Here is a 44,038-nt window from a genome sequence, read left to right as displayed (position 1 = left end):
GCTGATCGCTGGTGTGGTTCATCACGAAGTCGATGATCACGCGCATGCCCCGCTGATGAGCCGAATCGATGAATTCGACGAAATCCCCGAGATCGCCGAACTCGGGCAGGACGGCGATGTAATTGGCCACGTCGTAACCGCCGTCCCGCAAGGGTGACGTGAAGAACGGCGGCAGCCAGAGGCAGTCCACGCCCAGCCACTGCAGATAGTCCAGCTTGGAGGTGATGCCCTTGAGGTCGCCGATGCCGTCGCCGTCGCTGTCGTGGAAGGAGCGGACGAGGACCTCGTAGAACACGGCGCGCTTGAACCACTCAGGGTCTCGGTCCTTGGCGGGCGCGTCCTCGAACAGGTCGGATACCGGCTCGTTGATCGTCATGGATCCTCCATTGCCGCACGGCTGGGGGGAGCGCGTGCTTCCTCAGTCGACCGCGCAGATGTGCGCGGGGGACACGCCCGGCGTCAGACGGACGTAATTGGTCTCGCCCCACGTGTAGGTCGCGTCGCCCAGTTCGTCGTGTGCGCGGAAGGAAGAGCCGGGCGCGATGTTCAGGCGGGTGCAGTCGAGGCGTACGGTCGCTTCCTGGGTGTGGTGCGGGTCGAGGTTGACCACCACCAGCACCGTGTCGCCGGGCACATGACGGCTGTACGCGATCACGTGATCGTTGTCCGTGGGGTGGAAGTGCACGTCGCGCAGCTGCTGCAGTGCCGGGTGGCGTCGGCGGATCGCGTTGAGCGTGGTGATGAGCGGCGCGATGGTGCGTCCTTCACGCCGCGCCGACTCCCAGTCGCGCGGGCGCAGTTGGTACTTCTCCGAGTCCAGGTACTCCTCGCTGCCCGGCTGCAGGGGAGTGGCTTCGCAGAGTTCGTAGCCGCTGTACATGCCCCATGTCGGTGCGAGGGTCGCGGCGAGCACCGCGCGGAGCTCGAAGGCCGGGCGGCCGCCGCTCTGCAGGAACTCGGGCAGGATGTCCGGGGTGCTGACGAAGAAGTTCGGCCGGAGATAGTGGGCCGTTTCGCCGGACAACTCCTGTACGTATTCGGTCAGTTCGGCCTTGGTGTTGCGCCAGGTGAAGTAGGTGTAGGACTGCTGGAAGCCGATGGCCGCGAGGGTGCGCATCATGGCCGGGCGGGTGAAGGCTTCCGCCAGGAAGATGACGTCGGGGTCGGTGCGGTTGATGTCGCCGAGTACTTCTTCCCAGAAGGCGACGGGTTTGGTGTGGGGGTTGTCGACGCGGAAGATGCGTACGCCGTGGGCCATCCAGAAGCGCAGCAGGCGCAGGGTCTCGGCGATCAGGCCGGGCATGTCGCGGTCGAAGGCCAGGGGGTAGATGTCCTGGTACTTCTTCGGGGGGTTCTCCGCGTAGGCGATGGTGCCGTCGGCGCGGTGGGCGAACCACTCGGGGTGCTTGTCGACCCAGGGGTGGTCGGGGGAGCACTGCAGGGCGAAGTCCAGGGCGACTTCGAGGTCCAGGGCGGTGGCGCGGCGTACGAAGGCGTCGAAGTCGTCGATGGTGCCCAGGTCCGGGTGGATGGCGTCGTGGCCGCCCTCGGGGGAGCCGATGGCCCAGGGCACGCCGACGTCGTGCGGACCGGGGGACAGGGAGTTATTGGCGCCCTTGCGGTAGGTGGTGCCGATGGGGTGGATGGGCGGGAGGTAGACGACGTCGAAGCCCATCGCGGCGATGGCGGGGAGCCGTTCGGACGCGGTGCGGAACGTGCCGGACCTCGGAGGCTCGCCCTCGCGGACGACGGCGCCCTCCGAGCGCGGGAAGAACTCGTACCAGGACCCGAACAGGGCACGGGGCCGCTCCACGAGCAGCGGCAACGGGGCGCTCTCGGTGAGGCGTTCGCGCAGGGGATGGGCCGACAGGAGCGCGCGCACCTCCGGTGCCGTGGCCGCCGCCAGGCGGTCCAGCGGGGTGCGGGTGTCGTCGCGCAGCAGACCGAGCGCCGTTCGCAGGGTGGAGCGCGCCGCGTCGTCGGGAGCCTGGGCGACGGCCCGGTCGAAGAGCCGGATCCCGTCCTCGAGGGTGACTCCGGTGTCCACGTCGGCGTGCACCTTGATCACCGCGTCGCGCTGCCAGGCGGCCATGGGGTCGGTCCACGCCTCGACGGTGAAGGTCCAGTGACCGATCGCGTCCGGGGTGACGTCGGCGGCCCACCGGTCCGTCCCCGGCGCCGGCTCCCGCATGGCCCGGCGCCGCGTGGTGCGGCCGTCGGGCGCGTGCAGGACCGCCTCGGCGCCGACCACGAGGGAGCCTTCGACGAACACGAGGGCGGTGATCTCGACGGCTTCCCCGACGACGGCCTTCGCCGGGTGCAGGCCCCGGTGGACACAAGGGCGTACATCCTCGATGGGGATGCGGACGTGACTGGGGTCCACCGACATGCTCTCCACCTCCGGGGTCGTCCGGTGCGCGTTGATCGTCTCGGGTTCGTTCCCTGCGGGTTCGTGCCTGGCGTCAGTCGCCCCCGGGCGGCGCGGGGCGGCCGGCGGGCTCGGGGTGCGGCGGGCGTTCCGCGGCCTCGGCCGCCTCCCGTCCGCAGCGTTCGCTCGTCACGGCGCACAGCGCGGCCACGGCGTCCTCGAACCGTGCCCGCACCGCGGGGTCGTCGGGGGAGGCGAGGAAGCGGCGCTGCCACGCGCGGTACCTCACCAGTTGCCGATCGACGTCTTCTGTGGCGTGCTCCGCCCGCATCGCACTCGACCTCCTGGGGCCTCCGCAACGGTGAGCCCCAGCGGGCTCGCGGACCGTTCACGGAGGGGGAGCGAGCCGTCACAGCGGGTTTGCTCCCCCATTCATGGTGCGAGGTGAAGCGTGCCGCGTCCTGTTGAACGCAGCGCAGTCGACCGATCACTCTCGTGTTGCACGAATGGAGTAGAGGGGTGAGGCTGGTTGCTGACTCTCAAGCGATCACTGCTCACGCTCTGTGCGCACAACGACTCCGTCGAAGCGTCGGAGCGCGAGCTCCGCGGTGAGGAGCAAGAACGATGAACCACCACGCAGTGCCCCGCTACTACCACCTCGATGTGGACCTGGTGCCGGAGCGCGTCGGTCAGATCCGGCGCATCCTGGCCGCGCATCTGCGCTATTGGGGGCTGGAACAGCTCGTTCCTGACGTGTCGCGGGGGGTCGGCCTCCTGTTGGAGCCCGCGGCGCGGAACACCTCCGCGGGACGGACCGCGATCGAGACCTGGTGGACCGGACAGCATCTGATCACCGCGGTCTCGCACGACGATCCGGCCACTGACGGTGAGCACCGCGTCGAGCCGCACTCCTTGGCCCAGATCGCGGCGCTCAGCGACGGGTGGGGCAGCTGCATGGCCGACGACCAGCACATCGTCTGGTTCTCGCTGCGCAGCCGTACGGAGCTTCGCGAACCCCTGGTCCCCAAGGGCCCGGCGCCCATCACGATCGAGGCGCGGCCCCTGCCGCGCGCCGTTCCGCAGCCGGTCGGCGTGGGCGGGCCGGAGCGGACGACGCCCCTCGAGGTCGCAGGCCCTGCCTGACCTGAGCATGTGCGCCGGGTGCGCTCCCGAAAGGGCGCGCACCCGCCGCATGCCCGATGGTCGAAACAGGTGACGACGACGGGAGAGCTTGTGCGCGTATGGACCGGCCGACCCTTCCCGCTCGGCGCCACGTACGACGGTGACGGGACGAACTTCGCCCTGTTCAGTGAGGTGGCCGAGCAGGTCGACCTCATCCTTCTGGACGCGGACGGCGCCGAGCGGGCCGTGACGCTCACGGAGGCCGACGGCTCGGTGTGGCACGGCTACCTCCCGGACGTCGAGCCCGGGCAGCGCTACGGATACCGGGTGCACGGCCCGTGGATGCCCGCCGCCGGTCATCGCTGCGACCCGGAGAAGTTCCTCCTCGATCCCTACGCCAGGGCGATCCACGACCTCCGCGACGACAGGCCGACGAAGGCCGCACCCGCTCGTGCCGCGGCCTCCCGCGACGGCGCCGAGCCGGCCGCCCTCTGCGGTGTCGTCGTCGACCCGGCCTTCGACTGGACCGGGGACAGCCCGCCCTCGCACGCCTACGCCGACTCCGTCATCTACGAGACGCACGTACGCGGACTGAGCCGCACGCACCCAGGCGTTCCCGAAGAACTCCGCGGCACATACGCGGGCCTGGCCACACCGGCCGTCATCGACCACCTGACCTCCCTGAGCGTCACCGCGGTCGAACTGATGCCGGTACACCAGTACGTCCAGGACGGGTTCCTGCTCGACAAGGGCCTGTCCAACTACTGGGGCTACAACACGATCGGATTCTTCGCGCCGCACCACGCCTACGCGGCCCACGGAACGCTGGGACAGCAGGTCACCGAGTTCAAGTCCATGGTGAAGGCCCTGCACGCGGCCGGCCTCGAAGTGATCCTCGACGTGGTGTACAACCACACCGCGGAAGGCAACGAGAACGGCCCCACCCTCTCCTTCCGCGGCATCGACAACGCGTCCTACTACCGGCTGTCCGACGACGACTTCAGTCGCTACTACGACACCACGGGAACGGGCAACAGCCTGCTGATGCGCCACCCCAATGTCCTTCAGCTGCTGATGGATTCACTGCGCTACTGGGTCACCGAATGCCACGTGGACGGATTCCGCTTCGACCTGGCCGCCACCCTCGCCCGGCAGTTCCACGAGGTGGACCGGCTCTCCGCATTCTTCGACCTCATCCAGCAGGACCCCGTGATCAGCCGCGTCAAACTGATCGCCGAGCCATGGGACCTCGGCGACGGCGGCTACCAGGTGGGCAACTTCCCACCGCTGTGGTCCGAGTGGAACGGGAAGTACCGCGACTGTGTCAGGGACTTCTGGCGCGGGGGCGACCGGACACTCGCGGAGTTCGCCTCACGGCTGACCGGATCCGCCGACCTCTACCAGCGCGACCGGCGCCGTCCGCGCGCCAGCGTCAACTTCATCACCGCGCACGACGGTTTCACGCTGCGCGATCTCGTCTCGTACGACATGAAGCACAACGAGGCCAACGGCGAGGGAAACCGGGACGGCGAGAGCAGCAACCGATCCTGGAACTGCGGCACCGAAGGCCCCACACGCAATCCGGAGGTGCGCGCCCTGCGCGCACGGCAGCAGCGCAACTTCCTGGCGACGCTGATGCTGTCCCAGGGCATTCCGATGCTCGGCCACGGGGACGAACTGGGCCGCACCCAGCTCGGCAACAACAACGCGTACTGCCAGGACAACGAGACGGCGTGGATCGACTGGGACCTCGACGAGGAACGCGAGGAACTCCTTGACTTCACCCGCCGGCTGGTGGCGCTGCGCACCGAGCACCCCATCCTGCGCCGCCGCCGCTTCTTCCGTGGCGACACCGTCACGCACCGGGGCGAGCCGCTGCCGGACCTGGTCTGGCTGCGCCCGGACGCCGCCGAGATGACGACGACGGACTGGGTCCGGCCCGACGCGCACGCGGTCGCCGTCTTCCTCAACGGCGATGCCATCGCGGAACCGGACCGCGTCGGCCGGACCGTCGTGGACGACTCGTTCCTCGTGCTGTTCAACTGCTACTGGGAGCCGATGGAATTCCGGCTCCCCGACGCCACCTACGGCTCGTGCTGGACGACCCTGCTCGATACGTCCGAACCCAGCGGCCCGCCGGACGAGACCGAGCACAAGGCCGACACGACCCTGAGCGTGGGCCCCCGGTCCCTGGTCGTCCTCTCCCGTCCCCCGGACAGGTGACGCGAGCAGGTCATCGGTGGTCCAGGTCCACCTCGAGGTCGTCCGTCTCCGTCCAGAAGCCGTCGTCGGCGTCCTGCAGCCGGGACGCGGCGTGCTTCATGTGACGGCGTACGGCACTGCGGGCCGCCTCGGCGTCGCCCGACTCGATGGCGGCCAGGATCGCGTGGTGCTCCACCCGGACGGCCTCGATGAAGTCGTCGCGCCGCGCCTCGTTGGCCCGCGTGACGCGGATGCCGCTGCGCATGACCTCGCCCAAGTACCGCACGGTGGAGACCATCACCGCGTTCCCGGTCGACTCGGCGATCGACTGATGGAACGCGAGGTCCTCGTCCACACCGTCACCGCCGGCCGCGACCGCCTTGTCGATCGCTGCCAGGGACTGGCGCATCCGGGTGACGTCGTCCGGCGTGGCCCGGGTGGCCGCCAGCGAGGCCGCCTCGCCCTCCATGGCGCGGCGGACCTCGACGATCTGCATGACCTTGGACTTGGTGCCGGAGGCCTCGGCCTCCAGGTCGAGCGGGCGGGTGCGCCGGGGCATGACGAACACGCCCCGGCCCTGGCGCGGTTCGACCAGGCCCGCGTTGCGCAGCCGGGAGACGGCCTCGCGGATCACGGTGCGGCTGACGCCCAGTTGCTTGACCAACTCGACCTCGGTCGGCAGCTTGTCGCCCTCGGCCAGACGTCCGGACTCGATCTCCTCGGAGAGGATCGCGGCGACCCGGTCCGCGAGCCGTATGGGGCCACTCACCTTGGAGAACATGCTCGTCAGTCTATCCGTCAGGGCCTGATCGCCCCGGCTGCGGGCAGCGCCGCGGCCGTGACGGCTTCGGGGTGGTCCTCGACGTAGGCCCGGACGACCGACTCGAAACTCTCGTCGGGCCGCAGGCCGAGCGCCGCCGCGCGCGCGTTGTCGAACGCGGCGGGCCACGAGCCGACGATGGCCTCTACGGCCGGGTCGGGCGCGAGGGTCACCAGGTCCGCGACGGCGTCGCCGGCCACCCGGCGCAGCGTGTCGAGCATCTCGGCGACCGTGACCGTCAGTGCCGGCAGATTGACCGGAAGCCCGCCCGTGAGCAGGCCGGGGCCGCTGCCGCGCTCGGCCTCGGTGATGGCCAGGATGCCCTCGACGGTGCGCCGCGGCGAGGCAAGGGCGACCCGCAGGCCGGGGCTGACCGGGCAGGTGGCAGGCAGGCCGGAGAGTGGCTCGCGGATGATGCCGGACAGGAAGCCGGAGGCGGCCGCGTTGGGCTTGCCCGGCCGCACCGAGACGGTCATCAGGCGCGCCACGCGCCCGTCGACGAAGCCGCGCCGGGTGTACTCGGCGACCAGCTGCTCGCAGACGCGCTTCTGTGTCCCGTAGCTGGACTGCGGCGTGGGCAGCGTCGACTCGCTGACCACGGGCGGCAGCGGCAGCGCGGCGTCGGAGCCGTAGACCGCGACGCTGCTGGAGAACACGACCCGGGGCATCGGCCCGCCGGCGGCCGTCTGCGCGCGGGCGGCATCGAGCAGCGCGCGGGTGGTGTCCAGGTTGGCGCTCATGCCGAGGTCGAAATCGGCCTCGCACTCGGACGAGACCGCGGACGCCAGATGGATCAGGACGTCCACCGGCCGCGCGAAGATTTGCTCGAGGCGCTCGCCCAGGTCGCCCTGGACGACGTCCACCAGCGGGTCGGCCGCCACCGTCGACTCGGCCGGCACGAACCGGTCGGCGAGCACCAGTTGGTCGATGGGCGTCCCGCACAGGGTCCGCCGCTTCAGCAGGGCGTCGGCGACCTTTCGTCCCAGGAAGCCGAAGCCACCGGTGATGACGATCCTCATGCGTGTTCTCCTCGGTAGTTCTTGAGCCAGCCGAGCCCCTCGCTCGTACCGGCCCGGGGGATGTACTCGCAGCCGATCCACCCGTCGAAGCCCAACTCGTCGATGACGTCGAACAGGTGGCGGACATTGAGTTCGCCCCGGTCGGGCTCGTGGCGGTCGGGCACGCCCGCGATCTGCAGATGTCCGACGCGGCCTGTGGGCAGGTCGCGGCGCAGTGTCGTGGTGAGGTCGCCCTCCACGATCTGGCAGTGGTACAGGTCGAGTTGCACCTTGAGATTCGAGGCGCCCACCTCCTGTACGAGAGCGTGCGCCTCGGCCTGCCGGTGCAGGAAGTAGCCCGGCATGTCACGGCCGTTGATCGGCTCGATCAGGAGGTCGACGTCCACGGCGGCGGCCCGCTCGGCGGCCCAGGCCAGGTTGGCCAGGTACGTGGCGCGGTGCGCGGCCTGCCGGGTGGGCGTGGCCTCCGGGGGCAGGAGACCGGCCATCACGTGCACCTGGCCGCAGCCGAGCGCCGCCGCGTACTCCAGCGCCCGCTCGATCCCGGAGCGCAGCTCGGCCTCGCGGCCGGGCAGCGACGCGATGCCCCGCTCGCCGGACTCCCAGGCGCCGGGAGGCGCGTTGAACAGCACCTGCCGCAGGCCGTGCTCGTCGAGGCGGCGGCGCAGCTCGCGGGCGTCGTAGGCGTAGGGGAAGAGGTACTCGACGGCCTCGAAGCCGTCCGCCGACGCCGCGGCGAATCGGTCGAGGAAGTCGTACTCGGTGTACATCATGGACAGGTTCGCGGCGAACCTCGGCATGCTTGCTCCTGTGGTGGGGCCAGGGCGGCCAGGTGCGGTCCCGGTCAGCGGTTGACGACGTCCTTCTTGGTGGTCAGCACGGCGGCAGCGCCGACCACCAGGCTCAGGGCCAGGACGTACATCGGGATGGAGGTCGATCCTGTGGCGTCCTTGAGCCCGCCGATCATGTACGGGCTGACGAAGCCGGCCAGGTTGCCCACCGAGTTGATCAGGGCGAGCCCGGCCGCAGCGGCGGTGCCGCCGAGGAACGCGGTGGGCAGCGACCAGAACAGCGGGGCACAGGTCAGCACTCCGGCCGCGGCGAAGGACAGGGCGATCAGGGACAGCACGGTCGATCCGCTCCACCCGGCGGCCAGGGAGAAGCCGACGGCGCCCATGAGGCTGGGGACGACCAGGTGCCAGCGGCGCTCGCGGCGCTTGTCCGCGGAGCGTCCGAACAGGTTCATCGCGATCAGCGCGGCCACGAACGGCACGGCGCTGAGCACGCCGATCGTGAAGTTGTCCTCGATGCCGGTCGACTTGACGAAGGTGGGCATCCAGAACGTCAGGGCGTACTGGCCCATCACGAAGCAGAAGTAGATGAGGCACATCAGCCACACCTTGGGGTCGCGGAAGCCGTCCCACACGCGGCCGTGCTTCTGGTGCGCGGTGTCCTTGGCGATCGCCGCCTCGACGATGTCCTTCTCCTCGTCGGAGAGCCACTTGGCGCTGCGTACGCCATTGTCGAGGTAGAACAGCGTGGCGACACCGATGAGGAGCGCCGGGATCGCCTCGAGCAGGAACATCCACTGCCAGCCCTGCCACCCGTTGACCCCTTGGAAGCGGTCCATGATCCAGCCGGAGAGCGGGTTGCCGAAGATGCCGGCCACGGGGATCGCCGACATGAACATCGCGATCACGCGGGCCCGGCGGTGGGAGGGGAACCAGTAGGTGCAGTAGAGGATCACACCCGGGTAGAAGCCGGCCTCCGCGGCGCCGAGCAGGAAGCGGAGCACGTAGAACATCGTCTCGTTGGTGACGAGCGAGAACGCCCCCGAGATCAGACCCCAGGTGATCATGATCCGGGCGATCCAGGTGCGTGCGCCCACCCGCTGCAGCATCAGGTTCGAGGGGACCTCGAAGAGGAAGTAGCCGATGAAGAACAGTCCTGCGCCGAGGCCGTACGCCGCCTCGCTCAGACCCAGGTCGTCGGACATCTGCAGCTTCGCGAAGCCGACGTTGACGCGGTCCAGGTAGGAGAAGACGTAACACAGGATCAGGAAGGGGACGATACGGAGAACGACCTTGCGGAACACGGCGTTCTCACGGGCGAGGTCGGGGGCCTCCGCCGTGGTGGTGGACGTGGACATGCGGAATCCTTACTGCGGCTCAGGGGATTCTCCGACGGGCGGTGCGCGATCACCAAGAGGCGCCGAACACGGCCTTGAGTTCGTCGAGAGCGGGGGAGGTGAGCGGCTCGGGGCGACGGTCGGTCAGGAGCCAGAGTCGTGCCGTCTCCTCGAGTTCTTCGAGGACGGCGAGAGCGGATGCGGCGTCCGGACCCCAGACCACCGGGCCGAGACGGTCGAGCAGCACGGCCCTGATCGGCGTGCGTCCCGCAGCACGATCAGCGATATGGCCGGTCACCAGGTCGGCCACGCGGGGATCGCCGGGCCGGTGGTAGGGGATGAGCGGGACGTGCCCGACCTTCATGACGTAGTACGGCGTGAGGGGCGGAAGCACGTCGTCCTTGCTCCACACGCCGGCCAGGGTGAGCGCGACCAGATGCGTGGAGTGGGTGTGGATGACGAACCGTGCCGTGGGGTCGGCGGCACAGATACGCCGGTGCAGGGTGAGGGTCTTGCTGGCGCGGTCGCCCGCGATCTGCTCGCCCCCGGCGTCGACCAGGGCCAGACGATCGGGGTCGAGGAAGCCGAGGGCGGCGTCGGTGGGCGTGATCAGGTGGGAGTCGCCGACCTTCGCGCTGATGTTGCCGGCGCTTGCGTGGACGTACCCGCGGGCGAACAGGCTGGTGCCCACCCGGACGATCTCGGCGCGCGCCGCGTCCACGTCGTCTGCGAGGTCCACGTCGGCCGCGGCCGGATCCGGGAGCTTGCTCATGCGGACTCCCCGTCGAGGTGGGCGAAGGATGCGGTGAAGAAGCCGGGGCCGCCGAAGTTGCCGGACTTCAGCGTGATGTGGAGCGTGTCCCCGCCCGGCAGGGCCGCCGCGCACCACGGCACACCGGGGTCGATCTGCGGTCCGATGCGCAGGCCCGTCAGGCCAAGCGCCTGGACGACCGCGCCGGAGGTCTCGCCGCCCGCGACCACGAGCTGACGCACACCCAGCTCCACGAGCCCCTGGGCGACGCGGGCCAGGGTCCGCTCGACGAGCTCACCGGCCTCGGCGACGCCCAGGCGGCCCTGGACGTCCTTGACCGCGTCGGGCGCCTCGGTGGAGTAGACGAGCACCGGCCCGTCGGCCAGATGTGCGGCGGCGAAGGCCAGGGCCTGCCCGGCCACGTCATCGCCGGCCGCGATCCGCAGCGGATCCACGCTGAACGCGGGGCGGCCGTCGCGCAGGAACTCCCGGACCTGACCGTTGGTGGCACCGGACGCCGACCCGGAGACGACGGCCTGATGGCCGCCGGGCGGGGGCAGTCGGGCGGCGGCGGGGGACGGCTTGAACCCCCAGTTCGCGGGCAGGCCGATCGCCAGACCCGACCCGGCGGTCACCAGCGCAAGCCCCTTGACCGCCGTGCCAAGGCGTACGAGATCGTCGTTGGAGACGGCGTCGACGATCGCCGCGCCCACGCCCTCCTCGCGCAGCGCGTCGATGCGCTCCCCGATCGCCTCGGCGCCCGCGGCGACCACGGTGTGGTCGATGAGACCGACCGGGCGCGCGGTCTGCGCGCCGAGCACGGACACCAGGTTCGAGTCGGTCATCGGCGTCAGCGGATGATGGCGCATACCGCTCTCGCCGAGCAGTACGTCGCCGACGAAGAGATGCCCCTTGAAGACGGTGCGCCCGTTGTCGGGGAACGCCGGGGTCGCGACCGTGAAATCGGTGCCGAGGGCGTCCATCAGGGCCTCGGTGACGGGCCCGATGTTGCCCGCGCGCGTCGAGTCGAAGGTCGAGCAGTACTTGAAGTAGATCTGCTCCGCGCCCGCGGAGCGCAGCCACTCCAGTGCCCGCAGCGAGGCATCGACGGCGTCGGGGGCCGGGGTGGTCCGCGACTTGAGCGCGATGACGACGGCGTCCGCGTCGAGCGGCCCCTCGGCACCGGCCCGCGGTACGTCGATCAGCTGGACCACGCGCATGCCCGCGCGCACCAGGTTGTTGGCCAGGTCGGTGGCGCCGGTGAAGTCATCGGCGATGCAGCCGAGTCGGATTGCCATGTCAGCCCTCCGACCGCTCGGCCTGTCCGGGCAGCTCGATTCCCGGGAAGATCTTGATCACCGCGCTGTCGTCCTCGCCGCCGAGCCCGGAGGCCGACGCCTGCAGGAACATCTGATGGGCGGTGGCCGCCAGAGGGAGGGGGAACTTCTCCGGCCGGGCCGCGTCGAGCACAAGACCCAGGTCCTTGACGAAGATGTCGACCGCGGAGAGCGGCGTGTAGTCCCCGGCGAGCACGTGCGCCATGCGGTTCTCGAACATCCACGAGTTGCCGGCGCTGTGCGTGATGACCTCGTAGAGCGCGTCGGCGGGCACGCCCGCCTTAATGCCGAGCGCCATCGCCTCGGCTGCCGCGGCGATGTGCACGCCCGCGAGCAGCTGATTGACGACCTTGACCTTGGAGCCGATCCCGGCCTCGTCGCCCAGGCGGTAAACGGTGCTGCTCATGGCCTCGAGCACCGGATCGGCGATCGCGTACGCGGTGGGGGCGCCCGAAGTCATCATGGTGAGCTCACCGTTCGCGGCCCGTGCGGCGCCACCGGAGATGGGCGCGTCCAGGTAGAGCACGCCTCGCTCGGCCAGGCGCCGTTCGAGCTCGGCGGACCAGGTGGGGTCGGCCGTGGAGCACATGACGTAGACGGAGCCCGGACGCAGCCGCTCGGCCGCGCCGTCGGCGCCGCCCGTGGCGAACAGGACCGACTCGACCTGCGCGGCGTTGACCACGACACCGACCAGGACGTCGACGGAGGCCGCGAGCTCGCCGGCGGAGGCGAAGGTGGTGCCGCCGTCCTCGGCGAAGGCGGCGGCGACATCGGGGCGCAGGTCATGAACACCCACATCGAAGCCCGCGTCCCGCAGACTGCGCGCCATGCCGAGCCCCATGGCCCCGAGCCCCACCACGCCTACGCGCGGTAGTGCCGACCTGTCCTGGTCGTTCATGCCCATCCTCGTCTCGCTGATCCGTGCGGCGATCGGGTCATATGATGACCTGAGGATGTGGGATGGCGCACTGTGATGCCGGTTACATGTCGATCGTGTGCGCCGAAGTGTCGGTCTCCGGCTGCCTCTTGACGCCTCGTCAGGCGGGGAGGCGTACGCCGGATCCGGCGGGCCGGGGGCCGGGGGCGGCGCTCAGGCGCGCGCCTGTCCCATGCCGACGAACCACCGGGCCGCCACCGCGGCGACCTCGTCCAGCGCTTCCGGGTCCTCGAACAGGTGCGTGGCATCGGGGATCACGCGCAGCCGGCTGAGGGCATGCAGCTGGTTGGCCGTTTCCCGGTTGAGCCGGAGGGCCTCGGTGTCGCGGCCCCCTGCGAGCAGCAGGACCGGCGCGCACACCTGGCCGAGCACCTCGCCTCCTGCCAGGTCGGGGCGGCCGTCGGGGCAGACCACCGTGTCCACGAGGCCGGGCCGTGCGGCGGCGGCGCCGAGCGCGGCCGCCGCTCCCGTACTCACGCCGAACAGGCCGAGAGGCAGACCGGTGACGCGGGCGGCGAGCCAGTCCACGGACGCGATCAGCCGGTGCGTCAGCAGATCGATGTCGCCGCGGTGGCGGCCGGTCACCCTGTCCGCGGTCGCTTCGTCGGCGGTGAGCAGGTCGATGAGCAGTGTCCCGAGTGCGGCGGCGTGCAGCGCGTCGGCCACGGCCATGCTGCGCGGGCTGCGCCGGGAACTGTCGCTGCCGTGGGCGAGGACCGCGACGCCGAACACGATGTCCGGAACGGTCAGTTCACCGATGAGTGCCCCCTCGCCGTCGGGCACGGTGACGGTCTCGGACAGCATGGGACCTCCGGATTCCGGGGACGGGGTGCCCGCCGGGTACCCCGCGCGGCCTTCGCTACGCGGCTGTGCCACGGAGCGTGCTCGTTTCCGCGTCGGGGGCACGCCTGGCCCGGGCAAGGGCGCGGCCCTCGGCCGCGTACCACTGGTGCCCGAGCACCAGGGCCAGGGCGATGCCGACCACGTCCCCTCCGTAGTACATGACGTACGACGCGAGGTGCAGGTCGGCCGTGGTGTAGGAGATGCCGGGCGGGCCCGTGGCGTACAGCGACTTGGCCAGGATGCCGTGCCCGGCCGCCGCGGCCAGCAGAGCTCCGCCCCGCAGCGCGAACCCGGCCCGGTGGCGCAGCGGGTCCAGGGCCAGGACGGCGAAGGCGAACAGCACGCCGGATGCCAGGAGATGCACGGCTATCAGCGTGTGCAGCCAGGGCCGGTGGTGCGCGGCAGCCAGGAGCGGCGTGCGGTACACCGCCCACAGTCCGGCGACGTGCATGAGCGCGGCGAGCGGCGGCCACACGAGCAGGGCCGCAGGACGGGAACGTACGCAGGAAAGGAGCCGCCGCCGGGGCCCCACCGGCAGCGCGCGCAGCGCCAGCGTCACGGGCCGGCCGAGCACGAAAAGCAGCGGTGCGAGCATCCCGATGCCGAGGTGGGTGGCCATGTGCCCGGTGAACGGCGGCCACCCCTCCCACGGAGCGACGAGCGCGGTGATGAGCGCCGCACCGCCCGCGCAGAACGCCGCGTCACGCCGGTGCGGCCAGCGATCGCCGCGCCGGAGCAGCTGCCCGGCTGCCGCCACATAACCGAGGCAGCCCACAACCACGACAAGGACCACGACCGTCATCGGCGGGCCCGGACCAGGAGCAGCACACCGACGAGCAGGAACAGTACGGCGATCACGTTCCAGGTCCAGTCGTACGGCGCGAGGTCCACGCCGTAGCGGATCTGGTGCAGCTCAAGTGCCTTGTGCTGGAACGTGCCGTCGTACAGCTGAAAGCCGCCGAGCCCCAGGCAGAGGCCGGACCACCAGGCGGTGAGATGGCGTGCACCCCGGCGCCAGAGATCCGCGTACAGGAACAGGCCCGCCACCATCGCGAGCCAGCCGAAGGCGTGGAAGATTCCGTCGGAGACCAGGCCGGCCTCGCTCGATGCCTTGTCGTAGAAGTGGTGCCAGTGCAGCAGCTGGTGGAACACCACCTCGTCGACGAACGCCGCGAGCCCGACGCCGACCAGCGCCCCGGCGAGCAGGGAGCGCCCCTTCACCTGCTTGCGTCGCTGCTGCTCACGGGAGTGGGGCGACATCCGGGTCTCCTCGGCATTCGGCGGAAAGAACGGGAACGAAGAGCGGGAGAGCGAGGCGCCGAGTACCCCGAAGCGGAATGTCAGACCGTCGTATTCGCGCCGTCGTGCCGCGACCCGTCAGTGCTGCCGACGGGCGTTGAGCCGAGCGGCCTGGCGCGTCAGGTGGTCGCGTTCGGCGAGGTTGGGTGCCTTCTGGGCCGCTTCGGCGTACAGCCGTGCCGCCGTCTCCAGGTCGCCGTCGCGCTCGTGTAGGTACGCCGCCACCGCGGTGTACCGGGGCAGTGAGTCGTCAAGGGCCGCGAGCGCCGACAGGCCGGCGCGTGGTCCATCGGCCTCGCCGACGGCCACCGCGCGGTTGAGCCGGACGACCGGACTTTCGGTCAGGCGCGCGAGCTCGTCGTACCACTCGACGATCTGCACCCAGTCGGTCTCCTCGGCGGTGGGCGCATCGGCGTGGAGTGCCGCGATGGCGGCCTGGGCCTGGAACTCGCCGAGCCGGTCGCGGACGAGGGCCGACTGCAGGATCCCGATGCCATCGGCGATCGACTCCTTGTCCCATAGGCCACGGTCCTGCTCGGCGAGCGGCACCAGTTTTCCGTCGGGCGCGGTCCTGGCGGCGCGCCGGGCGTGGTGGAGCAGCATGAGGGCGAGCAGTCCCGCCACCTCAGGATGGTCGATCGCGGCCGCGAGCTGCCGGGTGAGCCGGATGGCCTCGGCGGCGAGGTCGACGTCGCCGGAGTAGCCCTCGTTGAAGACCAGGTAGAGGACGCGCAGCACGGTGGCGACATCGCCGGTCTTGTCGAACCGCACGCCGGAGACGGTGCGCTTGGCCCGGCTGATGCGCTGCGCCATGGTCGCCTCGGGTACCAGGTAGGCCTGGGCGATCTGGCGGGTGGTGAGCCCGCCGACGGCGCGCAGCGTGAGCGCGACCGCGGACGACGGCGTCAGCGAAGGGTGGGCGCACAGGAAGTAGAGCTGGAGCGTGTCGTCCACCGTGGGCGCGGGCCCGGGGGCCGGTTCCTCGTCGAAGCGGTCCTCACGCCGGCGGCGGGCGGTGTCGGCGCGGGTCGCGTCGAGGAACTTGCGCCAGGCCACGGTGACCAGCCAGCCCTTCGGGTCCCGAACGGAGTCTCCCCCGTTCGGGCCGAGCGAAGAGCTTGGGGACTGGCCGGCAGGCCAGGCGCGGACCGCCTCGACCAGCGCCTCCTGTACGGCGTCCTCGGCCGCCGCGAAGTCTGCTCCGCGGCGGACGAGGACCCCGATCACGCTCGGTGTGAGGCTCCGGAGCGTGACCTCATTCATTTCAGAGGTCACTCCGTGATGGTGGGCGGCGCGGACAGGAACGGGCGCAGCTCGAGCCACTCGTGGATCGGCTTTCCGCCCGCCCCAGGGGCTGCCGACAGCTCACCGGCCAGCTCGACGGCCCGGTCGTAGCTGTCGACGTCGATCACCATCCAGCCGGCGATGAGGTCCTTGGTCTCGGCGAACGGGCCGTCGGTGACCGGCGGGCGGCCCTCGCCGTCGTACCGGACGAACGTCCCCTCGGGAGCGAGTGCCTGACCGTCGACGAACTCGCCGGTCTTCTCGAGCCGGTCCGCGAAGTCCTGCATGTACTGCACGTGCGCCGTGATCTCCTCGGGCGTCCACTGGTCCATGGGCGCGTCGTTGACGGCAGCCGGTGCACCTCGGTAGTGCTTGAGCAGCAAGTACTTCGCCATGGCGGTTCTCCTCGGTACTGGTGCGAGCCATTGTGGCCGCATTCACTACGGGGACGGAGCCGGATACGGGTTCTCGACATCGTCGGCCGATTCTTTTTTCGCCGGTCCGTCATCCGGTCCGTCATACGGTTCGGCACCCGCTGAACCAGGAGCGGTCCCGTCCCCTCCCCGGCAGGGAGGGGACGGGACCGCTTCCCGTCCGATGATGAGTGACTACGGGTTGACGAACATGTAGTCCGCGACCAGACCGATCGGTGAGGACCAGTCGATGAACACGCGGATCGACACCACACCGCTGTCCGGCGCGACGTTGAACACCTGGTAGCGGGCGCCGCCGATGAACTTGCCGCCGCTGCCTGTCGGACCTTCGCTGATCGAGACGTAGGCACGGGTGTTGGGGCCGAAGCTGTTCGAGGTCAGGTTGAGGATCCACCAGCCGTTGCGCGGGCCCCAGTTGTGCCGGTACGTCCACCCGAAGCCGGACAGATCCTGCGGGCTCACACCTTCGGGGCGCTGTCCTCCGAGGTAGTGGACCTGCGACTCCTCGACCTTCGCTTCCTCGAACTGGATCTCTCCATGACCCTCTGATCCTGCGGGCATGGCGTCCCTCCCTTTTGTTCGAGCGTGACGTGCAGTGGGCACACGTTCCTGCCGGACCCGCCATGCGTCAAGTGGTCATTTCGTGGGATACATCCGATTCGGCCAAAGGTCGCGCGGAGACTTCAGAGGCTGGGCTGAGGGTGAGGGTGAGGGTGAGCCGTGCGGACAGCGCCGCGCCCGGGAAGCGGGGCGTCCCGATCAGACCTTCCAGGACCTGATCTGGTCGGCGACCGCGTAGACGCTGATACGGCTGTCGCGTATCTTCCGGACGAGATCCGACAGCGCGCCGTAGGGCGGATCGATGCCCTCGCCGGACTGGTCCATGTACTGGGCGGCGACGAACGCCGCGTACAGGCTGTTGCGGTAGGGCAGCGGCTCCAGGCGCACGACGGTGTGCAGCAGGGCAGCCGCGCGCCAGGCCGCATCCGGGTCGGCGGATTCCAGGGTCGGCAGCTTCGTCTTGTGGCGGGCGACCGCGGCGACCAGTGCGGAATAGTCCGACACGGTCATGTCCTCGGGGGTGACGGCGAACTCCTGGACGTCCAAGAGCCAGGCCACGTCTACGTACAGAACCATCAGGCGGCCGCGGACCCCTCGTGACGCGCGGAGGGCGGGATCTCCTCGGGGTTGGCCGCGTCGAACTCGGCCCGCAGCCTGTCGGCCCAGGTGGAGGCGCCGGCGACGAACTTCTGGCGCTCCATCTCACGGACCCCGAGGTCGTGCAGGTACTGCTTGAGGCTCTTGCCCTCGGCCGCCGCGGCAGCGCGGACACCCTTGAGCTCCTCATCGGTAAAAGTCACGTTCAGGGACGGCATATCTCCAAGGTACCAACTAGGTACCTGTCGGGGGAGTGGGTCCCCCTTCCGTATCGGCTTGCGCATCGGGTGGTGCGGCGGCTCAGTCCCGGCGACCGCCGCGCGCTGCGGCGAGCCGGTGCCTCAGAGCGTCGCGCAGGCGTCGCCGATCGCCTGGTCCAGCATCGTCAGGCCGAGCGAGAGCTCGTCCTCGGTGGCCGTCAGCGGCGGCGCCATCCGCAAGACCCCGCCCATGCCGGTGAGTTGGACGATGTTCATGTGCAGGCCCAGATCGAGGCAGCGCCGGGTGACCCGCGCCCCCAGCTCGTTCGAGTGCTGCTTCGTCTCGCGGTCCGCCACGAGTTCGAGCCCGGCAAGCAGGCCCCGGCCGCGGACGTCGCCGACCACCGCGTGTCGCGTGGCGATGTCCGCAAGGCCCTGGTGGAGGAACGCGCCGAGCGACCGCGCGCGCTCATCGAGCTCTTCGCCGATCAGGACGTCGAGGACGGTGTTGCCGACCGCGGCCACCAGCGGGTCGGCGACGTGCGTGGTGAAGAACAGGAACCCGCGCTCGTACGCCTCCTGCTCGATCTCGGCGCTGGTCACCACGGCCGCCAGGGGAAGGCCCGCACCCAGCGTCTTGGACAGCGTGAGGATGTCGGGGACGACGCCGTCGCGCTCGAACGCGTACCAGGTGCCGGTGCGGCACAGGCCGGTCTGGGCCTCGTCGAGGATCAGCAGCATGCCGCGCTCCCGGCATTTGGCCTTCAGGGCCGCGAAGTACCCGGCAGGTGGCTCGATGATTCCGCCGGAGCTGAGGATCGGCTCGACGAGGCACGCGGCCAGGCTGCCGGTCGACTGGGCGTCGATCAGGTCGAAGGCGAAGTCCAGCTGGCGGCGCCAGTCCAGCGAGCCGTCGTGCGTGGTGAAGTCGGGCCGGTACGTGTTCGGCACGGGGATGGCGAAGTTGCCGGGCGTGCCGGGGCCGTATCCCTTGCGCCCCGCGCTGTAGGTGGCGGACGCGGCGGCCTGCGTCATGCCGTGCCAGGACCGGGCGAACGAGACGATCTCGTGCTTGCCGGTGACGAGCTTGGCCATCCGGATGGCTGCCTCGTTGGACTCGGCGCCGGTCGTCAGGAGCAGCGCCTTCTCCAGCGGCGCGGGCAGCGTGTCGGCGAGGCGCCGGGCGAGGTCGACCACCGGGCGGCTGAGCATGCCGCTGAAGAGGTGGTCGAGGGAGGCGACCTGCCGCTGGACGGTCGCGACGATCTCCGGGTGCGAGTGGCCCAGGATCGCGCTCATCTGGCCGGAGGTGAAGTCGAGGATCTTGCGGCCGTCCGTGGTGAACAGGAAACTCCCGGCGGCGCGCTCGATGATCTCGCGGGTGAACTCGCCGCCGTAGCGCACGAGATGCCTCTCGGCGTCGGCCCAGAAGGTGTCGGTGGACGGAAGGGCAGCGGTCGAAGCGGTCATGCCGCCGACGGTAGGCGGCAGTTGAGCGACGCGTCCATCTCACGATTCCGGCTTTCCTGTTCGGGAAAACCGCACAACAATGGGGGCGTGATGAACCCCTGGAGGCTGCGGCTGCTGAGCCGGCTCGACACGCTTGGCACGGTCCGGGCGGTCGCCCAGGCCGCCAACCTGAGCCCGTCGAGCGTGTCTCAGCAGCTCGCCGTCCTCGAGGCGGAGACGCGCACACAGCTCATCGAACGCACGGGGCGCCGGGTGCGGCTGACCCCGGCTGGGCTGATCCTCGCGCGCCGGGCGCGGGCGATCCTCGATCACATGAACAGCGTGGAGGCGGAGCTGCGCGGGTTCGGCGAAGAACCGGCCGGGCTGGTGCGGCTGGGGGCGTTCCAGAGCGCGATCCACACCATGGCCGTGCCGGCGGTGAGCCGGCTGGCGCGCGAGCATCCGCACCTCGACGTCGAGCTCCTTGAGCTGGAGCCGCACGCGAGCATGCCCGCGCTGCGGGGCGGCGACGCGGACATCATCATCACGACCACGGACTTCGACGAGCTGCCCTTGGGACCGGACCTCGACCTTGTGCCGCTTGCCACGGACCCGGTCCTGCTGGTGGTCCCGCCCGAGCATCCCGCGGCCGGGCGCGGCGCCGTGGACCTCGCGGCGTACGCGGACGAGCCGTGGGCGTTCGACATCCCGCAGTCGTACATGGCCAATCTCGCGCTGCGACTGTGCCGTCAATCGAGCTTCGAGCCGCGGGTGGTGTGCCGGTTCAGCAACTACATGATGACCCTGCAGCACGTCGAGGCAGGGCTGTCGATCGCCCTGCTGCCCGGCCTGGCGGTCGACCGCCGATACCGCGTCGCCACCAGGGAGCTGGCCACTCCGGTGACCCGCACGATAACGGCAGCGATCCGCCGCGGCTCACCGCCCCGCGCAGCGGTGCGCGCCGTACTGGAGGCACTGCGCCACCATCCGGAGCTGCCGCTGCCGGATGGGGAATGACCACCCGAAGATGTCGGAACTCCGCACGCCGCCGGTGGACGGTCGCACGACTCTGCCGAGCCGGATTGTCAGTGGTGGCTGGGAGGGTGGGAGGTATGGACAGGGATGAGGAGCTGCTGCGCGGCCGGATCTACGGCCAGGACCATGACGACCCCCGGCAGGGCCCGCAACCGGGGCGGGACTACGTCGAGCTGGTCGGCGGGCCGCTGGACGGACTGCTGCTCGACATCACCGGCTGGACGAAGGGCGAGATCGACACCGGCGTCGCTCTGCCCACGGAGCTCGGGCACTTCGGCGCCGGCGGACGGGCGATGTACGACCCGCGCTCCGGTGACCCGCGCTCCGGTGACCCGCGCTCCGGCGACCGGCGCCGCTGGGACTGGTCCGGCGACACCCCCTGATGGTCGCCCTGCCGCAGCCGTGCCTGCCCGCGTATCTGCTCAACCGTGAACGGATAAGAGGAGATGCCTGGCGGAGACCCTGCCGGCGCTTGGCTAACCTGCACAGGTGACCACCGACCTGACCCTGCTGCCGCGTGTCGCCTTTCGCGGGCAGGAGGTCACCGCGCCCCGGCTGCGCGGCCTGCTCGCGCTGCTCGCGGGCGATGTACGCACGGGCTGCGGCACCGAGCGGCTGGTGGCGGGGCTGTGGCCGGACGCCTTGCCGGAGCGGCCGGCAAAGGCGCTGCAGGTCCTCGTGTCCAGGGCGCGGGCGCAGCTGGGCGCCGACGTCATCGCGAGTACGCCGACCGGATACCGGCTCGCGCTCGCCGAGGATCAGGTCGACACCTCCGCCTTGCTGCTGCACGCCGAGGTGTGCGCGGAGCGGGCCAGGGTCGGGGATCACGCGGGAGCGCTTGCCGCGGCCCAGGCCGGGCTCATGCTGTGGCAGGGCACCCCTGAGGAAGCCGACGACACCGACGACCCCGTAGCCGCGCTGCGCGTCGAGCGCGCGCCTGTCCGCGGTGCGCTCGTCCGTGCCCAGGCGCTCGCGCTCGCCCGCCTCGGACGGCACGCGGAGGCGGCCGGACCGCTGGCCATGGCCGCATCGGAGCATCCGCGCGACGAGGAGGTGCTCGCCGAGCTGCTGCGCGGCCAGGCGGCGACGGCGGGCCCGTCCGCGGCCCTCACGCGGTACGAGGCCTACCGCCGCGAGCTGCGCGAGGCGCTCGGCACGGATCCGGGCGCCGGACTCAAGGCCGTACAGCAGGAGCTGCTGCGCGGCGACGCACCCGTGGTCAGGCACGGCGTGCCGCACGAGCCGAACCCGCTCCTCGGCCGGGACGAGGACATCGCGGTGGTGGAGCGGCTGTTGCGCGCCTCGCGCGCCGTGACCGTCGTCGGGCCGGGCGGCGTCGGCAAGACCCGGCTCGCGCACGCCGTCAGCCGCCGGGCCGAGCAGCGCGTGGTGCATTTCGTGCCGCTCGCCGCCGTCACCGCGGCCGATGACGTGGCCCTGGAGGTGGCCACCGCACTCGGCGCGGGCGAAGGACGGCACGGCGTCGTGAGCGCTCACGCCGCGGCCGATCCGGTGTCCGGCATACTCGGCGTGCTCGGATCCGGGCCCGCTCTGCTGGTGCTCGACAACTGCGAGCAGGTCATCCAGGGCGCCGCCCGTCTCGTACAGGCCCTGGTCGCGTCCTCGAAGGACCTGCGGGTGCTCGCCACCAGCCGGGCCCCGCTCGACCTCACGTCGGAGGCGGTGTACGCGCTGCCGGAGCTCGGAATCGACACCTCCGTCGAGCTGTTCACGCAGCGGGCCCGAGCCGCTAGGACCGGCGTGGAGCTGCCGCCGGACGCGGTGGCCGAGCTCTGCCGCCACCTCGACGGGCTGCCGCTCGCCGTGGAGTTGGCCGCGGCGCGGGTGCGGGTCCTTTCGGTGCCGGAGATCGCCCGCCGCCTCGGCGACCGGTTCACGCTGCTGCGCGGCGGGGCGCGGGACGTGCCGGAGCGCCACCGCACGCTCCACGCGGTCGTGGAGTGGAGCTGGAACCTGCTCGCGCAGGACGGCAGAGCGGCGCTGCGCACGCTGTCCGTCTTCCCCGGCGGCTTCACCGGCGACGCGGCGGAGCAGGTCCTCGGCGAGGACGCCGTGTTCCTGCTGGAGCAGCTGGCGGGTCAGTCGCTGCTCACCGTCACCGACACTCCGGCCGGCGTGCGGTTCGGGATGCTGGAGGCCGTACGGGAGTTCAGCGCGGCCCGCCGCGCGGAGGCCGGCGAGGACGACGAGGCCATCGGCCGGTTCCTCGCCTGGGCGCGGGACTTCGGAGTCGCCCACCACGATGTGCTCTTCGGTCAGGAACCTTCCCCAAGCTCTCGGCCTCGCTCGAGCAGAGGAGGCCCCGTCGCAGCCCGGGAGCGGATCAGGGCCGAGCAGGACAACCTGGTACCGGCTCTGCGGCACGCCCTGGCCCGTACCGATGGCCCCACCATCGCCGCCCTCACCGCCGTCCTCGCCGCTCTGTGGTCCACCGACTCCAACTACCCGCGCCTGGCCACCCTCGCAGCGGACACCGGCCCGCCGCTCTCGCACTACTACCCCGGGCCCGCGTACGTCGAAGTCGCCCGCGCCGCCGCGGTGTTGTGCGCGGCGGGCCTGTTCATGAACCACGGCCCCCATGGAGTACGTCAGCTCATCACCCTTCGGCGGCTGCCCGCGGCCCCGCCGGACACGCTGCCGCGGGCCACCGCTGCAGTGCTCGGCGCGATCCCCGAGATGCGGCCTCCCGACTACGCCGTGCTGGACCAGCTCTGCGCCAGCGAGCAGCCGCTCGTCGCCGGCATCGCCGAGTGCGTGGCCACCTACGTCTGGGAGTACGAGCACGACATCGACCGCGCGCTCGCGTCGGCACGCCGGATGATTACCGCGCTGGCACCGGTCGACCATCCGTCCCTGCAGCTCATGGGCCATTCACGGCTGAGCGAGCTGAGCTTGCGGATGGGGAAGGGCGAGATCGCCTACGAGCACCTCAGGGCGGCGCTGAAGGCGCTGCCGCGGCTCGGCGACGCACACGACTACATCGGCATCCGCTCGGCTCTTGTCCTCGCCTGCCTGCAGCGCGGCGACCCCGACGAGGCCGAGTACTGGCTGCGGCAGACGGAGGGTGACAACACCCCGCGGGAGGACACCTTCTACAGCCCTGACCTCGGCAGCCGCGCCGAGATCGCGCTCACCCGCGGGCTGACGGAGGTCGGACTCGGCCTGTGGCGCGGCGCCGTGGAGCGGATGCCCGAGGCCGGCTCGCTGTACACAGGCGACCCCTGGCTCGACCCGTGGGCGCTCCAGATCCAGTCGGCGGCGGTGACGGCGCACGCGCACGCCGGCCGTCTCGACCTCGTCTCCGAGCCGGTCGGCAGGCTGCGACAGCGGCTGCGGACCCTGCTGGAGGGCCCGCCCCGCTCACCCGTGGAGCTCCCTGTGCTCGGCACGGTGCTGCACGCACTCGGCATGGCCGGGCTCGCCTCCGACGACGTCTTTGCCGTACGGATGATCGCGCTGGCCGAACGGCTGCGGGTGCAGCGCGAGTTCCAGCCGACGATGTCAGCGGCCCGCGCGCGGCAGGCGGCCGAGAACGCCGATCGGGCGGCGTACGCCGACGCGGTGTCGAAGTACGCCGCCCTGAAGCGGGACGAGCTGTGGGAGGCGGCCCGCGCGCTTACTTCGGGTCGCGACTGAACAACGCGGTCGACCAGCGGTAGCCGAACGCGGCCAGGCCCAGGCACCAGGCGACCGTGATCCACCCGTTGTCGCCGATCTCGCTGCCGAGGAGCAGGCCTCGCAGGGTCTCGATGGCCGGGGTGAAGGGCTGGTACTCGGCGATCGGCTGGAACCAGCCCGGCATCGCGTCGGCGGGGACGAAGGCGCTCGAGATGAGCGGGAGGAGCATCAGCGGCAGCGCGTTGTTGCTGGCCGCCTCGGCATTCGGGCTGGCCATCCCCATCCCCACCGCGATCCAGGTGAACGCGGTGGCGACCAGCGTGAGCAGCCCGAACGCCGCGATCCACTCCAGGATCGTGGCATCGGTGGACCTGAAGCCGATGGCCACGGCGACGGCGCCGACGAGCACCACGCTGAGGATCGCCTGCAGCACGCTGCCGAGGACATGCCCGACGAGTACGGAGCCACGGTGGATCGCCATGGTGCGGAAGCGGGCCATGACGCCCTCGGTCATGTCCATGGAGACGGAGATCGCGGTACCGGCCGGAGTGGCGCCGATGGTCATCAGCAGAATGCCCGGGACGAGATAGGCGATGTAGTCGGAGCGATCGGCGCCGCCACCACTGATGCCCGCGCTCATCACGTCGCCGAAGACGTAGACGAACAGCAGCAGCAGGACGATCGGTGTCAGCAGGATGTTCAGGGTGAGGGACGGGTAGCGCCGCGCGTGCAGGAGGTTGCGGCGCAGCATGGTGAACGAGTCGCGCGCGGCCAGGGAGAGCGAGCTCATCGGACGTTCTCCTTGGTCTGGCTGAGGACGTTGGCCGGGCCGGTGAGGGCGAAGAACACGTCGTCGAGATCAGGGGTGTGCACGGTCAGCTCGTCGGCCTCGACGCCGACCGAGTCGAGCCAGTCGAGGATGGAGCGCAGCTCGCGCTGGCTGCCGTCGCTGGGGACGGACAGGGCCAGCGCCTCGTCGTCCCGGGTGACCTCGCGCAGTGCGGTGGCGGCGGCCTGGTACGTCTCCGGGCCGGTGAAGCGAAGGCGGACGTGTCCGCCGGGGACGATCCGCTTGAGTTCGTCGGCGGTGCCTTCGGCGGCGATTTTGCCGTCGTTGAGTACGGCGATGCGGTCGGCGAGTTCGTCGGCCTCTTCGAGGTACTGGGTGGTGAGAAAGACGGTCACCCCGCCCGTGACCAGCTCGCGGATGATCCCCCACATGTTGTGCCGCGAGCGCGGATCGAGGCCTGTCGTCGGCTCGTCGAGGAAGATGATCCGCGGGTCGCCGACCAGGGTCATGGCGAGGTCGAGGCGGCGTTTCATGCCGCCCGAGTAGGTGACAGCGGGCTTCTTCGCGGCGTCGGTCAGCTCGAAGCGCTCGAGCAACTCGGCGGCGACCCGGCGCCCTTCCTGCTTCGGCAGGTGGTGCAGGTCGGCCATGAGGAGCATGTTCTCCTCGCCAGTGATCAGGCCGTCGACCGCGGAGAACTGCCCGGTCACCCCGATCGCGGCCCGCACGGCCTGCGGATCGGCGGCCAGATGGTGACCGCCGACGTACAGGTCGCCGGCGTCGGCGGAGATGAGGGTGGAGAGGATCTTGACGGCGGTGGTCTTGCCGGCGCCGTTCGGCCCGAGCAGAGAGAAGACGGTACCGGCAGGCACCGCCAGGTCGATGCCGTCGAGGACCGTCTTGCCCCCGTAGGCCTTGCGCAGCCCCGTGGCCGCGATGGCGAGCGAGGGCGATGTCGTGGTGGTCATGCCGCAGAGATTGCGGCAGGTCGCATTCAGCGGGGTTTCACAACGGTTTCAGGGACTTGGAACCGGAGTCTCAGTGGTCAGTCCCGGGCCTGGCCATCCGTCGCGGGTCGGCGCGTATTCCGGCGCCGGATCTCGTCGTCCTCGTAATCGGAGAGGAACACCGCGGCGTCGGCCGGTACGCCTCCAGCGTGGGTGTGGGGTGGGCCGACTACGAGTGCCTGGCAACTGGGAGTGCCCTCAAGGCGGTTCGGGGCGTTCGGGGCGGCCCGATCGGCAGTTCGCTGCATTCGCGGGAACGTTTGGCGCGGTCGCTTCCTCTGGTGGGTGTCGAATCCCAACGAAGGAGGCCTCATGTCCGACCGAACGGCACGGCGAGCCGCCGTGGTTCTCGCCTCGGTGCTCACCGTGGACGCGCTGTTCCACCTCTACTGGGCGACTGGTGCCACCTGGCCGGCTGACGACTCGGAGAGTCTGTCGTACGCGGTCCTTGGCACCGAGGCCCCGTTCACCCCGCCCGTCGTCCTGCCGCTCGCCGTGCTCCTGTTGACGGCCGGCGGCACCGTCGTCGCCCAATCCCGGCGCCCGTACCGCCTGTTCCGGCTCGGTACGCTCGCGGTGGCGGGCGGGCTGGGCCTGCGCACGCTGGCAGGCGTCTTCTGGCTCTTCGCGCAGGACACCGGGTCTGCCTTCTACTGGCTCAACCTCGGTCTCTACACGCCGCTGTGCGCTGTGCTGTGCGCGGCCGCGCTCACCGTCGCCCGTCGCGAGGCACCCACCCTCCGCAAAGGCAGCGCCCGTTGGGAAGATGCCGTACGTGTCCGATGAGGAAACGGTGCGCCGGGTGCGCGCGGCGCAGCGCGGCGACACGCTGGCCATGGCCGAGCTGCTGGACGAACTCGCCCCCTACGTAGGCCGCATCTGCGGCCCCATCGCCCTGGACCAGGGCCCGGACGCCGCACAGGAGGCCCTAGTGGCGGTGTTCCGTTCGCTGCGCTCCCTCAAGGAGCCGGCCGCACTGCGCGGTTGGGTCCGTGCCATCGCGGTGCGCGAGGCGGTCCGCATTGCGCGGCGCGGCGCCCGTTCCGTGCCCGCCGACCTGAGCAGCCTGCCCTCACGGGGCGATCCCCAACTCGCCGCCGACATCAGGGACGTACTGGAGCGGCTGTCCCCCGAGCATCGGGCGGTGCTCGTCCTGCGTGACGTGGAGGGCTTGGACGAGCGGACCGCGGCCGAACTGCTCGACGTTCGCGTCGGCACCGTCAAGTCCCGGCTGCACCGGGCGCGCGACACCTTCCGGAAGGCGTGGACCTCATGAGCGCACTCGACACGACCAGCGGGTGGCCCGCCGCTGACCTGGACCCGGTGCGACGACTGCACGTGCTGGCCGCCGCCGTCCCCGGCGCACATGTCACCGAGGGCTACGTGGCGGCGCCATGCGATCGAGTAAGGGCCCTGCTGGGCGATCTGGAGGGCGCGTTCGGGCAGATCGCGCCCGACATGCGAGGGCTGAGGGTCGTACGGCGGGACGGTGCCCGGGTGGAGGCACTGGCCCGCAGCAAGTACGGGATGCGGGCCCGTCTGTACGGGGAGCAGCGGCCGGGCTGGTGCTGGATGCAGAGCCGGTTCCTGCTTCTCGGCGCCGCCGCGGCGCCGGACGGCGACGGCACCCGGGTGGCGTTCACCGGCGGGGTGCGGGTGCCGGGGCGTGCGGCATTGGTGCCGCTGGGCGTACGGCGGGAGGGGGAGCGGAGCCTGCAGCGGCTGAAATCCCTGCTGTGAACGGGGCGGTCGCGAAAGTGCGGAGGCTGGGGGACGGCGGGCGCCCCTGGGCACTACGGCGATTTCTGCGCCGTAGTGCCCGACAGGGGTAGTAGAAAGATGGCACGCGTCGATGAGAGTCGATGAGAGGAGACGGTGTGGCGTCGGACGACAAGGACGCGGAAGCCTTGCTTGAGGGCTTGTCCGTGGATGAGGCCCGGCCCGAGCATCCGGTGCTGCTCGACGGGCAGGGAGAGCCGCTGCGGACCTGGCAGGAGAACTATCCCTACTCGGAGAAGCTGAAGCGGAAGGCGTACGAGCGCCAGAAGCGGATCCTGCAGATCGAGCTGCTGAAGTTGCAGAGATCGGTGCGAGATCAGGGCCGGCGCATCGTGGTCGTGTGCGAGGGCAGGGACGCCGCAGGCAAGGGCGGCACGATCAAACGCTTCACCGAGCGCCTCAACCCCCGAGGGGCCCGCATCGTGGCGCTGGACAAGCCCACTGAACGGGAAGCGGGCGAGTGGTACTTCCAGCGTTACGTCGCACAACTGCCGGCCGCGGGGGAGATCGTCTTCTTCGACCGCTCCTGGTACAACCGTGCGGGCGTCGAGCCCGTCATGGGCTTCTGCACCCCACGACAGCACGAGGAGTTTCTCCGGCAAGCCCCGCTGTTCGAGAAGATGATCACCGATGACGGCATCGTGCTGGTCAAGTTCTGGTTCTCCGTCTCCCGGGCGGAGCAGCGCACGCGCTTCGCGATCCGTCAGGTGGATCCCGTACGCCAGTGGAAGCTGTCGCCCACGGATCTTGCCTCGTTGGATCTGTGGGACGCCTACACCCACGCCAAGGTGGAGATGTTCCGCGCCACGGACACCGTCCACGCGCCCTGGTCGGTCATCAAATTCAACGACAAGCGGCGAGGGCGCCTCGAAGCCATCCGGCACCTGTTGCTGCGTGTCGACTATGAGGCCATGGACAAAGACGCGGTGGGGGAGGCGGACCCGCTCGTCATCGGCCCCGCCGACACACTGCTGGAGGCGGATGAGGATCCGACGGACCTGTCACCCAGCAGACTCGCCGAGAATGATCAAGGGCCGGGTCAGCACCCGTGAAGGTTTGACCTCCACAGGAAGGCGGAAGCCCGTGACCGTGCCGAGTCTGCTCGCCGTATTCGCCCATCCGGACGACGAGTCCCTGTCGGCGGGGGGAGTGCTCGCCCGTCACGCAACGGTGGGCGCCCGCACCGCAGTTGTCACGGCGACCTGGGCCGCAGACACCACACGCGCCACCGAGCTGACCCAGGCACTCCAGATCCTCGGCGCCGGCCGACCGCGGATGCTCGGCTACGCCGACGCGCGCGTACCGCAGTCGGCCCCGGGCAAGGCGCGGTTCTGCGATGCACCGATCGATGAGACGGTCCGGGAACTCGTCGCGCACCTGCGGGAGTTCCGGCCGGAGATCGTGATCACCCACGACGCCTACGGCGGGCTGACCGGCCATCCGGATCACGTGCACACGCACCGGGTGACCATGCTCGCGTTCCAGGCGGCGGGACTTGAGCGCCTCTATCCGGAGGCCGGTGCGCCCTGGCAGCCGAGCGCCCTCTATCTGGCCACGCACCCGCACTCGGCCGTGCGGGTGTGGGGCGCGTACCTGGCGGCAACAGGCAAGGCCCTGCACAGCGTTCCGGACGATCGGGTCGCCGCGGCCGTCGATGTCGGGCCGTGGCTCGAACAGAAGGTCGCCGCGGTGCTGGCTCACCGGACCGAGGTGGAGCGGGGCGCCGCGCCGGGGTTGATCGCTGGTCTACGGGCGTCCGATCGGGAACAGTTGCTTTCCACCGAGTGGTACATCCGCCACGGCTCAGTCCCTGCCGGGGCGCCGTGGACGGAACTGCCGGCCTGAGCAGCACGGAACGAGAGTGGGAGGTCGCTGATGACCGCGTTACGTGTGACGGTGTGGGACGAGACCAGTGGCGAGGGAGCGCCTGCGATCTTCGCCCACAACATTTTCACGTGGGGCAACGACGAGGCGTACGGGTTCGCGGCCCAGCGGTCGCTGGCCGACCGCTACCGACTGTTGCTGGTGGACCGCCGTGGCTACGGCCGCAGCCCCGACACCGCCCGCAGCGACTTCGACACCGACGCCGACGACCTGGTGGACCTGCTGACGCAGCAGGACGCAGGCGCGCACCTGGTCGGCCACGGCAACGGTGGCCTGGCAGCCATGCTCGCCGCAGGCCGCCGCCCCGACCTCGTACGGTCCCTGACGCTGATTCAGCCCGCCGCGTTCTCCGCGGCGGCCGATCACCCGGTCGTCGAGGCCATGTTCCACCGTGTGCGAGACAGCGCAGGCGTGCCGGATTCGGTGACGCCGGAGCAGTACCTGCGCGCCTCCACGGAAGGCCTGGGCATGGCCATGCCCGAGCCAACGCCGCAGCGCCTTCGTTCCGTGGCCACCTCGATGCGCGAACGACCGGTGTGGGAGGCGACGGTGCCGCTGAAGCCGTTGCAGGCCGCGCCGTGGCCGACGCTGGTGATCTGCGGGACCTGGCAGGACGCGCCGGAGATGTACCGCACGTACGCGGGCGAACCGCTGATCGCCTGCGCCGAAGCCGTGGCCGACGCCACCGGCGGCCGACTGCTGCGCGTGGACGGCTACTACCCGCACACCCAGCAACCCGCCGTGGTCAACGCTGCCTTGCGCGAACTGTGGGGCTAGGGGCCGTTCACGGTGTTCACGGTTGGAAGTACTCCGACATCATGCGGCTGACCCATTCCGGCTGTTGGACGTTCACCGCGCGGAACTCCGCCATCGTCGGCTTCAGGTCAATGACCGGAGTGCCGGAGACGGCGTCGAGGCCCACCACCGTCAGTTCGCGGCCGTGGACGGATTCGATGGCACAGCACGTTACCCCGATGCGGTTCGGTCTGCGGGGGCCGCGGCCGGCGAAGACACCAACGGGCGGTAGGTCGGATCGGCCGCGGTAGGGGCGGGGTTCGCGGTAGTCGTCGTGTTCCGGGAACTGGTCGAAGACGAAGAGGATCTCCACGTGGGAGAAGCCCTCCAGACCTTGTAGGCACCTCTCGCCGAAGCGCTCGTCGACGGTGATCGTGCTGCGGACCTCACCCCAGTTGTCCGTGTCCTGTACGTCCGTACGGTTGTTCCGGACCGTGCCTATCGGCGTGACCTCGAAGCTTGGCATGGCACGGTTCTATCTCTTTGGGCGGCGTCGTGCCCAGATGGGGATGGACCGCGGGGCGGCCCGGCGCAAGGGCCGCGCCGGGTCGCCGCGCGTACCGCGATGACGGGAAGCGGGAGCGTCAGCGCGCCGCGATGTCCGCGAGCAACTGAGCGGCGGGCTTCGGGTGGACGAGCCAGCTCAGGTGGCTCGACTCGAGGGTGCCGACATCGAAGGGGTTGTCGGGCGTGAGCGCGTTGGCCTCACGGATCATGCGGTCCTGCATGGCGAGCGGAATGCTGGCATCGTCGGTCAGGCGCACATAGGTCTTGGGGATGCGTCCCCAGGTCGTGGCCTGAGTCCGGTCGGCAGACGTGCCGACATCGAGGTTCTCGTCGGGCTGGAAGGTGTTCAGGAACGTCCGGAACTCATCATCGGTGAGGTCGGCGGAGAAGGCTTGTTTGAACGCGGCGAGCGTCTCCGGGGCGGCGGTCCGGAAGTTGACCCGGAGCAGACCGAGCTCGGCCGGGTTCCCGACGAGCGCCGGAGCGAAGGTACCCGGGTCGACGTCCGCCATCTCGGGCTCGGCGTAGTAGTCGTTGACATCCAGGTCGACGGGGCACCAGGCGGAGACGTAGGCGATCCGGTCGATCAGGTCGGGCCGGGCGTTGCCGGCCGCGGTGATCGCGGCGCCACCCCTGCTGTGCCCGACGAGGATGGTCGGCCCGTTCTGCTTCGCCCGCTCCAGGACCTCGATGACGCGGGCGGCATTGTCGGCGAGGGTGACCCCCTTGATTCTCCCCGGTTCCGCGGCCAGCGCGTCGAGATCCTGAGGTGCTTGATAGGCCGCGGCGAACGTCGCCTCGAACCCGTGCCCCGGAAGGTCGAGAGCAACCGAGCGGTGCCCGAGCAGGGCGAGTTCGGCCTGCAGAGGCGCGAACGAGAACGAGTTGGCGAAGGCGCCATGGACAAATACGAATGTCGGCTGATTTTGCATGCCCGTAGCCTCCATCGAAACGATCTTCGGAGCAAGCACGATTTGGATACGTCCGCCCTGTCGCAGAGGGGCGGACGGCGGTCATTAATCTTTGCCCATGAGCGACGAAACCTGGGACGCCCTGAAGGCGACCCCGATCGTGGAGATACGACGACGCGCCGCGATCATCAACACGATTGCTGACGTCTCGCCGGTGACAGTGCAGGGCGCGCAGCGGTTCGCCTGGAACGACAGCGGCGGGCAGTCGGCCGTGTGGTACTTCGTGCCGGACGGCCGCGCGATGTTGCTGACCTTCGACCACGAGTCGGAGCTGAACCTCTACGCCGAAGGCACCTACGCCGAGCAGGAGTCGCTCTACGGCGGAGTCCCCGCGGACCTCGTCCAGCTGGTGCGCGACCGTCCTGAGAACTACGAATCCCTGAACCTCACGGATTCGGGGACCGGCGGGACGATCCACTACGCCGGTGGCGTGTTCTGGTTCGACGGCGAGCAGTGGCGGGCAGCCGAAGGCTTCCTGGACCACTGCGACCAGGAGGGTCTGGACCCCATGACGGAATCCGGATTCGACTACTGCCTCGACGACTACCTGCTCGGCCAGGAGTTCACCGCCGAGGCGTTCATCGCGTATCGGGATGCCGACGACTGGTACGACACCGCCGCGGAGAAGGACGAGGCGCTGGCCTCGGTCGCGGAGATCTTCGCTCGGCACGGGTGACGTGGGGAACCGCTGCGGCGGGCACCGACGTGCTTAGCATGGCCGCATGACCGTAGATCTGTTCGCGGGAATTCCTGTCAGCGACTACACAGTGGCGGTGGGCTGGTACGAGCGGCTCCTGGGCGCGCCCCCGTCCTTCCTGCCCAACGACACCGAAGCGGTGTGGGAGCTCGCCGAGCACCGGTACGTGTTCATCGAGGTGCGGCCCGAGCATGCCGGGCACGCCCTGCACACCGTCTTCGTCGATGACTTCGACTCCCGCATCTCCCAGATCGCCGAACGGGGTCTGAAACCGGACGCGCGCGAGACCTACGCCAACGGAGTCCGCAAGGCCACCTTCCGCGACCCGGACGGCAACGAGATCGGATTCGGAGGCGAAGCGGAGGCGTGACCGGCCGATTGCCCCGCCACCCCGCCCAGCCCACCGCTGGGCAGGCGGTGGACCCGATGTGATCCACGGGTAGTGTGCTCCGCGGTCGGCCACCACGGCTGCCAGATCCGCGCCGACGGGGCGCACCGGGGCGGGAGGTCAGGGGTGACGGGGATGGTGGTGTTCGGCTTTGCGCTGGCTGCCGTACTTGGCGGCATGGCGTGCGTCACGAAAGCCCGCGTCCGCGCGGTGCGGCACGCCCTGAATCCGTCGGCGCCCGAACTTCCCGATGCCGCCTTCACCGTCGGCCGCGTCGCGCTCCTCAGCATGGCCGGGGTCGGGGTGTTCACCACGATCCAATTGATGGGTGCATCGGATCGTGTCGAGTGGAACGATGACGAACTGACGGGTGCGGCGGGGCAGGCAGCGACGGCTCTGGACGGCAGTTCCCGCTTCGGCGACATCTTCGGTGACGACAGCGGATTCGACGACGAGTACGCGACGATGATCGAGGACGAGGTCGTCGAGCACGGCGGTGGCGACGCGCCGCAGCACGGCGTGGACGCCGCCCCGGCAGCCACCAACGAGGCGTCCGACGCCCTTTACACCGTCACCGCGTCGGGGGCGGGAGCGACCGTGTGCATGCACGTCGAGCGCACGAGGTCGAAGGACGACGACTACGAGCCCCCGGGTGTGGCAGGCGGCTCTGGGACGGTGACCGTTCCGAGTTACAGGTTCGCGGTGACCAGCCGCGCGGGGGCTTGCTGATCGAGGGGCATCGGGACGGCGGTTTCTCAGCGCGCCGGTGCATCCGGCCTGCTCGGCGGGCCGAGTTCCAGTGTCACGTCGCCGGTGGATGACGCACCATGGATCACAGGGGCTGACACTGCCCCGTGGGTGCGCCGGATCGGGCGCCGCCGAGGGGGAGGAGAAGCGGTGGACGGGTATCGATCGGATGCGACGGCCGCGGAGATGTGGGATGCCGCGCGTGCGTTGCTCTCCGTGCTGGAGCCGGAGCAGGTGCGCGAGCTGCGTGCGGGGCCCGCCCGTCTTGACGCGCCCGAGCTTCGGGAGTGGACGTATCTGCCGGGATCGCGCCCTGGGCTGCCCACGGAGGGTCTGGACGATCGGCAGCGCGAGGCTGTCGACGCGCTGCTGGCCGTGGCGCACAGCGCGGCGGGAGCGGAGTTGGCGCGCGGGGCCATCGAGGTGGAGCGGCACCGCCGCGCCATGGTCGGCGCCACGGGTCCCGACCGCTACTGGGTGCGGCTGCTGGGCGACCCGGACGGCGACGGTCCCTGGGGCTGGCGGATGAACGGCCATCACCTTGCCGTACACGTACTGATCACGGCGGCAGGGATGCGGGTGACGCCGCACTTCATCGGTGCGGAGCCGGCGCGGATCGCGGACGGTCCGCAGGCCGGCCGCAGGCTGCTCGGGCCGGAGGAGGACCTGGCGCGGGAGCTGGTCACGGACCTGGACGTGGGACAGCGAGCCGAGGCGCTCTTCGCGGCCGCGCCGCCGGACGACATCTTGACCCGCGCCGACCCGTTCGCCGATCCGGACCTGCTGCCGACCGGCCTGCCGTACGGCGAGATGACGCCCGGTCAGCAGCGGCTGCTCGAGCGCCTGGTGCGCCGCTATCTCGACCGCGCGCCCGCTGCGTACGCGCGGGAGTGCTGGTCCGACGCCGTGGCGCGCGGCCTGGACGGCCTTTCGTTCGCCTGGGCCGGTGGCTGCGCACCCGGGGACCGGCACTATTACTGCGTCCGGGCCCCGGACTTCCTCATCGAGTACGACAACACCCAGGACGACGGCAATCACGCCCACTCGGTCTGGCGGCACGTCCGCCACGACTGGGGTGCCGACCTGTTGCGCGCGCACTACACGGAGCAGCACAGGTAGAGGGCAGATAGAGCACAGCGCTGTCAGCCGCTGGTGAGAGTGATTTCCTGCCGCTGCACGGCGTGGAAGCGCGGCAGCGGGAGGCCGCTCTGGGAGGTCAGCTCCATCACGGTGGCTTCGACTTGGGCGGTCCCGGGCTTGAGGGTGGAGGGCGAGGGACGCCCCGTGTTGGTCCAGGGGTGCTCCACGCCGTCACAGACCGCGCGGGTGCCGCCGATGCCGTGACGTACAGGGCGATTGTTCTGTGTGAGGGAGGAGGACACGAAGACGGTGCCGGCCCCGCCGGTGCACCGGTAGGTGCCGGAGAGGGTGACGGTGCCGTCCGGGGCGAGGCGGCCGGTGGGGTTGACGGTCACCGTCTCGTACGGGGCGGCGAACGCGTCGGCGGCCGGTGCGGTGAGCAGGAACAGTGAGGCGGCGATGGCCGTGGTGGCCTTGCGCATGGACATGGGGCCTCTTGGGGCAGGAGGAACGCGGAGTTCCATCTATAGCGGGGCCCCGTGCGCGGGGCGGGGCCGACACGGCGCGAGGGGCCCATCCGGGCTCGACCCGCTCGAGCGACGCGACGACCAGCTCAACCGGGGCGGACCGTCAGCTCTCCGGGCTTGCTGACGGTGCCTTGGCGCAGAGAGCTGACGGTGTCTTGGCGCAGAGATACGGACGCGCGAGGAACAGGCCGGTGCCGGTCAGGGCGATGCCGAAGTAGACCGGCGCGAGGTGGATGAGGTCGGTGTAGTGGATGGTGCCGTGCACCACGACAGCCGGCAGGAAGCCTGCGGCCGCCGCCACGGCAAGGCTCCAGAACACCCAGGCCTCACCGCGTCGCCAGCCCCACGCGCTGAGCAGCACGATGGCCACCGCGGCCGACATCAGGGCGCCGCCGAACCCCGCGCGGTCGTGGGCGAGGAACGGCACGAGCCGGGGATTGATGGCTTCCAGCGTCTGAGCGTCGGCGCCAAGGAAGGTCAGGTCGGTCGGGACGAAGACATCGGTCAGACCGACCACCGAGATCACCGCTCCGCCGACGAACAGTCCCGCTCCCGTGAGAATCATCAGCAACTGGCCCACCAGCGCCCGTCGGCGCTCCGGCTCAGGCCCCTCGCGGGCCGGGCGCCACCGCGGTGCGTGCGGGGTGCGACGGACACCCATCACGAACATCGGGAACAGCACGAGGGCGGTCGCCGTGTGCAGGGGTTCCACGAAGCCGGTGGCCAGGAAGTAGAACAAGGTGGGGAAACCGATCGCCCCTGAGAGCAGATACACCTCGCGGGCCCAGGGCCAGCCGCGTCTGATCCCACCCACGGCCAGGCCGGTGTAGAGGGCGCCGATCGCCACCATCGTGCCGGCCATGGTGATCCGGTCGTGCTGGAGGAAGTGCACGAGATGGTGGTTGGCGGCGTGCAGTTCGTGCAGCGTCATGCCGAGGTAGTCCTGGTCGTACCAGAGCAGCACCGGCCCGAGCGTGATCGCCGCGGCGCCGAGACCGGCGCCCGTCATGCCGAGCCCGACGAGCAGCGCCCACCACCAGGCGGGCCAGCGGCGCGGATCGCGGCCGACGTCCCGCAGCACCGGGGCCGGTGAGGTGGGCGTGGCAGCCTCGGTGACCCGTGCGAACCAGCCGGGTCCGGCCGCCACCAGCACCTCCGGGCGGGCGAGTACGACGGTGCCCGGCTCCTCGAGCGCGTTCGCCGCGGCGGTGACCGACGGATCGGACACATGGATGACGTGCGGGTCGTCGCCGCTGGTGAATCCGTCGACATGGGGCTTGAGGGCGGCCTCGGTCTCCGGGTCGCAGGCTCGGACGACCAGCGGCATCGAGCGGCCGGCGGCCGCCTCGCGCACGGTCCGCGCGTCAGCCGCGGACACGGGTGCCACCTCGACGACGCCGGCCCCCAGCGGGGACATGGCGCGGACCGCCTCGCGGGCGAGCGAGGGCGGCACGGATATGCCGATGCGGACGGTCAAGGGCACGCCGGCGATCTCGCCCGCGAGGCGCTGTGGCGGATGGCGGTGGCCGAACCCCCGGGCGATCAATCGCGCGCCGGCGGGACGGGAGCCGACCGAGGCCAGCAGCCGCAGGGCGGTTCGCTGCGAACGGCGCAGGCCGAGCACGGCAGCGGCCGCGCCGCGCAGCGGGTGATAAGTCCAGTCCGGCATCAGCGGCTCTCGTTCTCCGTCGTGGTCACCCGGTCACCGGGTGCGGTCCAGCCGAGGACCGGCGTCATGGAACGCAGCGTCGCCCGTGCCGGCATCAGCCGGGCGGCCGTGTCACGCAGCAGCACGGCGGGCGGCCACGACAACTGGCCGAGCGCGCCGAGCCGGGCGGAGCGGCGGGCGATCATCTGGGTCCGGGGACGGCGCCGCAGGTCGTACGAGCGCAGTGCGTCGGTCACGTCCGGAGTGCCGTAGAGGCAGTGGGCCAGGGTGACCGCGTCCTCCAGCGCCTGGCACGCGCCCTGGCCCAGGTTCGGGGTCATGGCATGGGCCGCGTCGCCGAGCAGTGCGACCCGGCCGCGGACGAAGGAGGACAGCGGCGGCAGGTCGTACAGGTCGTGCCGGAGCACCGCGTCCTCGGGGACGGCGGCCAGCAGGGCAGGGATGGGGTCCGGCCAGGCCCCGAACCGGCGCAGCAGTTCGGCGTACTCGGACGAACCGGAGGCCGATCCCGCGGGCAGCGACGCGGTCGCGAAGCAGTACATCCGCCCGCCCGGCAACGCCGTGTAGCCGAACCTCTCCCCGCGGCCCCAGGTCGCCGCACCCTCGCGGGGCGGCTCGGCGAGGGGCTCGGTGACCATGCGCCAGGCGGAATAACCGGCGTACCGGGGGCCGGCCGCATCGGGCCACAGCGCACCGCGGACCGCACTGCGCAGCCCGTCCGCGCCGACCACGAGGTCGGGCCGGGACTCGCCCCCAGGATGTCGCACGACCAGGCCGTGGCCGTCGTCGCGGACCACGGACACCTCGCTGCCCGGCCGCAGACTGTCGGCGGGCAACGCCTCGGTGAGCACCCGCAACAGTTCCGCGCGGTGCAGGACCACCAGAGGATGGCCGAACCGGCGGGCCAGCTCCGCATTGTCCGAACGGGACAGCCAGCGGCCCCGGCGATCGCGTACGCCGCCGGCGGCCTCGACGGCGCCCAGGGCCCGGACGGCACCGTCAAGGCCGAGCACCGCAAGCGCGCGGAGCGCGTTCGGCCACAGGGAGATACCGGCGCCGATCTCAGTGAACTGCGGGGCCCGTTCCAGCACTTCGACGTGCCAGCCCCTGCGGTGCAGGGCGATGGCTGCCGCGAGGCCGCCGATCCCGCCGCCGACAATGGTCGCGGCGCGCTGCGGCATGGTTCCTCGCTCTGCGTTCGGGGCGCCACCCCGGTCAAGTGGCTGTCGATCCGGTGCCCGAGCGGTGTGCGACGTGGCGCAAATCCGGCTGAGCAGCGCCTTATAGCAACATGTCGACAGGAGCCTGTCAACGTGACGAGGAGCGGCGGGTCGGCGAGGCGTAGGAGCACGTCAGGGACTTCGCCGCCGCAGCCGGGATCCGGCACGATGTCGGCGCCGCTCGGCCCGAACGCCCCTTGCGGGGCGTCGAGTAGAGGCGGGGGCAGCCCTCCGCTAGACGCGGGGACAGCCCTCCGCCCGAACTTCGCGCGGTACTCGGCCGGGAGAGCCCCTGTGGTCAGCCGATGGGCTCAGGCAGGGGCAGCACCTGGTAGGCGAGCCGGATCGTGTTGCCGGTGGCGGGGTCGCCAAGCTCCACGCGCCAGCCGTCGGCGAACTGGTCCACGCCATCGGCCATGGGGATGGTGCCCGAGATCAGGACGGTGCCGGGAGTCAGGCCGTCGCGTTCGCGCAGTACGCCGGCCCAGTAGGCGGGAGTGAGGAGCTCGGCGAGCGTGCCGTGCTGGATCTCGGTCTCCCGGCCGTCGTCGTGGGTGACCCAGGCGCGCAGGGTCAGCTCGTCGATGCGCGACTCGACGTCGGCCAGGCGCCATGCCTGCCGGGCCAGGACATCGGGTGCCGCGTTCTTGCTCCAGGCCACGCCATGGACCTCGAGGTCACGGTCGGTGTGGTCGCAGGCGGCCGTCAGCAGCAGTTCCCCGTCGGCCGCGACGACCAGGGCCCACTCGGCCTCGCCCGATGTGCGGGCGTGCGGGGCGGCGACCCGGTCGGTCTGCTGGGCCAGGTAGGGGGAGACGGGGTAGAGGGCCGGGGTCACCGACGGCGCGGGCACCCCGAGCTCGGCGAGTTCGGCGACGTGCGCGGCGACGTCGGCCTGCTGTCGCCCGGCGTACCCGGCGTTGAGCACCTGCACGACGTCGACCTCACGGGTCGAGCCGTCGGGGAGTTCGAACGTCAGCACAGTCATGGGGCACTCCAAGAAGAGGGGCGGGTCTCGACACGGTCAAATCCCGGCGAGGGGGTTGCGCATACGACCTGTATACAAGAAGTATGCCGGAAGGTCGATGTCCAGATCGATGCCCAGGTCGATGTCCCTCGACGCAAGGATCGGGAAGCATGCAGCACACCCCTCAGGGCCCACCGGCGGTCTCGCCGGACCGCTCCGGCATTCGCCGGGCCTTCTTCGCCAGCCTCACCGGGACCGCTCTGGAGTGGTACGACTTCGCGGTCTACTCCGCCGCCGCGGCACTCGTATTCGGTGATCTCTTCTTCCCTTCGGAGGACCCCCTTACCGGTACTCTCCTGGCGTTCTCCACCTATGCCGTCGGCTACGTCTCACGCCCACTGGGCGGCTTCGTCTTCGGCCGGCTCGGCGATGTGATCGGCCGCAAGAAGGTCCTCATCGCCACCCTGGTCCTCATCGGCGCGGCCACGTTCCTCATCGGGGTCCTGCCCACGCACGCCACCGCGGGCGCCGCCGCCCCCATCGCCCTGGTCGTGCTGCGGTTCGCGCAGGGTGTCGGGGTCGGTGGCGAATGGGGTGGCGCGGTCCTGCTGTCCAGCGAGTTCGGCGACCCGCGGCGCCGCGGCTTCTACGCCTCGGCCGCACAGATCGGACCGCCCGCCGGAAACCTCCTCGCCAACGGTGTGCTGGCAGCCCTGGGCGTGCTGCTGACCGAGGATCAGTTCCTCTCCTGGGGCTGGCGCGTGGCCTTCCTGCTTTCGGGCGCCCTGGTCGCCTTCGGTCTGTGGATCAGGGCGAAGCTGGAGGAGACCCCGGTCTTCAAGGCCATGGAAGCCGAGGAGTCCCGGCCCGAGGCGCCGATCCGCGAGGTTTTCACCACCCAGCCCCGCGCCCTGTGCGCCGCGATCCTGAGCCGGGTCGCCCCCGACGTGCTGTACGCGATGTTCACCGTGTTCGTCCTCACCTACGCCACCGACGAACTGGGCATGACACGCGGCTCCGCCCTGACGGCCGTCCTGCTCGGCTCTTTCCTCCAGATCTTCCTCATCCCGCTGGCCGGGGCCCTGTCCGACCGGGTCAACCGGCGTCTTCTGTACGGCTGTTCAGCCCTCGCGGCGGGAGCATGGCCGTTCGTGTTCTTCCTCGTGGTCGACGGCAGCAGCTGGATCCTGCTGGTGTGCGGCGTCGTGGTGGCCCTGGCCATCCACTCCTTCATGTACGGCCCGCAAGCGGCCTTCGTCGCCGAGCAGTTCTCGCCCCGCCTGCGCTACACGGGCTCCTCGCTCGCCTACACCCTCGCGGGCCTCATCGGCGGTGCGATCGCCCCGCTGCTGTTCACCGCCCTGCTCAGTTCCTACGACAGCTGGGTCCCGCTGGCGCTCTACCTCGCCGCCGCGGCGGCCGTGACGCTCATCGGGCTCTGCCTCGGCAGGGACTCCGCCCACGCCGAGAAGGAGGACGCGCTGCTCGCCGCCTCGGGCGCACCGGAGCCCGTGCCCGCCACCCGTGCCCCGTGACCGGCAGCCCCTGCCCTCGCCACACCCCAACCCACCCCACTCCACCCCTCCCGACGCCGAAAGGCGGCCCACCGTGCGCATCGCACTGAGCCAGCTCACCACCGGACCCGAGCCCAGCGAGAACCTCGCCCTCATCGAGGAATGGACCTCACGAGCGGCGGACGCCGGAGCGGACATCGTCGTGTTCCCCGAGGCGTCGATGGCCTGCTTCGGCACCCCGCTGGCGCCGCTCGCCGAGCCACTGGACGGCCCCTGGGCCACCGCGGTCCGCGCCATCGCCGAGGCGGCGGGCATCACCGTGGTGGCGGGCATGTTCACCCCGGCTCCCGGCGGCCGGGTGGCCAACACTCTGCTGGCCACTGGGCGCGGCACCGAAGCCGCGTACGACAAGATCCATCTCTACGACGCCTTCGGCTACGCCGAGTCCGACAGCGTCGCCGCCGGATCGCGCGTCGTCACCATCGACGTGGACGGCGTACGCCTGGGCCTGGCCACGTGCTACGACGTGCGCTTCCCGGAGCTGTTCCGGGCCCATGCCGACGCCGGGGCCACCGCGACCCTGCTGGCGGCCTCCTGGGGTGCAGGCCCCGGCAAGCTCGATCAGTGGGAACTGCTGGTGCGGGCCCGCGCCCTGGACGCCACGCTGTGGGTCGCGGCCGTCGACCAGGCGGATCCGGCCACCGGGGGAGCCCCGGCCGCGGGCACGGCGCCCACCGGAGTGGGGCACAGCATGATCGTCGGCCCCGACGGGACCGTACGCCACCGCGTGGGGGCGGGGCCGGAGCTCATGGTGACGGAGGTGGACGCCGACGAGGTGGCGGCGATCCGCGAGAAGATCCCGGTGCTGGCCAACCGCCGGCTGGGGGAGAAGAGCTGAGCGGGCCGAAAAACCGCGATTCCCTCTCCCCGACGGGCCGGGGGGGGGGGGCTCCCGCCAGAGCCCTCCGGCCCGTCGGCGTCCCCAGCCCCCAACTGCGGCCGCCTACCCGGCCAACAGCACCTTCAGCGTCGACTCCAGATGGCTGTCGATAGCGGCGCACGCGGCCTGCGCGTCTCCGGCCGCGAGGGCGTCCACGATCGCCCGGTGCTCGTCGAGCACCGCTTCCTGACGGCCCTGCTGGTTGTAGAGGGCCACGACACCGGCCCGCACCTGACGACTGCGCAGCCCCTCGTAATGCCGGTCCAACAGCGCGTTGCCCACGGCCGACACGAGCGACGAGTGGAAGAGGTGGTCCACGTCGATGAACTCCTTGGCCTGGTCGGGGCCGCTGAGCGCGCGCTGCCGCTCCAGGAACCCGCCCAACTCCCGCACCGGAGCCTGGCCCGTGTCGATGACGTGCTGCGCCGCGTACCGCTCGACGATCCCGCGGAGCTGCATCAGCTCGGTGATCTCACGCCCCGACAACGACGCCACCCGCGCACCGCGCTTGGGCACCAACTCGACCAGATCCTCGGCGGCCAGAAGCAGCAGCGCCTCGCGGATCGGGGTGCGCGAGACCCCGATCCGATCGGCGATGTCCTGCTCCGAGAGGAACTCACCCTGCATCGCCGGGTCCGTCAGCACCGTGTCCTTGAGGTACGCGTACGCCTTCTCCCGACCGGACGCCACCACTACCCCCAGAGATCGCATACACCTTGTATACGAAAGTTACCACGTGCTCCCCGATCCCGGCCTCGCCGCGACCTGAAGTACGCAATCTCCAGCCCTCGGTTCAGCGAAATACGCTCCTCGAGAGAACACCCGGGCCCGCGCACCCGGCGTTGGGGCGAGGACGCGCCTCGGAACCTTCGGGGTGTGGCGACCACTCAGGACGCCGCAGTGAAGCACCTTCAGCAGAGTGATCTGGTGAGCGCTCCTCAAATACCGGTCCACCTCGTCACGATGGAAGGCTCCTTCAGGAGAAGGCCTGATGTGCTCGGGGCGTGGGGCGTCTGGGCTGCCATCTGTGTGTTCCAGGCGCCGCTTCGCGTCGGCCCGTTCACGGTGAGGCCGCCAGGGCACGTTCCACGCGCCGCGCTGGAACGGTTGGGGCGCGTTTACGAAGTCGGAGACCGCGGCAGCGCTGAGCTGCGGGACGACTAGGTCTTCAAGCCGCTCACGTGCCCTCGTGGTCAGCCTTCCGGACGCTCGGCGCCGGGCTCGGTGCCCAGGACGTACAGCTCCGGGAGGTTCACCACGATCGCCTGCTGCGTGCTGCGGGCGATGACCACGACGGCCTCTTCGTCGGGGCTGGGGTTCTCCTCGCGGTGCGGGACGTATGGGGGGACGAAGATGTAGTCGCCCGGAGCCGTGCGGATCCGGATCTCCTCGGGCGTCCCGCTGGAGTCGTCAAGGAAGACGAACTCCGGGTGCCCCTTGATGACATGGATGGCTGTCTCGGACGCGCCGTGGTGGTGGTTGGAGGAGGCGGTGTCCGGGGCGACGTGGGTCTGGCCCATCCAGATGCGCTCCGAGCCGACGCTCCCGCCGCTGATCGCGGCGAAGCGCCGCATGCCGCCCGTCTGTGCGGTGTCGCCGTCGAGGGCGTCGGCGCGGATGTGGTGAAGGCGGGCGCTCAGGGGCAGAGAGCCGGCGTCGTGGCCGGGAAGGTCCGGGTGGAACGCGTCGCGATGGGCGGCGGCGGCCGACTCGTCGTCGGAAGACGCGGGCGAGGTGTGCGGGGCCATGGGAATCCTGCTCGTCGGGGGCGGGCCGTGACGGCCGGGCCGGAAATGGCGTGGGAGCTGTGTCCATTGTCGTCGGGGCGCGACGCGCACCGCCGGGCCTGCGGCGCTGACTGACGGCTGGCGGCCCGGACGGCGTGGCCGCTCGTCCGGGGGTGGCCCGTCCCAGACGATGACGATCGCCGCGAGCATTTGCAGAGCACCTGAACGTACGACTTATGCCCCGTACAGGTCAGGCCTGTACGCGCTCGGTCACGGTGACTGGGCTCAGTAGGGGCCGCCCCGGAAGTACATGCTCCTGTGTGCTCGGGGGCGGTCGCCGTGTTCGTGCGCGGCATCGGAGCGGTCGGAGGGCGCCGACCGTTCGGCCAGCGCCCGCAGCGTCTCCAGACCGGCCAGGAGGTCGGCACGATGGTCCGACCTCTTCATCCACGACGGCAGCCGAGCGAACAGGGACATCGTCGGCCGAGCCCCGCCACGCTCGCGCAACTGGGCGCCGATGTAGGCGGACAGTTCGTCGACGTGCTCCTCGTTGTAGGCCCACAGGATGTGGCCGACGCAGCGGGTCTGCAGCCAGAGCGGCCGCCGGAAGAACGGATCCTCACTGCCGCCAAGTACCGCACCGACCAGCCCTGCGCCCTGCACCTCGGCTTCCCAGTCGGCAACGGTCCCGCACCCGCCGCAGACCAGACGCCGCGGCCGGAACATGAGTTCGCTGAAGTACCGGAGTGCGGGCAGCCCGGGCCGGGGAACCACGACCGCACGGCCACCGCATTGCCCGCAGAC

The 44,038-nt window shown here is 70.7% G+C and carries 47 protein-coding genes (1 of these 47 running past the window's edge); 17 read left to right on the top strand and 30 right to left on the bottom strand.

What is annotated here, in order from left to right; genetic code table 11:
• The 3 genes from ABD378_RS15215 to ABD378_RS15205 all read right to left on the bottom strand — a co-directional run.
• A partial coding sequence (locus ABD378_RS15215; RefSeq protein WP_344521417.1) for an alpha-amylase family glycosyl hydrolase occupies positions 1–376 on the bottom strand: 376 nt, incomplete at its 3' end.
• A gap of 42 nt (positions 377–418) precedes the next feature.
• Positions 419–2,389: an alpha-1,4-glucan--maltose-1-phosphate maltosyltransferase gene (locus ABD378_RS15210; RefSeq protein WP_344521416.1), complete on the bottom strand. Its 1,971-nt coding sequence runs from the start codon at positions 2,387–2,389 to the stop codon at positions 419–421.
• Between the two features lie 73 nt (positions 2,390–2,462).
• Complete coding sequence (locus tag ABD378_RS15205; RefSeq protein ID WP_344521415.1) at positions 2,463–2,699, bottom strand: DUF5133 domain-containing protein; 237 nt, start codon at positions 2,697–2,699, stop codon at positions 2,463–2,465.
• Between the two features lie 293 nt (positions 2,700–2,992).
• Here ABD378_RS15205 and ABD378_RS15200 point away from each other — a divergent pair, with 293 nt between their 5' ends.
• The gene (locus ABD378_RS15200; protein ID WP_344521414.1) at positions 2,993–3,511 is read left to right on the top strand and encodes a pep a2; all 519 of its coding nucleotides are present in this window, start codon (positions 2,993–2,995) and stop codon (positions 3,509–3,511) included.
• Positions 3,512–3,601: 90 nt separating this feature from the next.
• Positions 3,602–5,713, top strand: coding sequence for a glycogen debranching protein GlgX (glgX, locus tag ABD378_RS15195; protein WP_344521423.1), 2,112 nt, complete (start codon positions 3,602–3,604; stop codon positions 5,711–5,713).
• A 10-nt stretch (positions 5,714–5,723) separates the two neighbouring features.
• On the opposite strand, the gene ABD378_RS15190 is transcribed toward glgX, so the two are convergent.
• The 16 genes from ABD378_RS15190 to ABD378_RS15115 form a co-directional block, all read right to left on the bottom strand.
• Complete coding sequence (locus ABD378_RS15190; protein ID WP_344521413.1) at positions 5,724–6,473, bottom strand: FadR/GntR family transcriptional regulator; 750 nt, start codon at positions 6,471–6,473, stop codon at positions 5,724–5,726.
• Positions 6,474–6,490: 17 nt separating this feature from the next.
• Positions 6,491–7,531: a D-erythronate dehydrogenase gene (gene denD, locus ABD378_RS15185; protein ID WP_344521412.1), complete on the bottom strand. Its 1,041-nt coding sequence runs from the start codon at positions 7,529–7,531 to the stop codon at positions 6,491–6,493.
• Complete coding sequence (otnI, locus tag ABD378_RS15180; protein WP_344521411.1) at positions 7,528–8,331, bottom strand: 2-oxo-tetronate isomerase; 804 nt, start codon at positions 8,329–8,331, stop codon at positions 7,528–7,530. Before otnI ends, denD begins: the two co-directional genes overlap by 4 nt.
• A gap of 44 nt (positions 8,332–8,375) precedes the next feature.
• Positions 8,376–9,680, bottom strand: a complete 1,305-nt coding sequence (locus ABD378_RS15175; RefSeq protein ID WP_344521410.1) for an MFS transporter — start codon at positions 9,678–9,680, stop codon at positions 8,376–8,378.
• Between the two features lie 49 nt (positions 9,681–9,729).
• Complete coding sequence (locus ABD378_RS15170; protein WP_344521409.1) at positions 9,730–10,431, bottom strand: class II aldolase/adducin family protein; 702 nt, start codon at positions 10,429–10,431, stop codon at positions 9,730–9,732.
• Positions 10,428–11,708 carry a 3-oxo-tetronate kinase gene (gene otnK / locus ABD378_RS15165; RefSeq protein WP_344521408.1) on the bottom strand — a complete coding sequence of 427 codons (1,281 nt, stop codon included), beginning with the start codon at positions 11,706–11,708 and terminating at the stop codon, positions 10,428–10,430. The genes ABD378_RS15170 and otnK overlap by 4 nt, the downstream gene beginning before the upstream one ends.
• Position 11,709: 1 nt before the next feature.
• Positions 11,710–12,645, bottom strand: coding sequence for an L-threonate dehydrogenase (ltnD, locus tag ABD378_RS15160; protein ID WP_344521407.1), 936 nt, complete (start codon positions 12,643–12,645; stop codon positions 11,710–11,712).
• A 192-nt stretch (positions 12,646–12,837) separates the two neighbouring features.
• Entirely contained in the window at positions 12,838–13,488 is a 651-nt protein-coding gene (locus tag ABD378_RS15155) for a dienelactone hydrolase family protein (protein ID WP_344521406.1), read from the bottom strand.
• A gap of 55 nt (positions 13,489–13,543) precedes the next feature.
• Complete coding sequence (locus tag ABD378_RS15150; RefSeq protein WP_344521405.1) at positions 13,544–14,329, bottom strand: cytochrome c oxidase assembly protein; 786 nt, start codon at positions 14,327–14,329, stop codon at positions 13,544–13,546.
• Positions 14,326–14,787 carry a DUF2243 domain-containing protein gene (locus ABD378_RS15145; RefSeq protein ID WP_344521404.1) on the bottom strand — a complete coding sequence of 154 codons (462 nt, stop codon included), beginning with the start codon at positions 14,785–14,787 and terminating at the stop codon, positions 14,326–14,328. Before ABD378_RS15145 ends, ABD378_RS15150 begins: the two co-directional genes overlap by 4 nt.
• A gap of 117 nt (positions 14,788–14,904) precedes the next feature.
• On the bottom strand, positions 14,905–16,089 hold the full coding sequence (locus ABD378_RS15140) for an RNA polymerase sigma factor (RefSeq protein WP_344521422.1): 1,185 nt from the start codon (positions 16,087–16,089) through the stop codon (positions 14,905–14,907).
• 8 nt (positions 16,090–16,097) lie between these two features.
• Positions 16,098–16,505, bottom strand: coding sequence for a YciI family protein (locus ABD378_RS15135; RefSeq protein ID WP_344521403.1), 408 nt, complete (start codon positions 16,503–16,505; stop codon positions 16,098–16,100).
• A gap of 213 nt (positions 16,506–16,718) precedes the next feature.
• Positions 16,719–17,105, bottom strand: a complete 387-nt coding sequence (locus ABD378_RS15130; protein WP_344521402.1) for a hypothetical protein — start codon at positions 17,103–17,105, stop codon at positions 16,719–16,721.
• A gap of 198 nt (positions 17,106–17,303) precedes the next feature.
• A complete protein-coding gene (locus ABD378_RS15125) occupies positions 17,304–17,681 on the bottom strand; it encodes a toxin Doc (protein ID WP_344521401.1) in 378 nt (125 codons plus the stop codon).
• Positions 17,681–17,920, bottom strand: a complete 240-nt coding sequence (locus ABD378_RS15120; protein WP_344521400.1) for a hypothetical protein — start codon at positions 17,918–17,920, stop codon at positions 17,681–17,683. The genes ABD378_RS15125 and ABD378_RS15120 overlap by 1 nt, the downstream gene beginning before the upstream one ends.
• 123 nt (positions 17,921–18,043) lie before the next feature.
• Positions 18,044–19,372, bottom strand: coding sequence for an aspartate aminotransferase family protein (locus ABD378_RS15115; RefSeq protein WP_344521399.1), 1,329 nt, complete (start codon positions 19,370–19,372; stop codon positions 18,044–18,046).
• Positions 19,373–19,462: 90 nt separating this feature from the next.
• On the opposite strand from ABD378_RS15115, the gene ABD378_RS15110 reads away from it, so the two are divergent.
• The 3 genes from ABD378_RS15110 (at position 19,463) to ABD378_RS15100 (ending at position 24,043) form a co-directional block, all read left to right on the top strand.
• A complete protein-coding gene (locus tag ABD378_RS15110) occupies positions 19,463–20,368 on the top strand; it encodes a LysR family transcriptional regulator (protein ID WP_344521421.1) in 906 nt (301 codons plus the stop codon).
• Positions 20,369–20,463: 95 nt separating this feature from the next.
• Positions 20,464–20,769: a hypothetical protein gene (locus ABD378_RS15105; RefSeq protein WP_344521398.1), complete on the top strand. Its 306-nt coding sequence runs from the start codon at positions 20,464–20,466 to the stop codon at positions 20,767–20,769.
• 106 nt (positions 20,770–20,875) lie between these two features.
• Positions 20,876–24,043 carry an ATP-binding protein gene (locus ABD378_RS15100; protein ID WP_344521397.1) on the top strand — a complete coding sequence of 1,056 codons (3,168 nt, stop codon included), beginning with the start codon at positions 20,876–20,878 and terminating at the stop codon, positions 24,041–24,043.
• Here the strand turns inward: ABD378_RS15100 and ABD378_RS15095 are convergent.
• Together ABD378_RS15095 and ABD378_RS15090 are read right to left on the bottom strand one after the other, a co-directional pair.
• Positions 24,024–24,815 carry an ABC transporter permease gene (locus ABD378_RS15095; protein WP_344521396.1) on the bottom strand — a complete coding sequence of 264 codons (792 nt, stop codon included), beginning with the start codon at positions 24,813–24,815 and terminating at the stop codon, positions 24,024–24,026. The two genes, ABD378_RS15100 and ABD378_RS15095, sit on opposite strands and share 20 nt — an antisense overlap.
• Positions 24,812–25,783, bottom strand: coding sequence for an ATP-binding cassette domain-containing protein (locus tag ABD378_RS15090; protein ID WP_344521395.1), 972 nt, complete (start codon positions 25,781–25,783; stop codon positions 24,812–24,814). The genes ABD378_RS15095 and ABD378_RS15090 overlap by 4 nt, the downstream gene beginning before the upstream one ends.
• A 351-nt stretch (positions 25,784–26,134) precedes the next feature.
• On the opposite strand from ABD378_RS15090, the gene ABD378_RS15085 reads away from it, so the two are divergent.
• From ABD378_RS15085 to ABD378_RS15060, 6 genes are all read left to right on the top strand, one after another.
• Complete coding sequence (locus ABD378_RS15085; protein ID WP_344521394.1) at positions 26,135–26,608, top strand: DUF3995 domain-containing protein; 474 nt, start codon at positions 26,135–26,137, stop codon at positions 26,606–26,608.
• Positions 26,598–27,098 (top strand): RNA polymerase sigma factor, encoded by a 501-nt coding sequence (locus ABD378_RS15080; RefSeq protein WP_344521393.1) that lies wholly within the window; start codon positions 26,598–26,600, stop codon positions 27,096–27,098. Before ABD378_RS15085 ends, ABD378_RS15080 begins: the two co-directional genes overlap by 11 nt.
• A complete protein-coding gene (locus tag ABD378_RS15075; protein WP_344521392.1) occupies positions 27,095–27,562 on the top strand; it encodes a hypothetical protein in 468 nt (155 codons plus the stop codon). The genes ABD378_RS15080 and ABD378_RS15075 overlap by 4 nt, the downstream gene beginning before the upstream one ends.
• A 122-nt stretch (positions 27,563–27,684) precedes the next feature.
• The gene (gene ppk2 / locus ABD378_RS15070; RefSeq protein WP_386542845.1) at positions 27,685–28,653 is read left to right on the top strand and encodes a polyphosphate kinase 2; all 969 of its coding nucleotides are present in this window, start codon (positions 27,685–27,687) and stop codon (positions 28,651–28,653) included.
• 31 nt (positions 28,654–28,684) lie between these two features.
• Positions 28,685–29,446: a PIG-L family deacetylase gene (locus tag ABD378_RS15065; RefSeq protein ID WP_344521390.1), complete on the top strand. Its 762-nt coding sequence runs from the start codon at positions 28,685–28,687 to the stop codon at positions 29,444–29,446.
• Between the two features lie 30 nt (positions 29,447–29,476).
• Positions 29,477–30,262, top strand: a complete 786-nt coding sequence (locus ABD378_RS15060; RefSeq protein WP_344521389.1) for an alpha/beta fold hydrolase — start codon at positions 29,477–29,479, stop codon at positions 30,260–30,262.
• 16 nt (positions 30,263–30,278) lie between these two features.
• On the opposite strand, the gene ABD378_RS15055 is transcribed toward ABD378_RS15060, so the two are convergent.
• Together ABD378_RS15055 and ABD378_RS15050 are read right to left on the bottom strand one after the other, a co-directional pair.
• Entirely contained in the window at positions 30,279–30,746 is a 468-nt protein-coding gene (locus tag ABD378_RS15055) for an SAM-dependent methyltransferase (protein WP_344521388.1), read from the bottom strand.
• A gap of 118 nt (positions 30,747–30,864) precedes the next feature.
• Complete coding sequence (locus tag ABD378_RS15050) at positions 30,865–31,719, bottom strand: alpha/beta fold hydrolase (protein ID WP_344521387.1); 855 nt, start codon at positions 31,717–31,719, stop codon at positions 30,865–30,867.
• A 97-nt stretch (positions 31,720–31,816) separates the two neighbouring features.
• Between ABD378_RS15050 and ABD378_RS15045 the strand changes: the two genes are divergently transcribed.
• From ABD378_RS15045 to ABD378_RS15030, 4 genes are all read left to right on the top strand, one after another.
• Positions 31,817–32,434, top strand: a complete 618-nt coding sequence (locus ABD378_RS15045; protein WP_344521386.1) for a hypothetical protein — start codon at positions 31,817–31,819, stop codon at positions 32,432–32,434.
• A gap of 46 nt (positions 32,435–32,480) precedes the next feature.
• Complete coding sequence (locus ABD378_RS15040; protein ID WP_344521385.1) at positions 32,481–32,825, top strand: VOC family protein; 345 nt, start codon at positions 32,481–32,483, stop codon at positions 32,823–32,825.
• Positions 32,826–32,978: 153 nt separating this feature from the next.
• Positions 32,979–33,572 carry a hypothetical protein gene (locus ABD378_RS15035; protein ID WP_344521420.1) on the top strand — a complete coding sequence of 198 codons (594 nt, stop codon included), beginning with the start codon at positions 32,979–32,981 and terminating at the stop codon, positions 33,570–33,572.
• A 168-nt stretch (positions 33,573–33,740) separates the two neighbouring features.
• Positions 33,741–34,709 (top strand): DUF3500 domain-containing protein, encoded by a 969-nt coding sequence (locus tag ABD378_RS15030; protein ID WP_344521384.1) that lies wholly within the window; start codon positions 33,741–33,743, stop codon positions 34,707–34,709.
• A 23-nt stretch (positions 34,710–34,732) separates the two neighbouring features.
• Here ABD378_RS15030 and ABD378_RS15025 read toward each other — a convergent pair whose 3' ends face one another.
• The 4 genes from ABD378_RS15025 to ABD378_RS15010 form a co-directional block, all read right to left on the bottom strand.
• Positions 34,733–35,158 carry a DUF6299 family protein gene (locus ABD378_RS15025; RefSeq protein ID WP_344521383.1) on the bottom strand — a complete coding sequence of 142 codons (426 nt, stop codon included), beginning with the start codon at positions 35,156–35,158 and terminating at the stop codon, positions 34,733–34,735.
• Positions 35,159–35,300: 142 nt separating this feature from the next.
• A complete protein-coding gene (locus tag ABD378_RS15020) occupies positions 35,301–36,866 on the bottom strand; it encodes a hypothetical protein (protein ID WP_344521382.1) in 1,566 nt (521 codons plus the stop codon).
• On the bottom strand, positions 36,866–38,047 hold the full coding sequence (locus ABD378_RS15015) for an FAD-dependent monooxygenase (protein ID WP_344521381.1): 1,182 nt from the start codon (positions 38,045–38,047) through the stop codon (positions 36,866–36,868). The genes ABD378_RS15020 and ABD378_RS15015 overlap by 1 nt, the downstream gene beginning before the upstream one ends.
• A 337-nt stretch (positions 38,048–38,384) precedes the next feature.
• A complete protein-coding gene (locus ABD378_RS15010; RefSeq protein ID WP_344521380.1) occupies positions 38,385–39,074 on the bottom strand; it encodes a DUF2848 domain-containing protein in 690 nt (229 codons plus the stop codon).
• 149 nt (positions 39,075–39,223) lie between these two features.
• On the opposite strand from ABD378_RS15010, the gene ABD378_RS15005 reads away from it, so the two are divergent.
• Both ABD378_RS15005 and ABD378_RS15000 read left to right on the top strand, forming a co-directional pair.
• A complete protein-coding gene (locus ABD378_RS15005; protein ID WP_344521379.1) occupies positions 39,224–40,588 on the top strand; it encodes an MFS transporter in 1,365 nt (454 codons plus the stop codon).
• Between the two features lie 73 nt (positions 40,589–40,661).
• Positions 40,662–41,465, top strand: a complete 804-nt coding sequence (locus ABD378_RS15000; protein ID WP_344521378.1) for a carbon-nitrogen hydrolase family protein — start codon at positions 40,662–40,664, stop codon at positions 41,463–41,465.
• 105 nt (positions 41,466–41,570) lie between these two features.
• On the opposite strand, the gene ABD378_RS14995 is transcribed toward ABD378_RS15000, so the two are convergent.
• From ABD378_RS14995 to ABD378_RS14985, 3 genes are all read right to left on the bottom strand, one after another.
• Positions 41,571–42,218 carry a GntR family transcriptional regulator gene (locus tag ABD378_RS14995; RefSeq protein ID WP_344521377.1) on the bottom strand — a complete coding sequence of 216 codons (648 nt, stop codon included), beginning with the start codon at positions 42,216–42,218 and terminating at the stop codon, positions 41,571–41,573.
• Between the two features lie 482 nt (positions 42,219–42,700).
• Complete coding sequence (locus ABD378_RS14990; RefSeq protein WP_344521376.1) at positions 42,701–43,255, bottom strand: cupin domain-containing protein; 555 nt, start codon at positions 43,253–43,255, stop codon at positions 42,701–42,703.
• Positions 43,256–43,519: 264 nt separating this feature from the next.
• Positions 43,520–44,038, bottom strand: the 3' portion of a protein-coding gene (locus ABD378_RS14985) for a hypothetical protein (protein WP_344521375.1). It continues 84 nt past the right edge of the window; the window shows 519 of its 603 coding nt (coding positions 85–603); the start codon falls outside the window, past its right edge; the stop codon is at positions 43,520–43,522.

The sequence above is a fragment of the Streptomyces rectiviolaceus genome (assembly GCF_039533825.1).
In the GTDB taxonomy this organism is placed as follows: domain Bacteria; phylum Actinomycetota; class Actinomycetes; order Streptomycetales; family Streptomycetaceae; genus Streptomyces; species Streptomyces rectiviolaceus.
This window is presented reverse-complemented; position numbering and strand designations above follow the sequence as displayed.

Bases quoted from the DNA above. Each gene is read 5' to 3' on its own strand.
- ABD378_RS15210 (WP_344521416.1), bottom strand. From the start codon at position 2,389: ATGTCGGTGGACCCCAGTCACGTCCGCATCCCCATCGAGGATGTACGC.
- ABD378_RS15205 (WP_344521415.1), bottom strand. From the start codon at position 2,699: ATGCGGGCGGAGCACGCCACAGAAGACGTCGATCGGCAACTGGTGAGG.
- ABD378_RS15200 (WP_344521414.1), top strand. From the start codon at position 2,993: ATGAACCACCACGCAGTGCCCCGCTACTACCACCTCGATGTGGACCTG.
- ABD378_RS15190 (WP_344521413.1), bottom strand. From the start codon at position 6,473: ATGTTCTCCAAGGTGAGTGGCCCCATACGGCTCGCGGACCGGGTCGCC.
- denD (WP_344521412.1), bottom strand. From the start codon at position 7,531: ATGAGGATCGTCATCACCGGTGGCTTCGGCTTCCTGGGACGAAAGGTC.
- otnI (WP_344521411.1), bottom strand. From the start codon at position 8,331: ATGCCGAGGTTCGCCGCGAACCTGTCCATGATGTACACCGAGTACGAC.
- ABD378_RS15175 (WP_344521410.1), bottom strand. From the start codon at position 9,680: ATGTCCACGTCCACCACCACGGCGGAGGCCCCCGACCTCGCCCGTGAG.
- ABD378_RS15170 (WP_344521409.1), bottom strand. From the start codon at position 10,431: ATGAGCAAGCTCCCGGATCCGGCCGCGGCCGACGTGGACCTCGCAGAC.
- otnK (WP_344521408.1), bottom strand. From the start codon at position 11,708: ATGGCAATCCGACTCGGCTGCATCGCCGATGACTTCACCGGCGCCACC.
- ltnD (WP_344521407.1), bottom strand. From the start codon at position 12,645: ATGAACGACCAGGACAGGTCGGCACTACCGCGCGTAGGCGTGGTGGGG.
- ABD378_RS15155 (WP_344521406.1), bottom strand. From the start codon at position 13,488: ATGCTGTCCGAGACCGTCACCGTGCCCGACGGCGAGGGGGCACTCATC.
- ABD378_RS15150 (WP_344521405.1), bottom strand. From the start codon at position 14,329: ATGACGGTCGTGGTCCTTGTCGTGGTTGTGGGCTGCCTCGGTTATGTG.
- ABD378_RS15145 (WP_344521404.1), bottom strand. From the start codon at position 14,787: ATGTCGCCCCACTCCCGTGAGCAGCAGCGACGCAAGCAGGTGAAGGGG.
- ABD378_RS15140 (WP_344521422.1), bottom strand. From the start codon at position 16,089: ATGAATGAGGTCACGCTCCGGAGCCTCACACCGAGCGTGATCGGGGTC.
- ABD378_RS15135 (WP_344521403.1), bottom strand. From the start codon at position 16,505: ATGGCGAAGTACTTGCTGCTCAAGCACTACCGAGGTGCACCGGCTGCC.
- ABD378_RS15130 (WP_344521402.1), bottom strand. From the start codon at position 17,105: ATGCCCGCAGGATCAGAGGGTCATGGAGAGATCCAGTTCGAGGAAGCG.
- ABD378_RS15125 (WP_344521401.1), bottom strand. From the start codon at position 17,681: ATGGTTCTGTACGTAGACGTGGCCTGGCTCTTGGACGTCCAGGAGTTC.
- ABD378_RS15120 (WP_344521400.1), bottom strand. From the start codon at position 17,920: ATGCCGTCCCTGAACGTGACTTTTACCGATGAGGAGCTCAAGGGTGTC.
- ABD378_RS15115 (WP_344521399.1), bottom strand. From the start codon at position 19,372: ATGACCGCTTCGACCGCTGCCCTTCCGTCCACCGACACCTTCTGGGCC.
- ABD378_RS15110 (WP_344521421.1), top strand. From the start codon at position 19,463: ATGAACCCCTGGAGGCTGCGGCTGCTGAGCCGGCTCGACACGCTTGGC.
- ABD378_RS15105 (WP_344521398.1), top strand. From the start codon at position 20,464: ATGGACAGGGATGAGGAGCTGCTGCGCGGCCGGATCTACGGCCAGGAC.
- ABD378_RS15095 (WP_344521396.1), bottom strand. From the start codon at position 24,815: ATGAGCTCGCTCTCCCTGGCCGCGCGCGACTCGTTCACCATGCTGCGC.
- ABD378_RS15090 (WP_344521395.1), bottom strand. From the start codon at position 25,783: ATGACCACCACGACATCGCCCTCGCTCGCCATCGCGGCCACGGGGCTG.
- ABD378_RS15085 (WP_344521394.1), top strand. From the start codon at position 26,135: ATGTCCGACCGAACGGCACGGCGAGCCGCCGTGGTTCTCGCCTCGGTG.
- ABD378_RS15075 (WP_344521392.1), top strand. From the start codon at position 27,095: ATGAGCGCACTCGACACGACCAGCGGGTGGCCCGCCGCTGACCTGGAC.
- ppk2 (WP_386542845.1), top strand. From the start codon at position 27,685: ATGAGAGGAGACGGTGTGGCGTCGGACGACAAGGACGCGGAAGCCTTG.
- ABD378_RS15060 (WP_344521389.1), top strand. From the start codon at position 29,477: ATGACCGCGTTACGTGTGACGGTGTGGGACGAGACCAGTGGCGAGGGA.
- ABD378_RS15055 (WP_344521388.1), bottom strand. From the start codon at position 30,746: ATGCCAAGCTTCGAGGTCACGCCGATAGGCACGGTCCGGAACAACCGT.
- ABD378_RS15050 (WP_344521387.1), bottom strand. From the start codon at position 31,719: ATGCAAAATCAGCCGACATTCGTATTTGTCCATGGCGCCTTCGCCAAC.
- ABD378_RS15045 (WP_344521386.1), top strand. From the start codon at position 31,817: ATGAGCGACGAAACCTGGGACGCCCTGAAGGCGACCCCGATCGTGGAG.
- ABD378_RS15040 (WP_344521385.1), top strand. From the start codon at position 32,481: ATGACCGTAGATCTGTTCGCGGGAATTCCTGTCAGCGACTACACAGTG.
- ABD378_RS15035 (WP_344521420.1), top strand. From the start codon at position 32,979: ATGGTGGTGTTCGGCTTTGCGCTGGCTGCCGTACTTGGCGGCATGGCG.
- ABD378_RS15025 (WP_344521383.1), bottom strand. From the start codon at position 35,158: ATGTCCATGCGCAAGGCCACCACGGCCATCGCCGCCTCACTGTTCCTG.
- ABD378_RS15020 (WP_344521382.1), bottom strand. From the start codon at position 36,866: ATGCCGGACTGGACTTATCACCCGCTGCGCGGCGCGGCCGCTGCCGTG.
- ABD378_RS15015 (WP_344521381.1), bottom strand. From the start codon at position 38,047: ATGCCGCAGCGCGCCGCGACCATTGTCGGCGGCGGGATCGGCGGCCTC.
- ABD378_RS15010 (WP_344521380.1), bottom strand. From the start codon at position 39,074: ATGACTGTGCTGACGTTCGAACTCCCCGACGGCTCGACCCGTGAGGTC.
- ABD378_RS15005 (WP_344521379.1), top strand. From the start codon at position 39,224: ATGCAGCACACCCCTCAGGGCCCACCGGCGGTCTCGCCGGACCGCTCC.
- ABD378_RS14995 (WP_344521377.1), bottom strand. From the start codon at position 42,218: ATGCGATCTCTGGGGGTAGTGGTGGCGTCCGGTCGGGAGAAGGCGTAC.
- ABD378_RS14990 (WP_344521376.1), bottom strand. From the start codon at position 43,255: ATGGCCCCGCACACCTCGCCCGCGTCTTCCGACGACGAGTCGGCCGCC.